Origin of the sequence: Streptomyces sp. NRRL B-24484 (genome assembly GCF_000717715.1) — a bacterium.
Taxonomy (GTDB): domain Bacteria; phylum Actinomycetota; class Actinomycetes; order Streptomycetales; family Streptomycetaceae; genus Kitasatospora.
On sequence record NZ_JOAI01000020.1, the window covers coordinates 115,343 to 173,013 of the forward strand.

Genomic DNA, 57,671 nt, shown 5'->3' on the forward strand with positions numbered 1-57,671 from the left:
CCGCACCGAGGACTCCTCGATGCCGGAGACCGTGCCGCCCGCTGCCGTCCGCAGCCCCACGGCGACCGCAACGGCCTCGTCGTCGTCCAGGAGTAGCGGCGGCATCTCCGCCCCCGCACCGAGCCGGTAGCCGCCCGCGGTGCCCGGCGTCGAGTCGACGGGGTAGCCCAGTCCCCGCAGCTTGTCGACGTCGCGTCGTACCGTTCGCACGTCGACACCGAGCCGGTCGGCCAGGTCCGCCCCCGACCAGTCGCGGCGGACCTGGAGCAGGGACAGCAGACGCAACAGGCGGGCGGAGGTCTCCAGCATGCCGCCATCCTGGCAGCCGATGAGGACAGCTGTGGTCCTCGACGGGACATCCGCCACCGGGAACGGCCCCGGAACACCCCGGAGCCGGCCCCTGAGCTCTCCCTGATCTCTCCGGCGGCCTCGGCCTCCAGGGTCCGGCCTGACCCCTTTGGCGGCTACCGTGGATAGTCCAGGGCGGCCGCGCGGGCCGCGTCCGGCGAGCGGGCTCGGTGGGCACCGCGGAAGGTGGGGTAGGGATGGACGCGATCGGCGTGGTGATCGCCCTGGTGATGCTGTTCCTGGTGACCGCCGGAGTCATGGCGGTCGTCGGCACGGTCAAGGCTGCCAAGGCCGTCGCTGCCAAGGTGGAGAAGCACGAGGCCAACGCCCGGCGTGCGGTGGAGAACGCGGCCCTGAGGGCGAAGACCTTCACCAAGCCCGGCTCCCAGGGGCAACTCGCCGCCGTCCGTCTGTCGCTCCGCACCTCCCTCGACGCGACCCGGCAGGTGCTGGAGTCCGGCCTCACCGAGGACAGCCAGCTCGCCGACTCCCTCCAGCTGCTCAACCGGCTCGAAGCCCACGCTGCTGAGCTCGACCGAGAGATGCGCATTCTCGAGCGCGAGCCCGACAGCGCCCGGCTGGCCGTGAAGCTGCCCGAGCTGCGCGAACGCGCCGGCCGGATCACCCACTCCGCTGAGACCATGCGCTGGGCGGCACAGGACCGGATGCGCCGCTTCGCCGACGACGACCTGGCCCGGCTCGGCCGTGAGTGCGAGAACGAAGCGGGGGCGCTGCGGCACTGGGACCGGGTGGACGGTGCCGGTGGTGCGAGTGGCGGCGACGAGGCCGGCACAGGCGTTCCAGGTACAGGGGGATCGGCCGGTCGTGGCACCGGTACCCAGTCGGACGGTGCGTCCGCAGCGGCCGGCGGGACGGCGGCCGCCCGGTCCGAGGAGACCCAGCGCAAGGGCCTCACCGCCGGGAACCGCCTGCGGGCCGAGGACGTGCTCGGACTGGGCGAGCCCCTCAACCGGCTCGCCGACCGGCTGCGCAAGCCGAACACCGGTGGGGCGTAAGGCTTCTGCCCGTCCGGGCCGGCCCGTCCCGCTCGTCCACGGCCGGCCCGGTCCCACTGCGCGGCAGTGCTGTCGGTGGCTTGCGCTGTCATCTGCGCCGGTCGCGGAGTAACCTCCGGCTCATGCCCGGCCACCTCGCCCTCGTCACCGATTCCACGGCCTACCTGCCTCAGGACGTCGTCGACCGCCATCGGATCGAGGTGGTCCCGCTCTCCGTCGTGGTGGGCGACGAGGTCCTCACCGAAGGTGTTGAGATCTCGCCCAAGGACGTCGCCGAGGCGCTGCGTGCCAAGCGCAGGGTCACCACCTCCCGTCCCAATCCGGAGACCTTCGCCTCCGCGTACCGGGCTGCCGCCGAAGCGGGCGCCACAGGTGTCGTCTCTGTCCACATCTCCTCCGAACTCTCGGGTACGTACGAGGCCGCCAAGCTCGCCGCGGCCGGGGCGGACATCCCGGTCGAGGTGGTCGACAGCCGATTGGTCGGCATGGCCCTGGGGCACTGTGTGCTGACGGCCGCACAGGCCGCCGAAGCGGGTCTCGGGCCGGTGGAGGCCGCCGCCGAAGCCGTCCGGCGGTCCTCATTGACCAGCGGTTTCTTCTACGTCGACACGCTCGAGCACCTGCGTCGCGGCGGCCGTATCGGCGCGGCCCGAGCACTGCTCGGCTCGGCCCTCGCGGTGAAGCCGCTGCTGCACCTCTCCGGCGGCCGGATCGAACCGCTGGAGAAGGTGCGAACGGCATCACGGGCGATCGCCCGGCTGGAGGAGATCGCCGTGGAACGCGCCGGCGACGCCGAGGTCGACATCGCCGTTCACCACCTCGCGGCCGAGGACCGTGCGGAGCCACTCGCGGAGCGGCTCCGGGAACGGGTGCCCGGCCTGCGCGACCTCTACGTGGGTGAGGTCGGCGCCGTCATCGGTGCCCACGTCGGACCAGGCCTGCTGGCCGTTGTGGTGTCGCCCCGCTGACGGCACGGCAGCTGCGACTCGAAGGGGGACGGCCCTCGCTGCCGTTCCCTTTCCCTTGACCCAACTGCCTGTGCCGTCCCCGCTGCCGCCCTGGCCGCGGTGAGGCACTGCTGGTTCGCGGTTCCGCTTCGCAGCGGTTCCGATCCGGCTGACGAACGGGGCAAGCCGGCAGGTTCCCGGCCTCCTCCTTTTCATCCTTGTGAGGGAAGGGAGTTATCCACACCCCCGAGTTGTCCACAGGCCTGCGGCGAGTGTGCACGGGTGAGCCTGCGCGTTCGTACCGTCCTCGCATGAAGCACACCACCCGCGGCGCAGCACGGCGCCGAGAGACGACCGAGACCGTTCGGCGGCGACTGGCCGCACTGTTCTCCGCGGCCCTGCGCACGGGCCCGTCACGTGCACCGGCCGGCACACCCGACGGAGCCCTCAGGGACACCCAAGGATCCCCGGCCGGTGTCGGCGCAGACACCACTTCCTCGGGACGGCCGACCGCGACGGCAACAGCGGCCACTGCGGTGGCACCCGGTGCGGCGAGTGCCGCGAGCGCTGCGAACACCGGGGCGGTGCCCGATGCTGCGGCATCAGGCAGCAGGGACGATCGGCTCCCGAACGGACGCCGGTTCACCGCCGGGAGGTTCCGCTCCGACGCCCCGCCGGGCCCGGGACGCTCACCCCGCCGTCGAGCAGCGCGCGACGGACCGTCCGTCACCGCTCCAAGTGCAGGGCTGCCGCCACCGGAGACCTCCTCGCCCTTCGGTGCTGCGGCCGACTCAGCCTCCGTCCCGCCCGACCTCCCGAAGTCTCCCTCGGCCCGGCGGCTCGCCTTCTCCCTGCCGGCCGGCCTGGTCCTGGACCGACGGGCCGCGTTGGGCCTGGCGGCACTGCTCCTGCTGGCCGTCGGCTACGCCGTCCAGCACTTCTGGCTGAGCCGTCCCGAGCCGGTCGCTGTCCCCACGGTCAGTGGGACGTCTGCAACCGTCACAGGAGGCTCGCCCACCTCCACCGGGACCGGCACGACGGCCCCGCACGGCGCGCCGGCACCCACGGTGGTGGTGGACGTGGCCGGCAAGGTCGAGCACCCGGGCCTGCGCACCCTGCCGACGGGCTCCCGCGTCGCCGACGCCCTGCGGGCCGCCGGGGGAGCTCTCGCCGGCACCGAAACCGACTCCCTCAACCTCGCCCGGGTCCTCAGCGACGGCGAGCAGATCCTGGTCGGCGCACCGGCCGGCCAGGGTGCGCCCGGCGTCACCGCCGGCGGCCTGGTCAGCCTCAACCGGGCGACCGCCGAGCAACTCGACACCCTGCCCGGAGTCGGTCCGACGCTCGCCCAACGGATCCTGCAGTACCGAATGACGCACGGCCCGTTCCGCTCGGTCGACCAGCTCCGCCAAGTGCCCGGCATCGGCCAGCGCAAGTTCGACGACATCAAGGGCCTGCTGACGCTCTGACACCGGCCCCCGCGAAGCGCGGAGGGATCGGAGAACCTCACCGACGCGCCGGCTCGGCCGACCGCACCGCGCCCTCGCGTCGCTCATCCCTCCACCGATCACCGATACGCCCCGCACCGAAAGGAGGAACGACGATCGCCGCCACCCTCGCTCCAGCGGTCGACCCGTCGACCTGGGCGGGCACCAGGTCCGCCGGTACCCGAGACCCGGTCGGGCCGAGCCGACGGCCGACGGACCTACGACTGTTCCTGCCCGCACTCACTGCCTGGGCGGCGACCTCCGCCGTGCTCGCAGTGGCTCCGAGCCACCACCCGGCGCTCGTCGTCGCAGCAGCGTTCGCCGCCGGAGCAGCCCTACTCCTGCTCCGGCGGCGAGCAGCCGGCGGCACCCGTCGGACCGCGCCGATGACCGCCGCCGTCCTGATGTCGGCAGCAGCAGCCACACTGACCACCGTCCTGCACACCGCGGACCTCCACCGCGGCCCGATCCCCGACGTCGTCCGACCGCACCTCACCGCGCAGGCCACCGACCCGCACACGTCGGCGGCCCCACTGCACGACGCAGCCCCGTCGAGCGCCGCGGACCTGTCGAACGGAAAGGCCGCGCTTGGCACGGAAGCCGCACCGACGGCCACCACCGCGTCGGCGGGCCCGGGCCCGCCGAACTCCCCTGCGCCACCGGATCCCAACACCGAAGACCACGACGTCGAGACGACCGCCCCTGTCGAGTTGTCGGTGGACCTCATCGTCGCCGGCGACCCGACGGCACGAACCGGGCGGATCCACGGCACCACGCCGGGGCAGGCCGTGCTGACCTTCGACGCGGTGGTGGAGCGCGTGCGGTTCCCCGCCGAGCCCGACCGCTCCGCCGTCACCGTGCACACGCCGGTCACGGTGCTTGTCCGGGCCAAGGACATCGCCGCCTGGCGCGGACTCGTCCCCTCGACCAAGGTGTCGGCCGACGTCCGGGCGACCGCCCCCGGCGAGCGCGACCACGACTCGGCGGCCCGGCTCGTGGCCCTGGGACCGCCGCAGCTGCTGACCCCGCCCGGCCGCGAGCAGCAGCTCGCGGCGCAGCTGCGGACGGGCCTCCGTGAAGCTTCCGACCACCTGTCACCGGACATCCGGGGCCTTCTGCCGGGCCTGGTGGTGGGGGACACCTCGCGCCTCCCCGACGACCTGCGCGAGGCCTTTCGCGCAACGGACCTCGGACACCTGACCGCCGTCAGCGGAGGAAATCTGGCGATCCTCCTCACCGTCCTGCTCGGCGCACCACGGAAGGAGGACGAAGGCGGCCGCGGCGGCCTGGCCGGCCTGCTCGGCCTGTCCATTCGCACGACTGCCCTCGCCGGCACCGGACTGACCCTCGCCTTTGTGACTGTCTGCCGCCCCGAACCGAGCGTCCTCAGAGCGGCCGCCACCGGTCTCATCGGCCTGCTCGCCCTTGCCACCGGCCGTCCCCGCCAGGGCGTTCCGGCGCTCGCCGGTGCGGTCCTGCTCCTGGTGCTCCTCGACCCCTACCTCGCTCGCTCCTACGGCTTCCTGCTCTCCACCCTCGCCACCGCAGGGCTCCTCACCCTCGGCCCGCGGTGGACGGAGGCACTGTGTCGCAGAGGCTGGCCGACCACCCTCGCCACGGCCACGGGCGCCACCGCGGCAGCCCAGGCCCTCTGCGCCCCGGTCACCATCCTGCTCGCCCCTCGGGTCAGCCTGGTGGCCGTCCCCTGCAATCTGCTCGCCGAGGCCGCCGTCGCCCCCGCCACCCTGCTCGGCTTCGCGGCGCTCGCAGTGGCACCGTTCTCCCCCGGAGCCGCCCGTCTGCTCGTGGACCTTGCAGCCGTTCCCACCGGATGGCTGGCAGAGGTGGCCCGACACGGTGCCGCCGTCCCCGGCGCGCTGTTGGACTGGCCCGACGGTCTGGCTGGTGTACTGCTGCTTGCCGCCACCACGGTGGCCCTGTGCTGGGGCCTGCCCCCGCTGCTGGCAGCGCACCGTGGTGCACCTCGCAGGGTCCGGGCCGCCCTGACCGCCTGCGTCGTTCTGGCCCTCACTGCCGTCCTGCTGCGACCGCCCACCGTCACCCGGATCGCCACCGGCTGGCCGCCTGCCGGATGGCACCTCGTCCTGTGCGACGTCGGCCAGGGCGACATGGCCGTGCTCCCGCTCACCGCCGACACCGCCGTGGTCGTGGACACCGGGCCCGACCCGTCGGCCGCCGACGCCTGTCTGCGCGAACTCGGCATCACTCGGATCCCGTTACTGATCCTCACCCACTTCCACGCCGACCATGTCGAGGGCCTGCCCGGCGTGCTGCGCGGGCGCACGGTCGGGGCGCTCCAAGTCACCCTGCTGGGCACGCCACCCGGCGAACAGGCCCGGGTCCTGCGATGGGCGTCGGCCGCAGCCGTCCCCGTACTGCAGGCGTACCGCGGTGAGCACCGCACCGCAGGCCCGCACCTGGCCTGGGACGTCCTGTGGCCCGACGACACCCTCGGACCGGCCACCCCCGGGGCCAACAACGCCAGCGTCGCACTCCTCGCCACCGTCGGGCAGCCCGGGGACCAACTCCGGCTCGCCCTGCTCGGCGACCTCGAACCACCGGCCCAGGCCGCACTCCTGCAGCGCGGACCGCCCGGCCAGGTCGACGTCCTCAAAGTGGCCCATCACGGCTCGGCCAACCAGGACTGGGACCTCACCGGTGCACTGCACCCGACGCTGGCACTGATCTCATGCGGCCACGACAACCCGTACGGGCACCCGGCACCGCGCACCGTCGACCGGCTGGCCGCACTCGGTGCCACCGTGCTGCGCACCGACCGCGTCGGGGACGTGGCAGTCCTCGGCGGCCACCGGCACCTGCAGGTTGCCACCCACCACCACAGCCAACGGAGTTGAACCACCGTGACCAAGTGCTCCGCAGGCACGGACGCGCTGCGCATGCCGGTGTCGGGCGGCGCCGACGTGCTCAGGCCCCAGCGTTCACCGGACCTCGTCGTGCGCCGCGGCGGACCCGCCGGCACCCGCCTCGAAGCGTTCGGTGCCGACCACGCGGAGCAGCTCCAGGCATCCGGCGGCAGTGGTGCCGGGTGTCGGAGTGAACAGCAACAGTCGCTGGTCCTCGGTCGGGGTCAGCAGCGCCTCGCAGTCCAGGCTGATAGGGCCGATCGTCGGGTGCACCACGCACATCCGACTGGTCCGGCGGACAGCCACCTCGTGCAGCTCCCACAACCGGGCGAACTCGTCACTCGCCCCGGCGATCCGGGCCACCAGAGTCTCGGCGGCCCCGTCCCGGGACCGTCGGGCCACCGCAGCCCGCAGGTCCGCGACATGCACCCGACTCCAGTGGTCGCGCTCCCCCTCCGGGTACGCCTGCCGGACCGTCGGGTCGGTGAACCACCGCCAGACCACATTGCGCTGGTCCTCGCGCAGCGAGCAGACGCTGCCGAAGAGCGCGGTGGCCATGGCGTTCTGGGCGAGCAGATCGCCGAGGTCGCTGACGACCTGAGCCGGCGTCTCCTTCAGCTGGTCCAGCAGGTGGAGCAGGGCCGGACGGACGTGGTCCCCGGCCTGCCGCCCGGCAGGCGGCCGATGTCCTGCCAGCAGGTGCAGATGGTCCCGCTCGTCCTCGGAGAGGCGCAGGGCCCGGGCGAGCGCGGCGAGCATCTGGACGGACGGCTGCGGGCCGCGAGCCTGCTCCAGACGCGTGTAGTAGTCGGCTGACATGCCGGCGAGCTGCACGACCTCCTCGCGGCGAAGACCCGGGGTCCGGCGGCGAGAGCCGGCCGGCAGCCCGACGTCCTGCGGGCTCAGCCGCTCACGGGAACGGCGAAGGAAGTCTGCGAGCTCACGGCGGTCCATCTCCATGATCCCCATGATGCGGTGGCGGGACTGCGGGTAGCCAGGGTCTGCCGATACCACCTTTCCCCGCCACGCGTGAGCACCACGCAGGGAACGCAGTTGACCGTGTCAGGACCCATCCGCTGGACACCGAGGCCGCCACTGGACCTACCCCTCAGCCCGCAGCGTCAGGCCACCCTGTCAGTCCTCCTCGCGCCACCCGTCCTGGGCGTCTGCGACATTGTCGAGTTCGGCGAGCAGTGCAGGGGTCCAACCGTCCTCGGGGGCCTCGAACACCAGCAGCCACTGGGCGTCTTCGGCGTCGTCCTCACCAGCGAGCGCATCCCGGACGAGCTCCGGGTCGTCGAGGTCCGGGCAGCTGGCGACGAGGGCCTCGCGGGCCTCCTCGGCGGCGTCGCGGTCGGGCAGGACGAGCAGTTGGCGGGCATGCTTCTTGATCACCGCACCATTCTGCAATCGGCCGCCGGGCCGTGCGGTGCGGGGGTGTCACCGCACCGTGCGATCCTGGTACGCGATGGCCAGGAAGAGTGCACCCGACGACCTGCTCGCCCCGCTGACCCTCGTGGTCGGCCAGGAGGAGCTGCTGCTCGACCGCGCAGTCGCCGAGGTGGTGGCCGCCGCCAAGGCGGCGGACCCCGACACCGACGTGCGGGACCTGGCGCCCGGTGCCCTGCAGCCGGGGAGTCTCGCGGAGCTGACCACACCGTCGCTCTTCGCCGAGCGGAAGGTGATCGTCGTCCGTGCCGCCCAGGACCTCTCTGCCGATTCGGTGAAGGAGGTAAAGGCGTACATCGACTCGCCGGCCGAGGAGGTGATCATGGTCCTCGTCCACGCCGGCGGTGCCAAGGGCAAGGGCCTGCTGGACGCGGCGAAGAAGGCCGGCGCCCGCGAGGTCCAGTGCGCCAAGCTGACCAAGAGCAGCGACAAACTCGCCTTTGTCCGCAACGAGTTCCGCCGGCTCGGCCGCTCGGCGGGTCCGGAGACCTGCCAGGCACTGCTCGACGCACTCGGCAGCGACCTGCGCGAGCTGGCAGCCGCCTGTAGTCAGCTCACGGCCGACATCGAAGGGACGATCGACGAGGCCGCGGTCGCCCGCTACTACAGCGGCCGGGCCGAGGCCACCGGCTTCGAGGTCGCCGACCTCGCGGTGACAGGCCGCGCGGCGGAGGCACTGGAGCGGCTCCGGTGGGCACTGGCCGTGGGGCAGCCGCCCACCGGCATCACCTACGCGCTGGCCTCCGGCGTCCGCAGCATCGGCCGACTGGCCACCGTCGGCCGGTCGATGCGTCCGGCCGACCTCGCCCGCGAGCTCGGCATGCCGCCGTGGAAGGTCGAGCGCGTCCGCCAGCAGATGCGCGGGTGGACGGGCGACGGCGTGGCCGCCGCCCTGACCGCGGTCGCCGAGGCTGACGCCGCCGTCAAGGGCGGTTCCGACGACCCCGCCTACGCCTTGGAACGTGCCGTGGTCGCCGTTGCCCGCGCGGCGCGTTCCGGCTCCCGCCAGTACTGACACCCGGGCCGTCCCGGGTGGCCAACTGACCCCGGGCAAGCTCCACCCACGAGTCCGACTCGTCGATGCAGGACCCGATCGGACCCGGCCCAGGCCCAGGCCCGGGTCCGGCCGCTGCCGATTCAGCCGCCGAGTGCCCGGAGGATCGCCCGGCTGTCGACGACCAGCGCCTGCCGGATCTGTTCCCGGTCTGGTGCCGTCGTCTTGCCCTCCTGGAACGACCCTGACCAGCTCAGGTAGTACGTCAGGCCGCGGTCCCGCACGTACAGCACATGGGTGATGTAGTGCCAGCTGGAGTCGGAGCCGCTCGGATCGTCGAGGTAGCCGAGGTAGGCCTCCTGACCGAGGTCGGGCACCGAGGTGATCTGGTACTTCCGCTGCTGCAGCCCGGACTTCTGCGCCTCGAACTCTGGCTCGGGGTCGACGGCCTTGTGCAGCTGGGCCTCGACGTAGAGGGAGACGTACTCGGTGTCCGCGCCGGTCTTCTTGAGGTACTGGCTGCAGTACATGTCGTCGAGGGCGGGGTGCCGGGTCGCATAGTGGTACGGCTTCCCGTACTGCGAGGGGTAGAGCTGCTCGAACGAGGTCAGCTTGGCCGTCGTGCAGATGTCGCTGACCAGGTGGTACGAACCCGGGCCCGGCACCTCGCGTCCGGTGGCCACCAGCGAGGGCACGGTGAGTACGGCAGTGGCCCACACGGCGGAGGCCACCAGGACGCCGCCCACCCCCCAGAGCAGCCCTCTTCGCGCGCCGCCCCCTCGGGAACGCCCGCTCGCGGAACCCGCAGCACCGGGAGCGACCCCACCCGGCCCGGCGTTGCCGCCCGGCCCGGGAATACCACCCGGCCCGGCGACGGCCCCCATCCCGGCGGTGCCGACCGCGCTACCGAATCCGCTGTAGGGACCGGTGCCGTACGGGCCGGGTCCGGTCGTACGGGGTGCCCCGGCGTGTGGTGGCGGCGGTGGTGTCGACATCGGAGCCCCCAGTGGCCGTCCGGCGGATGGTAGGACCGAACCATACCGGTCAGCAGGTCATCACAGAGAGTCGCCATCCGGCCGCGGCGCGTACCGAACCCGCGCCGCGTGCAGAACCCGCGCCGCGTGCAGAACCCGCGCCGCGTGCAGAACCCGCGCCGCGCACTCGGACCCGAACCCGCGCACTCGGACCCCCGCCGCGCCACATGTCGAACCCCGTCCCGCGTCCTTCCGGTCGAAGGGCGAAACGCAGATTGCCCGCCCGGTGGGAACCGGACGGGCAATCGGTAAGGTGCCGGCGAGCCGGCTCCTCGGTTGAGCTCTGTGTACCGCACCCGCGTGGCGAACGCAGGCCGCGTGCGGTACGGAGTCGTACGTCTCGGGGCTCCGGATAGAGGGCCGTTGCGCTCCGAGAGGTGGGTGGTCGGCGGGGCGGGTAGAGGGCCGCGGTCGCGCCGACCTCCGGGTCGTGCCCGGGGTGCCGTCACCGCTGCGGGCGGTGCGGCGTCCGCGGAAATCAGGCGGCGTTGACCAGCTTGGTGATCGCCGACTTCTTGTTGGCGGCCTGGTTCTTGTGGATGACGCCCTTGCTGGCGGCCTTGTCGAGGGCCTTGGCGGCCTCGCGGGCCAGCACGGTGGCCTTCTCGTTCTCGCCGGCGGCAGCAGCCTCGCGGGCCTTGCGGATCGCGGTCTTCAGCGAGGACTTGACGGCCTTGTTGCGCAGGCGCGCCTTCTCGTTGGTCTTGTTGCGCTTGATCTGGGACTTGATGTTCGCCACGAATGAGCCTCAGTCTGTGTGAAACGGTCTCGACGGGTTGCACCGGAGCGGCTTCGGACCAGCTGAGAGGGCATGCCGAAGCCAGGTGCAGCGCCCCACGCTACCAGGGGCGGTCGGCCGTCCCCAAACCGGACGCTCCGCCGCGACCGCCGGGTCCTAGCAGTCGGCTCGCCGGGGCCGGGCCACCCCTCCACCATCCCGCCACCGTCCAGCCACCACCCCGGCGGTGCCCTCCTGCGCCTCTCGCCGCCCCGCTGCGCCCCTCACCGCCCTACGGCCGGACCGGCCCCGCCGCGAGCACCGGCTCCCCGTAGTGCTCCACCACCGGGAACGGCTCGTAGAAGTGGTGCAGCAGCTCCCGCCACCGCCCGTACTCGGGGGAGCCGCGGAAGCCCTCGGTGTGGTCGGCCGGCGTCTCCCACTCCACCTGCAGCAGGAAGCGTGAGGTGCTGCCCTCGTCCAGGCAGCGCCGCAGCTCCAGCGAACGGAAACCGCGCTGGACGGCGATCAGCGGCCGGGCCTCGGCGAAGGCCGCGAGGAAGGCCTCCTCCTCGCCGGGGCGGACGTCCAGCAGCGCACTTTCGAGGATCATGGACGGCCATCCTTCCGGATCCGCGCACCCCCGGGAAGGGCCCGCTCAGGCCCCCGGCCGGGGCGGCGGATCCCGCCCGACCCGGCTCGCCGCCACAGTGGCTCGGGCTCGTGGGAGGATGGGGGGAGCCATTATCGATCGGACGAGACCGTCCGGTCCCCGGGAAGCCGGTCAGCGATGACCCGGACACCCCGGCCCCCGGACCACACGGAGAATCGGACCAAGGTGCCCGCGACCCCCAGCAATGTGCCAGAGCCCAGCCGGACCGACCCGGCGGTGATCCGCAACTTCTGCATCATCGCCCACATCGACCACGGCAAGTCGACGCTCGCCGACCGGATGCTGCAGATCACCGGCGTCGTCGACCCGCGGCAGATGCGCGCCCAGTACCTCGACCGCATGGACATCGAGCGTGAGCGCGGCATCACCATCAAGTCGCAGGCCGTCCGCCTCCCGTGGGCGCCCAAGACCGGCGCGAACGCGGGCACCACGCACATCCTCAACATGATCGACACCCCGGGCCACGTGGACTTCACGTACGAGGTGTCCCGCTCCCTGGCGGCCTGCGAGGGCACCATCCTGGTGGTCGACGCGGCCCAGGGCATCGAGGCGCAGACCCTCGCCAACCTCTACCTGGCGCTGGAGAACGACCTCACGATCATCCCGGTCCTCAACAAGATCGACCTGCCGGCCGCCCAGCCCGAGAAGTACGCGGCGGAGATCGCGCACATCATCGGTTGCGACCCGGCGGACGTGCTCAAGGTCAGCGCCAAGACCGGCCTCGGCGTCGAGGACCTGCTCGACCACATCGTCGACAACATCCCGGCCCCGGTCGGCGTCAAGGACGCCCCGGCCCGCGCGATGATCTTCGACTCGGTGTACGACTCCTACCGCGGTGTGGTCACCTACGTCCGAGTGGTCGACGGTCAGCTCACCAAGCGCGAGCGCATCGCGATGATGTCCACCGGCGCCACCCACGAGCTGCTGGAGATCGGCGTCATCTCGCCGGAGCCCAAGGTCGCGGACGGCCTGGGCGTCGGCGAGGTCGGCTACATCATCACCGGTGTGAAGGACGTCCGGCAGTCCAAGGTGGGTGACACGATCACCTCGATGCACAAGGGTGCGACCGTGCCGCTCGGCGGCTACAAGGACCCGCGTCCGATGGTGTTCTCCGGCCTGTACCCGCTGGACGGCTCGGACTACCCGCTGCTGCGCGACGCCCTCGACAAGCTGCGCCTGAACGACGCCGCGCTGGTCTACGAGCCGGAGACCTCGGTCGCGCTCGGCTTCGGCTATCGCTGCGGCTTCCTCGGCCTGCTGCACCTGGAGATCATCCGGGAGCGCCTGGAGCGCGAGTTCAACCTCGACCTGATCTCCACCGCCCCCAACGTGATCTACCGCGTGATCATGGAGGACGGCAGCGAGCACACCGTCACCAACCCGAGCGAGTTCCCCACCGGCAAGATCGCCGAGGTGTTCGAGCCGGTCGTGCGCGGCACCATCCTGGCGCCGAACGAGTTCGTCGGCGCGATCATGGAGCTCTGCCAGTCCCGCCGCGGCAGCCTGCAGGGCATGGACTACCTCTCCGAGGACCGCGTCGAGCTGCGCTACACCCTGCCGCTCGCGGAGATCGTCTTCGACTTCTTCGACCAGCTGAAGTCCAAGACCCGCGGCTACGCCTCGCTCGACTACGAGCCCATCGGCGAGCAGTCGGCCAGCCTGGTGAAGGTCGACATCCTGCTGCACGGCGACGCGGTGGACGCCTTCTCCGCGATCGTGCACAAGGACAAGGCCTACAACTACGGCGTCATGATGGCGGGCAAGCTGCAGAAGCTGATCCCCCGCCAGCAGTTCGAGGTGCCGATCCAGGCCGCCATCGGCTCCCGCGTCATCGCCCGCGAGACCGTCCGCGCGATCCGCAAGGACGTCCTCGCGAAGTGCTACGGCGGTGACATCTCCCGCAAGCGGAAGCTGCTGGAGAAGCAGAAGGAGGGCAAGAAGCGCATGAAGATGGTCGGCCGGGTGGAGGTCCCGCAGGAGGCCTTCATCGCCGCACTGTCCACCGACGCGGAAGCTCCCAAGGAGAAGAAGTAGCGTCCTCGGCACTGCCGACGGCGGAGGCCGCCACCCGGGTCGACCGGGCGGCGGCCTCCGCCGTTTCCGCGAGCCCCTGCCCGGATCCGTCGGCCCCCGCCGGATCGGTGCTTCCGGGCGGGGCACTCACTTCACGTGCGTGAGCTTCTCCGGGTTCACCACCACGTAGGCCTCGGTGATCCGGCCGTCCGCGACGGTGAAGGCGATCACGCCGGCCACCACGCCCGGCGAGGAGTGGATCACCAGGCCGGGCTCACCGTTGACCTGGGCGAAGGCGACGGTGGCCTCGGCGGTGACGAACTTCGCCACCAGGCCGACGACCAGCCGGGAGACCCGGTCCGCGCCGACGATCGGCCGGACGCCCGCGCTGACCACGCCGCCGCCGTCCGAGTGCCACACGACGTCCGGGTCGAGCACCGCCAGCAGGGCCTGGAGGTCGCCGCCGGCCGTCGCCGCCGCGAAGGCGTTCACCGCCTGCCGGTGCTCGACCGGGTCGACGGTGCTCCGCCGGCTGCCCTCCTTCACCCGCCGGCGGGCCCGGGAGGCGAGCTGGCGGGCGGCCTCCGGGCTGCGCTCCAGGGTGGCGGCGATCTCGTCGAAGCCGACCGAGAAGACGTCGTGCAGCACGAAGGCGGCGCGCTCGGCCGGGGTGAGCTGCTCCATCACGGTGAGCACCGCCATCGACACCGACTCGCCGAGTTCCGCGAGGTCGGCGGGGGAGGCCTCGTCGGTGACCAGCGGCTCGGGCAGCCACTCGCCGTAGTACTCCTCGCGGCGCACCCGGGCCGAGCCGAGCTGGTCGTAGCAGAGCCGGGTGACCACGGTGGTGAGGAAGGCGCGGGGCTCGGCCACCGAGGCCCGGTCGGCGGACTGCCAGCGCAGCCACGCCTCCTGCAGCACGTCCTCCGCGTCGGCCACCGAGCCGAGCAGCCGGTAGGCGACGGCCCCCAGGTAGCGCCGGTAGGTCTCGAACGGGTCGGCGAGCGCCGCATCGGTATCGGTCACCCCGCCACGCTAGCGCGATCTTCACCGACCGGGTCGAACGTCCCCCGCACCCGCACCTGCGGCCACGACCTGCCACCCCACCGGGACCCACCCGTACCGGCGCCGATGCCGACTCTGCCGACGCCGACGCCGACCCCCGCCGCCGACGACGCCGACGACCCCGGGACCACCTGCACCCCCCTCGGACGCGCCTCGGGGGAGGCCCGGTGGTCCCGGACCTCCCCCGAGGGGTCGGACGGCCGCTGCGGCGCGCCTCAGTCGACCTCGGCCACCGCCTCGGCGAACTGCGCCTGGTAGAGCCGCGCGTACGCGCCCTCCGCCGCGATCAGTCCGTCGTGCGAGCCCTGCTCGACGATCGAGCCGTTCTCCATCACCAGGATCACGTCGGCGTCCCGGATGGTGGAGAGGCGGTGCGCGATCACGAAGCTGGTGCGGCCGGTGCGCAGCCGCGCCATGGCCTTCTGGATGAGCACCTCGGTGCGGGTGTCGACCGAGCTGGTCGCCTCGTCCAGCACCAGGATGGACGGCTGGGCGAGGAACGCCCGGGCGATGGTGATCAGCTGCTTCTCGCCCGTGCTGACGCCGGTGCCCTCGTCGTCGATCACGGTGTCGTAGCCGTCCGGCAGGGTCCGGACGAAGCGGTCGACGTGGGCGGCCTTCGCGGCCTCCACCACCTGCTCGCGGGTGGCACCGGTGGCGCCGTACGCGATGTTGTCGGCGATGGTGCCGCCGAACAGCCAGGTGTCCTGGAGCACCATGCCGATGCCGGAGCGCAGCTCCTCGCGGGACATCGCGGCGATGTCGATGCCGTCCAGGGTGATCCGGCCCGCGCTGACCTCGTAGAACCGCATCAGCAGGTTGACCAGCGTGGTCTTGCCCGCGCCGGTCGGGCCGACGATGGCGACGGTCTGGCCGGGCTCGACCTTCAGCGACAGGCTCTCGATGAGCGGCTTCTCCGGCTCGTAGCTGAAGGCCACGTCCTCGAAGGCGACCCGCCCGGCCAGCTCGGCGGGGCGCTCCGGCATGGCCGGCTCCGGGGTCTGCTCGGGGGCGTCGAGCAGTTCGAAGACACGCTCCGCGGAGGCCACGCCGGACTGCACCAGGTTCGCCATCGAGGCGACCTGGGTGAGCGGCTGGCTGAACTGCCGGGAGTACTGGATGAAGGCCTGCACGTCGCCGATGGAGAGCGCGCCGCTCGCCACCCGCAGACCGCCGACCACCGCGACCAGCACGTAGTTCAGGTTGCCGATCAGCATCATAGCCGGCTGGATGATGCCGGAGATGAACTGGGCCCGGAAGGCGGAGTCGTACAGCGCCTCGTTCTCGCGGGCGAAGATCGCCGCGGCCTCCTTCTGGCGGCCGAAGGTCTTCACCAGGGTGTGCCCGGTGTACATCTCCTCGATGTGGGCGTTGAGCGCGCCGGTCGTCTTCCACTGGGTGACGAACTGCGGCTGCGCCCGCTTGCCGACCCGGGTGGCGACGACGACGGACAGCGGCACCGAGATCAGGGCGATCACGGCCAGCAGCGGGGAGATCCAGAACATCATCCCCAGCACGCCGACGATGGTGAGCAGGGAGTTCACCACCTGGCCCGTGGTCTGCTGCATCGACTGGCCGATGTTGTCGATGTCGTTGGTGACCCGGCTGAGCACCTCGCCGCGGGGCTGCCGGTCGAAGTAGCTGAGCGGCAGCCGGGCGATCTTCGCCTCGACGTCGGCGCGCAGCCGGAAGACCGTCCGCTGGATGGCGGTGGTGGCGAGCCGGCCCTGGACGATGCCGAAGACGGCGGAGGCCACGTAGATCGCCAGCACCCAGAGCAGCACGGTGCCGATGGCGTTGAAGTCCATGCCCTGGCCGGGCGTGAACGGCACGGTGGAGAGCATGTCGGCGATGCTGCCCTTGCCCTCGGCGGTCAGGCCGTTCAGGACCTGCTGCTTGGTGGCGCCGGCCGGCGACTGGGCGCCGACCACGCCGGCGAAGATCAGGTCGGTGGCCCGGCCGAGGATGTACGGCCCGGCGACGGCGCAGCCGATGCTGACGGCGCCGAGGGCGAGGACGCCGTACAGCAGCGGCCGCTCGGGGCGGAGCAGGCCGAGGACCCTGCGGCCGGAGCCCTTGAAGTCCATGGACTTCTCGGCGCCCTGGCCGCCCATGAAGCGGCCGGGTCCGGCCGGGCCGCGCCGGGCGGCGGCCTCCTGCGAGGCGCTGCGGGGCTTCTGACCGGGGGTGGTCACGCCGCCTCCTGTTCGGTGAGCTGGGAGAGGACGATCTCCCGGTAGGTCGGGTTGTCGGCCATCAGCTCCTGGTGGGTGCCGGTGCCGACCACGGCGCCCTCGTCGAGCACGATGATCCGGTCGGCGTCGCGGATGGTCGAGACCCGCTGGGCGACGATGACGACGGTGGCGTCGGAGGTCTCGGTGGCCAGGGCCCGGCGCAGTCTGGCGTCGGTGGCGTAGTCGAGGGCCGAGAAGGAGTCGTCGAAGAGGTAGATCTCCGGCTTGCGGACGAGTGCCCGGGCGATCGCCAGGCGCTGGCGCTGGCCGCCGGAGACGTTGGCGCCGCCCTGGGAGATCGGGGCCTCCAGGCCCTCGGTGAACCGCTCGACGAACTCCTTGGCCTGGGCGGTGGCCAGGGCCTCCCAGAGTTCCTCGTCGGTGGCCTCGGGCCGGCCGTAGCGGAGGTTGGAGGCGACGGTGCCGGAGAAGAGGTAGGGCTTCTGCGGGACCACGCCGATGACCTCGGACAGCCGGGCCGGGTCGATCTCCCGGACGTCCACGCCGTTGACCAGCACCTGGCCGCCGGTGGCGTCGAAGAGCCGGGGGACGAGGCCGAGCAGGGTAGACTTGCCGGAGCCGGTGGAGCCGATGATCGCGGTGGTCTCGCCGGGGCGGGCCAGGATGTCGATGCCGCGCAGGACTGGGGCCTCGGCGCCGGGGTAGCGGAACTCCACGTCGCGCAGTTCCAGCCGGCCGCGGCCGTCGAGCTCGGTCACCGGGGCGGTGGGGGCCACGACGCTCGACTCGGTGGAGAGGACCTCCTGGATGCGCTCGGCGCAGACCTCGGCGCGCGGCACCATCATGAACATGAAGGTGGCCATCATGACGCTCATGAGGATCTGCATGAGGTAGGAGAGGAAGGCCGTCAGCGCGCCGATCTGCATGCCGCCGCTGTCGATCCGGTGGGCGCCGAACCAGAGCACGGCGACGCTGGAGATGTTCACCACCGACATCACGGCGGGGAACATGAAGGCCATCAGGCGGCCGACGCGGAGCGACACGTCGGCGAGCTCCTGGTTGGCACCGCCGAACCGCTCCTGCTCGTGGCCGTCCTTGACGAACGCCCGGATGACCCGGATGCCGGTGATCTGCTCGCGCAGGATGCGGTTGACGCCGTCGATGCGCTGCTGCATGCCGCGGAACTGCGGGCGCAGCTTGCGGACCAGCAGGACGACGACGATGCCGAGCAGCGGGACGACGGCGAGCAGCAGCGCGGAGAGCGGGACGTCCTGGTTGAGCGCCATGACGATGCCGCCGACGCACATGATCGGCGCGGCCACCATCAGGGTGAACGCCATCAGCACCAGCATCTGGATCTGCTGGACGTCGTTGGTGGTGCGGGTGATCAGCGAGGGGGCGCCGAAGTGGCCGAGCTCGCGGGTGGAGAAGCCCTGGACCCGGTCGAAGACGGTGGCGCGGATGTCCCGACCGATGCCCATCGCCGTCCGGGCGCCGAAGTAGACCGCGCAGATGGAGCAGACGGCCTGGGCGAGCGAGACGGCGATCATCACGCCGCCGATCTGCAGGATGTAGCCCGTGTCGCCCTTGATCACGCCGTTGTCGATGATGTCGGCGTTCAGCGTGGGTAGGTACAGGGCACCGATGGTGGAGACGAGCTGGAGGAGGACCAGCAGCAGGATCGGTTGGCGGTAGGGCCCGAGGTGGGCCCGCAACAGTCTGATCAGCACCGTGACACTCTCGTCCTCGACGCGGATGCGCGCATCCTCATTTAGGTCTACTCGCGACTGGGTATTTCGTGCTAGGACCGCCCCAGTCGCCGGGGTGGTCCCACCCTGCACTGCAGCTCCGACGGTGTGCCAGCTGTCCGGACCCCCTTACGGAACCGCCGATCACGCCCTAGGCTGCTGCCTGGTTCTTGTTACTTGCTGGTTAACAAGGCGAGCCGGGTCCGGCTGCCCCCACGGCCGCCCGTCCCTCACCCTCGGCCACCCGCCCCCCGGAGGTCCTCGTTGAGTTCCGTGCAGTCCATGATCGAGCGGCGTCCGCCCTCCGTGGCCCATCTCTTCCTCAGCAGGGTAAAGGCCACGCCCGACGGTGAGGCCTACCGGTACCCCGTGCCGGTCGACGAGCACGCCGCGGACGGTGCGCCCGGTGCCGAGCAGTGGCGCTCGCTGACCTGGGCACAGACCGCGGAGCGGGTCAGAGCGGTCGCCGCCGGCCTGATGTCGCTCGGTATCGAGGCCGAGGACCGCGTGGCGGTGTCCTCGACCACCCGGGTCGAGTGGATCATCGCGGACCTGGGGAACATGTGCGCCGGTGCTGCCACCACCACCGTGTACCCCAGCACCAATGCGGACGAAACGGCGTTCATCCTCGCCAACTCGGCCAGCCGGGCGATGTTCGCCGAGAACGAGAAGCAGCTGGCCAAGGCGGTCGAGCGGAAGGCCGAGCTGCCGGCCCTCGAAACGGTGATCCTCTTCGACGCCGCCGCCGGTGAGCCGGAGACCGCCGGCCTGACCGTGATCACCCTGGCGGAGCTGGAGGAGCGCGGCGCCGCGTACCTCGTCGACCACCCTGACGCGGTCGACAAGGCCGTCGACGCGCTGGAGCCCGAGCAGCTCGCCACCCTCATCTACACCTCCGGCACCACCGGCCGCCCCAAGGGTGTGCGCCTGGTGCACGACTGCTGGTCCTACGAGGGACTGGCCCAGGAGGAGAGCGGGCTGCTGCGCGCCGACGACGTGCAGTTCATGTGGCTGCCGCTGTCCCACGTCTTCGGCAAGACGCTGATCTCCGGCCAGATCGCCACCGGCCACGTGATGGCCGTGGACGGCCGGGTGGACCGGATCATCCACAACCTGCCGGTGATCCGCCCGACCCTGATGGCCTCCGCCCCGCGCATCTTCGAGAAGGTCTACAACGGCATCGCCGGCAAGGCCCGGGCCGAGGGCGGCGCCAAGTACAAGATCTTCCAGTGGGCCGCCAAGGTCGCCCGCGACCACGCCCGCACCACCCAGGCCAACCAGATCGCCACCGGCCGGGCCACCGCACCGTTCGCGCTGGACCTCCAGCACAAGATCGCCGACAAGCTGGTCTACGCCAAGATCCGCGCCGCGTTCGGCGGCCGGATGCGCGGCTCGGTCTCCGGCAGCGCCGCGCTCGCCCCCGAGATCGGCTTCTTCTTCATGGGCGCCGGCGTGCCGATCCTGGAGGGCTACGGCCTGACGGAGACCTCGGCCGGCTCCACCGTCAACCGCGACGGCGCGACGCGCGTCGGCTCGGTCGGCCTGCCGCTGCCCGGCACCGAGGTCCGGATCGCCGAGGACGGCGAGATCCTGCTCCGCGGCCCCGGCGTCATGCGCGGCTACCACCAGCTGCCCGAGCAGACCGCCGAGGTGCTGGAGCCGGACGGCTGGTTCCACACCGGCGACATCGGCGAGCTCGACAAGGACGGCTACCTGCGGATCACCGACCGCAAGAAGGACATGTTCAAGACCTCCGGCGGCAAGTACGTCGCCCCCAGCGAGGTCGAGGGCAAGTTCAAGGCCATCTGCCCGTTCGTCAGCAACATCCTGGTCATCGGCAACCAGCGGAACTTCTGCACCGCCCTGATCGGCCTGGACGAGACCGTCCTCATGTCGTGGGCCGCCGACCACGGCCTGGCCGGCAAGAGCTACGCCGAGGTGGTCGCCGCACCGGAGACCAACAAGCTCATCGAGGGCTTCGTGACCCGCCTCAACGGCGAGCTGCAGCGCTGGCAGACGATCAAGAAGTTCACCCTGCTGCCGCGCGACCTCGACATCGAGCACGGCGAGCTGACCCCCAGCCTCAAGATCAAGCGGCCGGTGGTCGAGCGCGAGTACGCCGACGCCATCACCGACATGTACGCCGGATCCAACGAGGCCTGACCGGGCCCGCACCAGGTGTGACGTCCGCCGTCCCGTACGGCTCCGGGGCAACCCGAGCCGTACGGGACAATGGGGTCATGCCCTCCGCACTCCCCGACGGCGAACCGGTGCCGTCCGACGGCTCGCTGCCCGCCCACGCCCTCACCGGGCTCGGCACCCGGCCGTTCGGCTTCTACCTGCACGTGCCGTACTGCGCCAGCCGCTGCGGCTACTGCGACTTCAACACCTACACCGCCACCGAGCTGCGCTCCTCCGGCGCGGTCGCCTCGCAGGACACGTACGCCGACAACGTGATCGCCGAGATCCGGCTCGCCCGGAGGCTGCTCGGCGACGCCGAGCTGCCGGTGCGGACGGTCTTCCTCGGCGGCGGCACCCCCACCCTGCTGCCCGCCCGCGACCTGGTGCGGATGCTCGCCGCGCTCCGCGAGGAGTTCGGGCTCGCCCCGGACGCCGAGGTCACCACCGAGGCCAACCCGGAGTCCGTCGGCCCCGCGTACCTGGCCGAGCTCCGCGAGGGCGGCTACAACCGGATCTCCTTCGGCATGCAGAGCGCCCGCAAGCACGTGCTGCAGGTGCTCGACCGCCACCACACCCCGGGCCGCCCCGAGGCCTGCGTCGCCGAGGCCCGCGAGGCCGGCTTCGAGCACGTCAACCTCGACCTCATCTACGGCACCCCCGGCGAGACCGACGACGACTGGCGGGCCTCGCTCGACGCCGCGATCGGCGCCGGCCCCGACCACGTCTCCGCCTACTCCCTCATCGTCGAGGAGGGCACCCGGCTCGCCGCCCGCGTCCGCCGCGGCGAACTCCCGATGATCGACGACGACGTGCACGCCGACCGCTACCTCATCGCCGAGGACGCCCTGAGCCGGGCCGGCTACTCCTGGTACGAGGTCTCCAACTGGGCGACCACCCCCGAGGGCCGCTGCCGGCACAACGAGCTCTACTGGACGGGCGCCGACTGGTGGGGCGCCGGACCGGGCGCGCACAGCCACGTCGGCGGCGTCCGCTGGTGGAACGCCAAGCACCCCGCGGCCTACGCGCAGGCGCTCGCCGAGGGCCGCACCCCCGCCCTCGGCCGGGAGGTGCTCGGCGAGGAGGACCGCCGGGTCGAGCGCATCCTGCTCGAACTGCGACTGGTCGACGGCTGCCCGCTCGACCTGCTCACCGAGGACGGCCGCAAGGCCGCCCTGCGCGCCGTGGAGGAGGGCCTGCTCGACCCCGCCGCCCACACCGACGGCCGGGCCGCCCTCACCCTGCGCGGACGCCTCCTGGCCGACGCCGTCGTCCGCGACCTCGTCGACTAGAAGGGCTGACCACTCAGGGGCGCCCGGGAGGGACGGCCTCAGCCCGTCGCCGTCACGAAGTCGATCAGTTCTTCGACGCGGCCGAGCAGGGCGGGGTCGAGGTCGCGGTAGGAGTCGACCGAGGCGAGGATGCGGCGCCAGGCCGCCGGCGGGTCCACCGGCCAGCCCAGCCGGCGGCAGACGCCCTCCTTCCACACCTCGCCGCGCGGCACCTGCGGCCACGCCTCGATGCCCACCGCGGACGGCTTCACCGCCTGCCAGACGTCGACGTACGGGTGGCCCACCACCAGCACCGAGTCGCCGGAGACCCGTTCGGCGATCCGGTGCTCCTTGGTGCCCGGCAGCAGGTGGTCGACCAGCACGCCGAGCCTTCGCCCCGGGCCCGGGGCGAACTCCGCCGCGATCGCCGGCAGGTCGTCCACGCCCTCCAGGTACTCCACGACGACGCCCTCGATCCGCAGGTCGTCGCCCCAGACCCGCTCGACCAGCTCCGCGTCGTGCCGCCCCTCCACGTAGATCCGCGACTCCCGGGCGACCCGGGCGCGGGCCCCCGGCACGGCGATGGACCCGGAGGCGGTCAGCCGCGGCCCGGCGGCCGCCGTCGGCGAAGCGGGCCGCACCAGGGTCACCGTCCGTCCCTCCAGCAGGAAGCCGCGCGGCACCATCGGGAACACCCGGTGCTTGCCGAACCGGTCCTCCAGGGTGACCGTCAGCCCCTCGGCCGTCTTCTCGCAGCGCACCACCGCCCCGCAGAAGCCGCTCGCCGCCTCCTCCACCACCAGGTCCCGTTCGGCGGGCACCTCCGGGGCAGGCTGCTGCCGCTTCCACGGCGGGGTCAGGTCGGGGCCGTACTGCCTGCTGCGCATGGACGGGAGTCTACGAGCCCTGACACCCGGTCATCCCCCGTCCGGAGTACGGCGCGCCGGGCCCGTCCCCGCGCCTCCGACAGCCCCCGCACGCCCCGCTCGCCCTGCATGCCCCGCTCGCCCTGCTCCACCGCTCGCCCTGCTCCACCGCTCCGTGGGCGCGAATACCGTTCGCCCGCGGCCGGGGCCGCGGGCAGACTGCCCGGCGTGACGGAACGCGACGCGACGACCGACCAGCCGCTCGAATGGTGCGTGGTGGCCAACGTGGCCCGCCTGACCACCCACGGACCAGGCGGCGAGGAGACGCGGTCCGGCCTGCGGCACTTCTCGCCGGGAGCGAAGCTCTGGGTGCTGCCGCCCCGGTACCGGGACGAGGACGACCGTCTCCAGCTGATCGGGATCCACCGTGGGGGCGCAGACGACAGGTGTCCATGGTCCTCTTCCGGCGACACCTGGAGAACTTCCGGGTCAAGGCCGTCCACAGCCCCGCGGTGCAGCGGGCCCGGCAGGAGGGCGAGCTCTGGAACTGGCGCCGGGTGTGGTGCTGCCCGGAGATGGCGCAGCCCTGGGCCGACCGGTGGAACGCCCTGGCCGCCGGCCGACCGGCCGAGGGGGTCCCGCCGTGGCCGGCCCGGTCGACCTTCGCCCCGGACGACGGGCCCTGTCCCCATCAGGGCCAGGTGACCGTCTGAGGCCCTGAAGCCTCAGTCCGCCAGGCCCGGCGCGCCCCAGACCGGGAACCAGCGGGACAGGTCGGACTCCAGCCGCAGGTCGTTCCCGAGCATCGCCTTGACCTGCAGTTCCAGCGGGCTGTTCCGCTTCTCGCCACCGCCCGGCATCGGCGCGAACGGGTAGAACGTGCCCCGCTTGTACAGGTAGACCAGTGCCAGCGAACGGCCCTCCGCATCCCGGAAGCCCACCAGGGAGCAGAGCAGCTGCGGGCCGAAGCCGTGCGCCTCCAGCTCGCTGTTGACCGCGTGCAGGTCGTTCACCAGGTCCGGCAGCTCCTCGGGGGTGTGCCGGGCGAGCAGCCAGGAGTACCCGTAGTCGTCCCGGGACGCCTCCACCGGGACGCCGCCGCGGCCGGTGTCCGCGTCCAGCAGTGCCCGGACCTGCTCCTTCACCTCCTCGAAGGCGCCGCCCTCGACCGCCGCGAAGCAGACCGAGCCCAGCCCGGTCGGCCGGAACCCGGCCGCCGCCTCAAGCGTCAGCGCGGCCGACGGAACACCGAACAGCTGGTCCAGGTCCGGCCTCACCGGCTTGCTCCGGCCCAGCAGCGCGTCCAGGAATCCCATGAGCGGTCCTCTCCGGCCCGTCAGCGGCCGAGCTCGGCGGAGATCCGGGCCAGCTGCTCCAGCCGCTTCTCCAGCGACGGGTGGGTGGAGAAGAGCTGGGTCGCCGCGTCCCGCGCGCTCAGCGCCGGCGCGAAGTAGAAGGCGTTGTACGGCTGCGCCCTGCGCAGGTCCTCGGTCGGGATAGCCGCGATCTGCCCGGTCACCTTCGTCAGCGCCGAGGCCAGCGCGCTCGGCCGGCCGGTCAGCTGGGCCGCCGAGCGGTCCGCCGCCAGCTCCCGGTAGCGCGACAGCATCCGGGTCAGCAGGAAGCTCAGGGCGTACACCACCATGCTCACCAGCGGGACGAGGATCAGTGCGATCGCCGTGTTGGGGTCGTTGCTGTTGCGGTTGTTGCCCAGGAATCCGCCGTACAGGGCCATCCGGGTCATCACGCCGGCCAGCACGCCGAGGAAGCCGGCCACGGTCATCACCGCGACGTCCCGGTGCGCCACGTGCGACAGCTCGTGCGCGAGGACGCCCTCCAGCTCCTCCGGCTCCAGCCGGCGCAGCAGCCCGGTGGTCACGCAGACCACCGCCTTCTCCGGGTTGCGGCCGGTGGCGAAGGCGTTCGGCATGTCGTTGCGGGCGACCGCCACCCGCGGCTTCGGCATGTCGGCCAGCGCGCACAGCCGGTCGATCGTGCCGTGCAGCTGGGGGAACTCCTCGGGGGACGCCTCGTGGGCGCCCATCGCCTTCTCGGTGATCTTGTCGCTGAACCAGAATTGCACGACGAACAGCCCGCCCGACAGCAGCAGGATCAGCGGCCAGGCGCCGCGCAGCAGGACGATCAGCAGCCCGGTGAACCCCACGTAGACCAGGCCGATCAGGAACATCGTCGTGACCATGCGGCGGGTCAGGCCGCGGTCCGGCGCGAAGCGGGAGTGCTGCCGTGTCGACGACATCGCTGCTCCTTCGGTAGCTCGCTGCCTTCGATGCTGCCACTCGCCGGCGCCCCGGGCACTGCCCGCCGCTCCGAGATCGGTCGAGGATCACGCGGGAGGCCCGTTCCTGCCGTCGGGGGTGGGCCTTACACTGGCAGGTACGAATCTGGCACTCTGCCTTCCGGAGTGCCAAGGAACGGATCGGTCACCAGGTCCAACGGGCGAAGACGGAGGTGCGTGCCCCGTGGCCAACGAGCGCAGGGACGAGCGTCTCATCGACACGCGTGCTGGCGTGCGCCCGCTCGACGAGCGCAGGCTCGCCGTGCTCCGGGCGATCGTCCAGGACTACGTGGGCACCGAGGAGCCGGTCGGGTCCAAGGCACTCGTCGAGCGGCACAACCTCGGCGTCTCCCCGGCGACGGTCCGCAACGACATGGCCGCGCTGGAGGAGGACGGCTTCATCCACCAGCCGCACACCAGCGCCGGCCGCATCCCCACCGACAAGGGCTACCGCCTGTTCGTCGACCGGCTGGCCGAGGTGAAGCCGATGACCGCGCCCGAGCGGCGCGCGATCCGGCACTTCCTGGAGGGCGCCGTCGACCTCGACGACGTCGTGGCCCGCACCGTCCGGCTGCTCGCCCAGCTCACCCGGCAGGTCGCCGTGGTGCAGTACCCGTCCCTGACCCGCTCCACCGTGCGACACATCGAACTGGTCGCGCTGGCACCCGCGAAGGTGATGCTCGTCCTGATCACCAACACCGGTCGGGTGGAGCAGCGGATCGTCGACTGCCCCGGCGCGGTCGGCGAGACCGTCCTCGCCGACCTGCGGGCCAAGCTCAACGCCAACGCGTCCGGCCGCCGGCTGCCGGACGTCCCCGCGGCGCTGGAGGACCTGCCGAACGCCTTCGAGCAGGACGACCGGCCCGTCGTCTCCACCGTCCTCGCCACGCTCTTCGAGACCCTCGCCGAGCAGAACGAGGAACGCATCATGCTGGCCGGCACGGCCAACCTGACCCGCTTCGGGCACGACTTCCCGCTGACCATCCAGCCGGTGCTGGAGGCGCTGGAGGAGCAGGTGGTGCTGCTGCGCCTGCTGGGTGAGACCGCGGAGTCCGGGATGACCGTCCGGATCGGCCGCGAGATCGACTACGAGGGGCTCAATTCCACGTCCGTGGTCTCCGTCGGTTACGGTTCGGGCGACCAGAGCGTGGCAAAGCTGGGAGTGATCGGTCCGACCCGGATGGATTACCCGGGCACAATGGGGGCGGTGCGAGCGGTGGCACGGTACGTGGGTCAGATCCTGGCCGAGTCGTAACAGCGTGCTGCGCCGGGTGGCGCAGCCGGTCGGACGCAAGCACTTCCAGAAGCGGAACAAGCGGAGCATTTGGTGGCCACGGACTACTACGCGGTACTCGGCGTCCGACGGGATGCGGGGCAGGACGAGATCAAGAAGGCGTTCCGGCGCCTGGCACGCGAACTGCACCCGGACGTCAACCCGGACCCGAAGACCCAGGAGCGGTTCAAGGAGATCAACGCCGCGTACGAGGTCCTCTCCGACCCCGCGAAGCGGCAGGTCTACGACCTCGGCGGCGACCCGCTGTCGCCCAACGGCGGCGGTGGCGGCGCGGGCGGCTTCGGTGCCGCCGGCTTCGGCTTCTCCGACATCATGGACGCCTTCTTCGGCGCCGCCGGCGGCCAGCGCGGCCCCCGTTCGCGGACCCGCCGCGGCCAGGACGCCATGATCCGCCTGGAGATCACCCTGGAGGAGGCCGCCTTCGGCACCACCAAGGAACTCCAGGTCGACACCGCCGTCACCTGCACCACCTGCTCCGGCGAGGGCGCCGCACCGGGCACCTCCGCGCAGACCTGCGACATGTGCCGCGGCAAGGGCGAGGTCTCCCAGGTCACCCGGTCCTTCCTCGGCCAGGTCATGACCTCCCGCCCCTGCCCGCAGTGCCAGGGCTTCGGCACCGTCGTGCCGACCCCGTGCCCGGAGTGCGCAGGCGACGGCCGCGTCCGCGCCCGCCGCAACCTCACCGTCAAGATCCCCGCCGGTGTCGACAACGGCACCCGGATCCAGCTGGCCGGCGAGGGCGAGGTCGGCCCCGGCGGCGGCCCGGCCGGCGACCTGTACGTCGAGATCGCCGAGACCAGCCACGCGGTGTTCCAGCGCCGCGGCGACGACCTGCACTGCACCGTCACCATCCCGATGACGGCCGCCGCGCTCGGCACCCAGGTGCCGCTGCAGACCCTGGACGGGCTGGAGGAGGTCGACATCCGGCCCGGCACCCAGTCCGGACAGTCGATCCCGCTGCACGGCCGCGGCATCACGCACCTGCGCGGCGGCGGCCGGGGCGACCTGATAGTGCACGTCGAGGTGCAGACGCCGACCAAGCTCGACCCGGAGCAGGAGGAGCTGCTGCGGCGGCTCTCCATGCTGCGCGGCGAGGAGCGCCCGTCCGGCCAGTTCGCACCGGGCCAGCAGGGCCTCTTCTCCCGCCTCAAGGACGCCTTCAACGGCCGCTAGGCCGGCCGCCGGGGGCGACGGACAACCATCGCGGGCGCGGGGAACTGCGCAGTCCGGGGCCGGGTCGCCGAACGATCAGGGCCCACCCCTGGTCCGTACGGTGGCCCGCATCCGAATTGCGCGGTTCTCCCCCGGCCTTCGGCCGGGAGGTTCCCCACACGCCCCTCGGTACTCACTCCCGTAAGGAAGACCCTTCATGACCGCACCGGTGTTCGTCGTCGAGGGTGCGGTGCTGGCCGGGGTGGTGCCGGGTGCGGTGGTGCGGCTGGACGGGCCGGAGGGGCGGCACGCGGCGGCGGTGAAGCGGCTGGAGGCCGGTGAGGCGATCACCCTGGCCGACGGGTGCGGTCTCGGCGTCGACGGCACGGTGACCGCCGTGCACGGCAAGGACGCACTGGACGTCACCGTCGACGCCGTCCGCACGGAGCCCGAGCCCGGCCCGCGGATCGTCGTCGTCCAGGCCCTGCCCAAGGGCGACCGCGGGGAGCTCGCCGTCGAGACGATGACCGAGGTCGGCGTCGACGCGGTGATCCCGTGGGCGGCGTCCCGCTGCATCACGCAGTGGAAGGGCGACCGGGGGGCCAAGGCGCTCGCCAAGTGGCGGGCCACCGCCCGGGAGGCCGGCAAGCAGTCCCGCCGGCTCCGCTTCCCCGAGGTGCGGGACCTCGTGACCACCCGCCAGCTCGCCCCGGTGCTGGCCGCCGCGGCCTTCGCCGCGGTGCTGCACGAGGACGGCGCCGAGCCGCTGGCCGCCGCGGCACTGCCGGCGGCGGGCGACATCGTGCTGGTGGTCGGTCCGGAGGGCGGCGTCTCGCCGGACGAACTCGCGGCCTTCGCCGAGGCCGGCGCCGCGCCGTACCGGCTCGGCCCGTCGGTGCTGCGCACCTCCACGGCCGGGGTCGCGGCCGGCGCCCTGCTGCTCGGCCGCACCGGCCGCTGGTCCTGACGCGCCGGTCCCGGACGCGGACCGGGCCGGTCCGTACGCTCAAGAAGAAACCTCCTGCACCGCGGGCGGGCGGTGCCTAGGGTGCTGGTGTGACCGAACCGCAGAGCACCTCCGAGGGCGCCTACCTGCGCCACCCCCACCTGCACGGCGACCTCGTCGCCTTCGTCGCCGAGGACGACGTCTGGCTCGCCCCGCTGGACGGCGGCCGGGCCTGGCGGCTGACGGCGGACCAGACCCCGGTCAGCCACCCGCGCTTCTCGCCGGACGGCCGGCACGTCGCCTGGACCTCCACCCGGGACGGCGCGCCCGAGGTCCACGTCGCCCCCACCGACGGCGGCCCGTCCCGGCGCCTCACCCACTGGGGCAGCGCCCGCACCGCGCTGCGCGGCTGGACGCCCGACGGCCGGCCGGTCGCCGTGACCACCGCCGGCCAGGCCACCCTGCGCCGCACCTGGGCCTTCGCACTGCCGCTGGAGGGCGGCGAGCCGGCCAGGCTGCCGTACGGGCCGGTCGGCGGGCTCGCGTTCGAGCCGGGCGGTGAGCGCGTCCTGCTGCTGTCGGCGTTCAGCCGGGAGCCCGCGCACTGGAAGCGCTACCGCGGCGGCACCGCGGGCAAGCTGTGGATCGGCGAGCGGGAGTTCGAACGGCTGCACACCGGTCTCGACGGCAACATCGAGTCGCCGCTCTGGGTCGGCGGGCCGCGGGGCTCCAGGATCGCCTTCCTCTCGGACCACGAGGGCACCGGGCAGCTGTACTCCAGCCTCCCCGACGGCTCCGACCTGCGACGGCACACCGACGGCGGGTTCTACGCCCGCAACGCCACCACCGACGGCACCCGGGTGGTCTGGCACAGCGGCGGCGACCTGTGGCTGCTCGACGACCTGGACGGCGCCGGGCCCCGCCGGCTGGACGTCCGTCCGGCCGGCCCGCGCACCCGCCGCCAGCCGCACCCGGTCTCCGCCGCCGGCCGGCTGGAGTCGGTCGCCCCGGACCGCACCGGCCGGGCCGGCGCGGTCGTCGTCCGCGGCACCGTGCACTGGCTGACGCACCGTGAGGGCCCGGCCCGGGTGCTGGACGCCACCCCCGGGGTGCGCGCCCGGCTGGCCCGGGTGGTGCCCGGCGCCGACGGCGGCCAGGGCGTCGTCTGGGTCACCGACGCCGAGGGCGACGACGCGCTCGACTTCGCGCCCGTCGTGCTCGGCGCCGAGCGCCGCCGCCTGGCCGCCGGCCGGCTCGGCCGCGTCCTCGACCTCGCCGTGTCGCCCGACGGCAAGCAGCTCGCGGTCGCCTCGCACGACGGCCGGGTGCTGCTCGTGGCGCTCTCCGACGGCACCGTGCACGAGCTCGCCCGCAGCGAGAACGGCGAGGTCACCGGTCTGGCGTTCAGCCCGGACTCCAGCTGGCTGGCCTGGTCGAGCCCGGCGCTCGGCGCCTGGTCGCTGCGCCAGATCATGCTGGCCGACCTGACCAGCCGCACCGTCAGCGAGGCCACCCCGCAGCGCTTCGTCGACTACGCGCCGGCGTTCACCGCGGACGGCAAGCACCTGGCCTTCCTGTCGGTGCGCAACTTCGACCCGGTGTACGACTCGCACTCCTTCGACCTGTCCTTCCCGACCGGCTGCCGCCCGTACCTGATCACGCTGGCCGCCGACACCCCGTCGCCGTTCGGCCCGCAGCGGGCCGGCCGCCCGGTCGGCGCCGAGGACGACGACAGCGGGGCGGGCAAGGCCGCGAAGGACGCGAAGGACTCCGCCGAGGTCGAGGAGGCGGCCGCGCAGACCCGGGTCGACCTGGAGGGCATCGCCGACCGGATCCTCGCCTTCCCGGTGGAGGGCGGCTCGTTCGGCAGCCTGCGGGCCACCAAGGAGGGCGTGGTCTGGACGCGGACGCCGCTGCTCGGCGAGCTCGGCGACACCGCGGCCTCGCTGGAGGACGACCACCCGCGGCCCGTGCTGGAGCGGTTCGACTTCAAGCGGCGCCGCGCCGAGGAGCTCGTGCACGCCCTGGACGCGTTCGCGGTCAGCGGCGACGGCAGCCGGATCGCCGTGCTCGACGACGCCCGGCTGCGGATCGTCCCCGCCGACCAGAAGGCCGGCGAGGACGACGAGGTGGACGTCGACCTCGCCCGGCTGCGGGTCACCGTCGAACCGGCCGCCGAGTGGCGGCAGATGTTCGACGAGAACGGCCGCATCATGCGCGACAACTTCTGGCGCGCGGACATGAACGGCGTCGACTGGGCGGGCGTCCTCGACCGCTACCGCCCGCTGGTGGACCGTCTCGGCAGCCACGACGACCTGGTCGACCTGCTGTGGGAGACGGTCGGCGAGCTCGGCACCTCGCACGCCTACGTCACCCCGCCCGGCCGGGGTACCGAGGCCGCCCGCCGGCAGGGTCTGCTCGGCGCCGACCTCGTCCGCGACGGCGACGTCTGGCGGGTCGAGCGGATCCTGCCCGGCGAGTCCTCCGACCCGCGGGCCCGTTCGCCGCTCGCCGCCCCCGGTGCCGCCGTGCGGCCCGGAGACGCCGTGCTCGCCGTCGACGGCCGCCCGGTCGACCCGGTCGCCGGACCGTCCCCGCTGCTGGCGGGCACCGCCGGCCAGCCGGTCGAACTGACCGTGGCCGGCAAGGACGGCGTCCCGCGGCACCCGGTGGTCGTGCCGCTCGCCGACGAGGAGGCGCTGCGCTACCACGACTGGGTGGCCGGCCGCCGTGCCGAGGTCCGCGAGCGGTCCGGCGGCCGGCTCGGCTACCTGCACGTGCCCGACATGGTCAGCTCCGGCTGGGCGCAGATCCACCGCGACCTGCGGGTCGAGCTCGCCCGCGAGGGCGTCGTCGTCGACCTGCGGGAGAACCGCGGCGGCCACACCTCCCAGCTGATCGTGGAGAAGCTGAACCGGCGGATCGTCGGCTGGGACCGCGGCCGCGACCTGGCCAACCCGGAGCCGTACCCGGGGGACGCCCCGCGCGGCCCGGTGGTGGCGCTCGCCAACGAGTTCTCCGGCTCCGACGGCGACATCGTCAACGCCGCGATCCAGGCGCTCGGCATCGGCCCGGTGGTCGGCACCCGCACCTGGGGCGGCGTGATCGGCATCGACAGCAAGTACGCCCTGGTCGACGGCACCTCGATCACCCAGCCCAAGTACGCCTTCTGGCTGGAGGGCTACGGCTGGGGCGTGGAGAACCACGGCGTCGACCCGGACGTGGTCGTCGACTGCGCGCCCCAGGACTGGGCGGCCGGCCGCGACCCCCAGCTCGCCGAGGGCGTCCGCCTCGCGCTGGAGGCGCTCGCCGAGCGGCCGGCGAAGACCCCGCCGCCGCTGCCCGAGCTGTAGGCCCGTCCGGGAGCGAACGGACGCGGGGGCGGACGGCACCGCCCGCCCCCGCGTCGGTCCCCCCGCGCCGGTCCCGTGGCCGCCGCGGGGGAGTGCGCAGCTCGGCTAGGCTGCGGACCGTCAGGAACGTGCACCCGCAAGGAGACCGCCATGGCCGGCGAGGCCCAGCCCGACTGCCTGTTCTGCAAGATCGTGGCGGGGGAGATCCCGGCGACCGTCGTCCGGGAGACCGAGCGCACTGTCGCCTTCCGGGACATCAACCCGCAGGCGCCGACGCACGTCCTGGTGATCCCCAAGGTGCACTACCCGAACGCGGCCGCGCTCGCCGCCGCCGAACCGGAGATCACCGCCCAGCTGCTCACCGAGGCGGCCCGGGTCGCCGAGGACGAGGAGATCGACGGCCACGGCTACCGGATGATCTTCAACACCGGCGCCGGCGCCGGCCAGACCGTCTTCCACGCGCACCTCCACGTGCTCGGCGGGGTGCAGCTGCGCGAGGGCCTGGTCTGAGGTGTCCCAGCGCGAACTCGTCGTCCTCGGCACCGCCAGCCAGGTCCCGACCCGGCACCGCAACCACAACGGCTACCTGCTGCGCTGGGACGGCGAGGGCCTGCTCTTCGACCCCGGCGAGGGCACCCAGCGGCAGATGCTGCACGCCGGCGTCTCCGCCACCCAGATCACCCGGATCGCCGTCACGCACTTCCACGGCGACCACTGCCTGGGCCTGGCCGGCGTCGTCCAGCGGATCAACCTGGACCGGGTGCCGCACCCGGTGGACGCCTACTACCCGGCGTCCGGCCAGGTCTTCTTCGACCGGCTGCGCTACGCCTCGGCCTTCCACGAGACCGCCGAGCTGCGGCAGCGGCCGATCCTCGCCCCCGGCCCGCTGGAGGCCCCCGGTGCGCCGTTCCGGCTGACCGCGGCCCGGCTTTCGCACCCGGTGGAGTCCTTCGGCTACCGGCTCACCGAACCGGACAGCCGCCGGATGCTGCCCGAACGGCTCGCCGCCCTCGGCCTGCGCGGGCCCGCGGTCGGCGCCCTCCAGCAGCACGGCCGGGTCGAGCTGGACGGCCGCACCGTCACCCTCGACGAGGTCAGCGAGGTGCGGCCCGGCCAACGCTTCGCCTTCGTGATGGACACCCGGCTGTGCGACGGCGTCGGCGAGCTCGCCGAGGGCGCCGACATGCTGGTCATCGAGGCGACCTTCGTCGACTCCGACGAGCACCTCGCGACCGAGCACGGCCACCTCACCGCGGCGCAGGCCGCCCGGGTCGCGGCCGAGGCCGGCGTCCGCACCCTCGTCCTCACGCACTTCTCGCAGCGCTACCCCGTCCTCGACCAGCACCTCGCCGAGGCCCGCAAGCACTTCGACGGCGAGATCGTGATCGCCGAGGACCTCGCCCGCGTCCCGGTGCCCCGGCGCCGGTCCTAGGACGTGCGCGCACCACAGGGCGTACGGACGTCTCCACGCGCCCCGGGGTGTGCATCCGAGTGCCTCCGGGGCCGGCTGTCGGTGCGGCAGGGGCGGAAAACCACTCGCGCGGTCCGGACGGGTGGCCCACCATCGAATCCGGCCGCCGCGGGCGGTGCCGTGCCGCCCCTGCCCTCCGGGAGAGGGCCCGTGCGGCGTACCCTGGTGACCTCGGACACCCCGAGCTGCACCCCGAGACGACGGATTGGGATGAGGCAGGCCGCAGCGCCGACCCATGAGTGACACACCGCAGACCCGTACCAACGGCCGGCCGCACCGTGAGGCCCCGGCCAGCACCCGGATCGTGATCCCCGAGAAGCACCCGATGGTGACGCTGCTGGGTGCGGCGGACTCGCTCCTGCGAGTGATCGAGCAGGGGTTCCCGCAGACCGACATCCACGTGCGCGGCAACGAGGTGACAGCCACCGGCGACCGCTCCGAGATCAGGTTGGTCGAGCAGCTCTTCAACGAGATGATGCTGGTGCTGCGCACCGGCCAACCCCTGACGGAGGACGCCGTGGAGCGCTCCATCGCCATGCTCAGGAGCGCCGCCGAGGACCCGGACCACCCGGCGCCCTCCGAGGTGTTCACGGCGAACATCCTGTCGAACCGGGGTCGCACGATCCGCCCCAAGACGCTCAACCAGCAGCGCTACGTCGACGCGATCGACAAGCACACGATCGTCTTCGGCCTCGGCCCGGCCGGCACCGGCAAGACCTACCTGGCGATGGCCAAGGCCGTGCAGGCCCTGCAGGCCAAGGAGGTCAACCGGATCATCCTGACCCGGCCCGCCGTCGAGGCGGGGGAGCGGCTGGGCTTCCTGCCCGGCACCCTCTACGAGAAGATCGACCCGTACCTGCGCCCGCTCTACGACGCGCTGCACGACATGATGGACCCGGACTCGATCCCGAGGCTGATGGCCGCGGGCACCATCGAGGTCGCCCCGCTCGCCTACATGCGCGGCCGGACCCTCAACGACGCCTTCATCATCCTCGACGAGGCCCAGAACACCTCGCCCGAGCAGATGAAGATGTTCCTGACCCGGCTCGGCTTCAACTCGCGGGTCGTCGTCACCGGTGACACCAGCCAGATCGACCTGCCGGGCGGCACCCGCAGCGGCCTCAAGGTCGTCCAGGAGATCCTCGCCGACGTGCCGGACATCCACTTCTCGGTGCTGACCAGCACCGACGTCGTCCGGCACAAGCTGGTCGGCCGGATCGTCGACGCCTACGAGCGCTGGGACGCCCAGCAGGAGGCCGACCAGGCCGGCACCGACCGCAAGCCCGTCCAGCGCCGGGGCGCCCGCGCCCCGCGTCAGTCCCAACGCCAGTCCCACCGCACCGAAAGCTGAGTCACAAGCCCTCCATGTCGATCGACATCGCCAACGAGTCCGGGTGGGACGTCGACGAGGAAGCCATCCTCGACGTCGCCCGCTACGCCCTCGACAAGATGCGGATCCACCCGCAGTCCGAGCTGTCCGTGATCCTCGTCGACAGCGACGCGATGGCGGAGCTGCACGTCCAGTGGATGGACCTGCCCGGTCCCACCGACGTGATGTCCTTCCCGATGGACGAGCTGCGTCCCGGCAAGGAGGGCCAGGAGCTGCCGCAGGGCCTGCTCGGCGACATCGTGCTCTGCCCCGAGGTCGCCCAGCAGCAGGGCGAGGCCGCCCCCTCGCAGCACTCGATGGACGAGGAGCTGCAGCTGCTCACCGTCCACGGGGTGCTCCACGTGCTCGGCTACGACCACGAGGAGCCGGACGAGGAGAAGGAGATGTTCGGGCTGCAGAAGCGCATCCTGGACGACTGGCGCTCCGGCCGCGGGCTGTCCGGGATCTCCCCGGCGCCCACCGTCCACTGAGGGCCGGCCGCTTGTGAGTGGTGATAGTACGAGCTTCCTCGTCGGGGCTCTGCTGCTGGTCGTGGTCGGCTGGCTCGCCGCGTGCGCCGAGGCCGGCATCTCCCGGGTCTCCCGGTTCCGTGCCGAGGAGGCCGTCCGGGCCGGCCGCAAGGGCTCGGCCCGGCTGCTGACGGTGGCCACCGACCCGATCCGCTACCTCAACCTGGCCACCCTGATCCGGGTGGCCTGCGAGATGGCGGCGGCCGTCCTGGTCACCGTGGTCTTCGTCCGGAACGTCGACAAGACCTGGCAGGCGGTGCTCTCCGCGATCGGCGTGATGGTGCTGGTCTCGTTCGTCGCGGTGGGCGTCTCGCCGCGCACCATCGGCCGCCAGCACCCGCTGACCACGTCGACCGCCGCCTCCTTCGTGCTGCTGCCGCTGGCCCGGATCCTCGGTCCGATCCCGCGGCTGCTGATCCTGGTCGGCAACGCGCTGACCCCGGGCAAGGGCTACAAGGAGGGTCCGTTCGCCTCCGAGGCCGAACTGCGTGCGCTGGTCGACCTCGCCGAGAAGGACGACCTGATCGAGGACGAGGAGCGCCGCATGGTGCACTCCGTCTTCGAGCTCGGCGACACCATCGTCCGCGAGGTGATGGTGCCGCGCACCGACCTGGTGATGATCGAGCGCCACAAGAGCATCCGGCAGGCGCTCACCCTGGCGCTGCGCTCCGGCTTCTCCCGGATCCCGGTGGTCGGCGACAACGAGGACGACGTGGTCGGCATCGTCTACCTCAAGGACCTGATCCGGCGCACCCACGTCAACCGGGACGCCGAGTCCGAGCAGGTCGGCACGGTCATGCGGCCGGCCGTCTTCGTCCCGGACTCCAAGCCGGCCGCCGACCTGCTGCGCGAGATGCAGCAGATGCGCTCGCACGTGGCGATCGTGATCGACGAGTACGGCGGCACGGCCGGCCTGGTCACCATCGAGGACATCCTGGAGGAGATCGTCGGCGAGATCACCGACGAGTACGACCGGGAGATCGCCCCGGTCGAGGACCTCGGCGACGGCTCGTACCGGATCACCGCCCGGCTGCTGGTGGAGGACCTCGGCGAGCTGTTCGGCCTGGAGCTGGAGGACGAGGACGTCGAGACCGTCGGCGGCCTGCTCGCCAAGCACCTCGGCCGGGTGCCGATCCCCGGCTCCTCCTGCGACATCCCCGTCCCGGACGAGACGGCCACCGACCTGGTGGCGATCCGGCTGAGCGCCGAGAGCTCGGCCGGCCGCCGCAACCGCATCGACACCGTCGTCGCCGCGCCCGTCCGGGCCGTCGAGGACCCGGAGGACGAGCTCGCCGACCAGCAGAGCTGACCCCGCCGACCGCGCAGACGGCCGGGCCCCCGCACCGGGGACCCGGCCGTTCGTGTGACCACGGACCCCGCCGCGTTTGCCGCCAGGGCCCGGGCGTTTGCACCATGGAGGGTATGACGCACCAACTGCGCGCGGAGTACGGCCCGGCGGGCCGGTCCGGCGAGGTGAGCAGGTGGCACATCGTCCGGACCGCCAAGCCCGCCGAGGGCATGTGCGGCGCCACGATCGAACCCGATGCCGAGACCAGGCCGGAGACGGACTGGGGGACGGGGCTGCGGACCTGCCAGCAGTGCGGTTCGCTGTACCTCCACGAGATCCCCTACCACCGCGACTACCACGGCCACGGCTGACGTACGGCGGAGGCAGCGATGAAACTGCAAGACGAACTTCCCGTGGACCACAGGCTCGCCCGGATCTACCGCTGGACGGCGGGCCTGGGCGGAGTGTTCCTCGTGGTCTTCGGCATCCTCGGGCTCGTCGACCAGGTGGGCTTCTTCGACACCGACGGCAAGGAGACCCTCGGCCTGTCCAGCAACGGCGCCCTCAGCGTGCTGTCCATCGTGGTCGGCGCGATCCTCATGATCGGCGCGGTGATCGGCGGGAACTTCGCGTCCACCCTCAACATGGTCGTCGGCGTGCTGTTCATCCTCGCCGGCTTCGTCGGCCTCATGGTGCTCGACAGCAGCGCCAACCGGCTGGCCTTCCAGATCCCCAACGTGGTCTTCAGCTTCGCCTTCGGCTTCGCGGTGGTGACCTTCGGCATGTACGGCAGAGTGAGCAGCCACCTGCCGCATGACAACCCGTACTGGCGCCAGCGCCACAGCGGCCCGGAGACCGTGCCCAACGGCCCGCAGACCCTCGTCAAGGTGCTCAGGCCCGGACCGCCCAACCCGATCGGCCACTGAGCCGCACCCGTCGACCCCGAGCCGCACCCGGAGGCCGGGACGCCCGCCGTCCCGGCCTCCGGTGCGACCGGGCAAAGACTTTGACGGACCGTCGGATTCCGGGGGAGGGTGGGCGCCGACCGCACACCACCACGGAGGGGGACGGATGAGCGAGCGCTCGCTCGGAGGACTCGGCACCGCACCCGTCGGCTTCGGAGCCATGGTGCTCTCGCCCGGCATGTACGGGCGGACCGACGACGACCGGGGCCTGGCCGCCCTGCACGCCGCACTGGACGCCGGCGCCACGATGATCGACACCGCCGACGGCTACGGCGCCGACGGCCACAACGAGGCCCTCGTCGGCCGCGCCGTCGCCGGCCGACGCGACGAGGTCGTCATCGCCACCAAGTTCGGCTTCCGCATCCCGGAGGGCGCCGAACCGCACGCCTTCCCGGTCGGCTACTCCTTCGGCGAACTGGCCGTCAACGCCGATCCCAAGTACGTGCGCGGCTACGCCGAGCAGTCGCTGCGCAACCTCGGCACCCACGTCATCGACCTGTACTACCCGCACTTCCCCGACCCGCAGGTGCCCTTCGAGGACACCGTCGGCGCCGTCGCCGACCTCGTGACCGCCGGACTCGTCCGCCACCTCGGCCTGTCCAACGTGACCGCGGAGCAACTGCGCGCCGCGCACGCCGTCCACCCGGTCGCCGCCGTGCAGACCCAGTGGTCGATGTGGCAGCCGGTCGACCCCGACCTGCTCGCCGCCGCCCGCGAACTCGGCGTCGGCCTGGTCGCCTGGAGCCCGCTCGGCGGCGGCTTCCTCACCGGCACCGTCCAGCAGCTCGGCGAGGACGACTTCCGCCGGCACATCCCCCGCTTCGACGAGGCCAACCTACGGGCCAACAACGACCGCTACGCCCCGCTGCGCGGCATCGCCGCCGACCTCGGCCTGACCCCCGGACAACTGGCGCTCGCCTGGCTGCTGCACCAGGACGACCACGTGGTGCCGATCCCCGGCAGCCGGACCCCCGCCCACATCGCCGAGAACACCGCGGCGGCCGGGGTGACCCTGGACGCCGCCGTGCTGCGCCGCATCGACGAGGCCCTCGCCCTGTTCGCCCCGGCCGGCCGGGGCGCCCTGCTGGGGGCGGCCGACGACTGACCGGACGGGCGGGTGTCCGGACGGGTGTCCGGCCCGCAGTCCGGCGCGGACGGCGCGCCGGCGCCCGCCTATGCTCAGGGCTCATGAGCGAGATCATCGAACTGGACCCCGAGGACAAGAAGATCATCACCCTGGCCCGCTCCGTCCGCGCCCGCAACGGCGTGGCGGAGGGGGCCGCGGTGCGCGACGAGACCGGCCGCACCTACACGGCCGGCAGCGTCGCCCTGGAATCGCTGCGCCTCAGCGCACTGCAGACCGCGGTGGCCATGGCCGTCGCCAGCGGGGCCAAGGGGCTGGAGGCCGCCGCCGTGGTCACCGAGGCCGACACCCCGGCCGAGGCCGACCTCGCCGCCGTGCGCGACCTGGGCGGCGCCGGCACCCCGCTGCTGCTGGCCGGCCCCGACGGCGCACTGCGCGTCCGCGTCGAGGCCCGCTGAGGCACCGGCACGGACCCCGCCGCGACGCACTCCGCCGGGCCGCTCGCGGCCGATAGTCTGATGACCGGCCCGGCGGGGCGCGGGGCCTCGGGGACGGCCCCCCGCAGGGGGCTGGACCGGGGCAGGGGAGGGGACATGGGCGTACTGGCGTTCTTCGCGGGGCTGCTGCTGACCGTCATGGGCTTCGGTCGCTGGCGGGAGACGGGCTCGCCGTACTGGCTGATCGGCTCACTGGTGCTACTGGTCCTCGTCCTGGTCGGCGCCCTGACCGGAGGCAAGAAGACGGGCTGACCGGAGGCAGGAGGACGGGCTGACCGGAGGGCAGAAGACGGGCCGAGGCGACCACCTCGGCACAGCGTCCGTCCGGCCGCCGGTGATCAGGGAGAATGGTGCCCATGAATGCCCCTTCCTCCCCGTACCGCTCCGGGTTCGCGTGCTTCGTCGGCCGTCCCAACGCGGGCAAGTCGACCCTGACCAACGCCCTGGTCGGGACGAAGGTCGCGATCACCTCCGACCGACCGCAGACCACCCGGCACACCGTGCGCGGCATCGTGCACCGCCCGGACGCCCAGCTCGTCCTGGTCGACACCCCGGGCCTGCACAAGCCGCGCACCCTGCTCGGGGAGCGGCTCAACGACCTCGTCCGCTCCACCTGGGCGGAGGTCGACGTCATCGGCTTCTGCCTGCCCGCCGACCAGAAGCTCGGCCCCGGCGACCGGTTCATCGCCAAGGAGCTCGCCGAGGTCCGCAAGACCCCCAAGGTCGCGATCGTCACCAAGACCGACCTGGTCGACTCCAAGCGGCTCGCCGAGCAGCTGATCGCCATCCACCAGCTCGGCGCCGAGCTCGGCATCGAGTGGGCCGAGATCATCCCGGTCTCCGCCGTCGGCGACAAGCAGGTCTCGCTGGTGGGGGACCTGATCACCAAGCTGCTCCCGGAGGGCCAGCCGCTCTACCCGGACGGCGACCTGACCGACGAGCCCGAGCAGATCATGGTCGCCGAGCTGATCCGCGAGGCCGCGCTGGAGGGCGTCCGCGACGAGCTGCCGCACTCGCTCGCCGTGGTCGTCGAGGAGATGCTCCCGCGCGAGGGCCGGCCGGCCGACCGCCCGCTGCTCGACATCCACGCCAACGTGTACATCGAGCGGCAGAGCCAGAAGGCGATCGTCATCGGGGCCAAGGGCTCCCGGCTCAAGCACGTCGGCACCACCGCCCGCAAGCACATCGAGGCGCTGCTCGGCACGCCCGTCTACCTCGACCTGCACGTGAAGGTCGCCAAGGACTGGCAGCGCGACCCGAAGCAGCTGCGCAAGCTGGGCTTCTGAGTCGTCCCCCGCAAGCCCCGTACGGCCCGCCGGCACCCCGCCGGCGGGCCGTCGCCGTTCCGGGCCCTGTTCCGGTGCGGCGCGGTGCCGTCCGGTCCGGTGCGGCGCGGCGCGGTCAGGCACCCTCGCGGAGGACCAGGCCGACCAGTTCGCGCTGGGAGTCGGTGAGCTTGGGGTCCGCGCAGTACACCGTCCGGCCGTCCACCGTGATCTCGTAGTGGAAGCCGTCCGGCACGCCGTAGGACGGCGCGCGCAGCCCGCCGGCCATCGCCTCGCGGGCCAGTGCGTGCACGTGCGGTGCGTCGGGACGCGCGGCGGTGTCCAGCTCGGCGTGCTTGGCGTGGCCGGCGAAGCCGCCGGTCCTGGTGACCTGGATACGCATGGTTGTCAGTGTGCTACGCAGGGATGGGCTTTGCCGAGGTCTTTCACAGAGTCCACCCGTACCTCAGGTTGTGCTGATTCCCACCTGTGACCATGCGTCGGCCACCGCGTCCGCGACACCGCTCACCCGGGGGTGGTGCGAGCTCGCGGTGGCGACGGTGGCCCGGGCGAAGGCGGCGAATCCGGTGGTGGGGGAGAGCCTGCCGCTGGTGAGGGTGTCGTACCAGATCCGCCCGGCGCCCTCCCAGGCGTGGCCGCCGATCGCGACCGCGGCGAGGTGGAAGGCGCGGTTGGGGATGCCGGAGTTGATGTGCACTCCGCCGGAGTCGCGGCGGGTACGGACGTAGCCGTCCATGTGCCCGGGCTGCGGGTCCTTGCCGAGCCGCTCGTCGTCGTAGGCGGTGCCGGGCGCCTTCATCGAGCGCAGGGCGACCCCGCGGACCCCGGGGGCGAGCAGGCCGGCGCCTATCAGCCAGTCCGCCTCCTCGGCCCGCTGGCCGAGCGCGTACTGCTTGACCAGTGACCCGAAGACGTCGGAGAGCGACTCGTTGAGCGCGCCCGACTGGTCCCGGTACTCCAGGTCGGCGGTGAACTGCGTGACGCCGTGGGTGAGTTCGTGACCTATGACGTCCAGGCAGACGGTGAAGTCGACGAAGATCTCGCCGTCCCCGTCGCCGAAGACCATTCGGCTGCCGTTCCAGAACGCGTTGTCGTAGCGGTCGCCGTAGTGGACGGTCGCGTCCAGCGGCAGCCAGGCGTCGTCGATCGAGGCCCGCCCGTACACCTCGCGGTAGAGGGCGAAGGTGGCGCCGAGGCCATCGTAGGCGCGGTTGGCGGAGTCGTCGGCGACCGGCCCGGCGCCCTCGGTGCGGACGGTGGTCCCGGGCAGCGTCTCGGAGTGGGCCGCGTCGGCGACGGTGCGGGTCAGCCGCTCGGGCGCGGCCCCGGGGGTGGGGGCGGCGAGCAGCCGCTGTTCGCGCAGTGCGGTGTTGATGGCCACCGAGCGCCGGGCCGGGGCGTGGCCGAGTGCGGCCAGTCGGTCGAGGACGTGGGGCGGGACGATGGCGCAGCACGGGTACGCGGGGGTCGCAGCCATGTCGCCCAGGGTGACGCATCCATGACGAGTTGTCACGACCCCTGCAGAAAACGAACCGTCTCAGTGGGTGGAATGGTGGTGGGCTTCACTTCGTGTGCCCGGGGAGCTGGGTTACGCTGGTGAGCATCATGCGTTACGGGCTGCTTCTTCTTAGCTGCCGCGGCGAGGGCCTGTAGTCCATCGGAGGCCGGCTCCCTCGCCGCGGGGAGTCGTGTTGCGCCCTTTTCTGGAGCGGCACACCAGTCGGCCGAGTTCGGGTGTCCTAGCCCCGATCAGCCCGCAATCGACATGGAAGCCGAGAGTCACCCCATGACCGAGCAGTCGTCCGTCGCCCGCGCGTTCATCGACCGCCCCACCCCGATCACGGCACACACGGTCCAGCAGAAGCCCTCGGGCATGCCGTTCCACCGCTACGTACCCTTCGGCACCGTCGACCTGCCCGACCGCACCTGGCCGAGCAAGGTGATCACGCAGGCCCCGCGCTGGCTGTCCACCGACCTGCGGGACGGCAACCAGGCCCTGATCGACCCGATGTCCCCGGCCCGCAAGCGCAAGATGTTCGACCTGCTGGTGAGCATGGGCTACAAGGAGATCGAGGTCGGCTTCCCGTCCTCCGGTGCCACCGACTTCGCCTTCGTGCGCTCCCTGATCGAAGAGGACGCGATCCCGGCGGACGTCACCATCTCGGTGCTGACCCAGGCCCGCGAGGACCTGATCGAGCGCACCGTGGAGTCCCTGAAGGGCGCCGCCCGGGCCACCGTCCACCTGTACAACGCCACCTCGCCGCTGTTCCGCCGGGTGGTCTTCAAGGGCAGCAGGGACGACATCAAGGCGATCGCCGTCGACGGCACCCGCCTGGTGATGGAGTACGCCGAGAAGATCCTGGGCGACGAGACCGTCCTGGGCTACGAGTACTCGCCGGAGATCTTCATCGACACCGAGCTGGACTTCGCGCTGGAGGTCTGCGAGGCGGTCATGGACGTCTGGCAGCCGGGCGAGGGCCGCGAGATCATCCTGAACCTGCCGACCACCGTCGAGCGGTCCACCCCGAACGTCTACGCTGACAAGATCGAGTGGATGTCGCGGAACCTGTCCCGCCGCGAGTTCGTCTGCCTGTCCACCCACCCGCACAACGACCGCGGCACCGGCGTCGCCTCCGCGGAGCTGGCCGTGATGGCCGGCGCCGACCGCGTCGAGGGCTGCCTGTTCGGCCAGGGCGAGCGCACCGGCAACCTGGACCTGGTCAACGTCGGCATGAACCTGTTCTCGCAGGGCGTCGACCCGATGATCGACTTCTCGGACATCGACGAGATCCGTCGCACCGCCGAGTACTGCAACCAGATGGGCGTCGCCGAGCGCCACCCCTACGCCGGCGACCTGGTCTACACCTCCTTCTCCGGCTCCCACCAGGACGCCATCAAGAAGGGCTTCGACGCCCTGGAGGCCGACGCGGCCGCCGCCGGCGTCCCGGTCTCCGACTTCACCTGGGGCGTCCCGTACCTGCCGATCGACCCGAAGGACGTCGGCCGTTCGTACGAGGCTGTGATTCGGGTCAACAGCCAGTCCGGCAAGGGCGGCATCGCGTACGTCCTGAAGAACGACCACAAGCTGGACCTGCCGCGCCGGATGCAGATCGAGTTCTCGAAGAACATCCAGTCGAAGACCGACGCCGAGGGCGGCGAGGTCACCCCGGCCGAGATCTGGGCCGTCTTCCAGGACGAGTACCTGCCCACCCCGGGCAACCCGTGGGGCCGCATCTCGCTGGACGGCCCGCGCAGCCTGACCACCGAGGACGGCCGCGACGTGCTGCACGCCGAGGCCGTGGTGGACGGCGAGCGGACGGCGCTGACCGGCTCCGGCAACGGCCCGGTCTCCGCCTTCGTCGACGCCCTGGCCGGCATCGGCCTGGACGTCCGCGTCCTGGACTACGCCGAGCACGCGCTGAGCGAGGGCGGCGACGCCCAGGCCGCCGCGTACGTCGAGTGCGCCGTCGACGGCAAGGTGCTGTGGGGCGTCGGCATCGACGGCAACACCGTGCTGGCCTCGCTGAAGGCCCTGGTGAGCGCCGTCAACCGCGCGCAGCGCAGCTGACACGCCGGAACGACGTGTACGAGGGGCCGCCCGCGGGGGCGGCCCCTCGCCGCGTTTCCGGGCCGTCCGGCCCCTCCCGTCACCCCGTGTGTCCTGCGCCACATTTTTTCGCCCCGGCACCCGTTCGGGGTGCTGACACGTGCCCGTAACCGTGGCAACATCGACGCACCGGAACCGGGGTCGGTGGGACGGCCAGCGGAGTCCGGTCGCGTGACCTGCCCGCAGACGTGCAGGCCGCCTGCCATGTCTGGGGAGTGGCGCCGTGACAGGGTTGTGGGGTGTCCGTCCTCGCTGGCGGACTGACGTCCTCGGTGACTTCTTCTGCCCGGGCTGCGGCGGCGACCGCAACTACCGCCGACAGCACGGCCGGCGGTGGCTGCGGTTGGTCGGCACCCCGGTCCTGCCGCTCGGCCCGGTCATCGGCAGCGTGCAGTGCACCAGCTGCCACGGGCGCTACGGCGTCGAGGCGCTGGAGCAGCTCACGTCCGTCCGGCTCGCCGCGATGCTCCGCGACGCCCAGTACACCGTCGCCCTCGCCGTGCTCGCCGCCGGCGGCTCCGGCAGCCGGGCAGGCCGCGACGCCGCCTGCGCCCTCATCCGCGAGGCCGGCTTCGACGACTGCGGCGAGGCCCAGGTGCTGGCCTCCCTCGCCGCCCTCACCGGCCGCAGCGGCGGCGAACCGCAGGACGTCGACGACACCGCCGCGAGCGGCGCCGGCGGCCTCGCCATCGAACTCCACGCCGCCCTCGAACCGCTCGCCCCGCACCTCGCGCCGGCCGGCTGCGAACGCCTCGTCCTGCAGGGCGCCTGGATCGCCCTCGCGGACGGCGGCTACCTGCCGCAGGAGCGGGCCGCCCTCGCCGCCGTCGGGCGCTGCCTGCGGATCGGACCCCCGCGGGTCGAGGACCTGCTGGAGGCCGCGACCCGCGCCCCGCGCTGACGCCGCACCGTCCCCGTCCACCCCGTTCCCCGCCGTCCTTCCCCGCCCTCCCCGCGCGTCCCGTTCCTCCGCGCCACCGCCCCCCTGCCGACTTCTGCTCCGCCGTCTCCCGCTCGGCCGTCTCCCGCTCGGCCGTCTCCCGCTCGGCCGTCTCCCGCTCGGCCGTCTCCCGCTCGGCCGTCTCCCGCTCCGTCGCCTTGTGCTCCGCCGTCCGTCGTGCGCCGGTCTCCCCGCCGCGCGCCCTTTGACCGGGCCCGACTCCCCCCTCCCGGGCCCGCCGTGTCCCGCACCGAACAGGGCGATCCCCCCGGCCCCGGTGCGGGCTCACGGCTGCCCCCGTCCGGTCGTGGGTCCGGTCGTGGGTCCGGTGGTGGGGGCGGATCGGCCGGGTCGGACAGGTGCACCGAAGGGCCGGGCCGGCGTGCGCGAGAATGGGGGGATGCCCATACTGTCCGCCCGGAGTGTCGCCGCATGAGCCTGTTCCGCGACGACGGCGTGGTCCTGCGCACCCAGAAGCTCGGTGAGGCCGACCGGATCATCACCCTGCTCACCCGCCAGCACGGCCGGGTCCGCGCGGTCGCCCGCGGCGTGCGCCGCACCAAGTCGAAGTTCGGCGCCCGGCTGGAGCCGTTCTCCCACGTCGACGTGCAGTTCTTCAGCCGGGGCAGCGACCTGGTCGGCCGTACCCTGCCGCTGTGCACCCAGGTCGAGACCATCGCCCCGTACGGCGGCCGGATCGTCGGCGACTACGCCCGCTACACCGCCGGCACCGCCATGCTGGAGACCGCCGAGCGCTTCGCCGAGAACGAGGGCGAGCCCGCCGTCCAGCAGTACCTGCTCCTGGTCGGCGGCCTGCGCACGCTCGCCGCCGGGGAGCACGAGTCGCACCTGGTCCTCGACGCCTTCCTGCTGCGCTCCCTCGCGGTCAACGGCTACGGCGCGAGTTTCGGCGCGTGCGCCAAGTGCGGCCTGCCCGGCCCCAACCGGTTCTTCTCGCTCCAGGCCGGCGGCGTGCTCTGCGCCGACTGTCGGGTCCCTGGAAGTGCCGTACCCTCCCCTGAGACACTGGTCCTGCTCGGCGCACTGCTGTCGGGGGACTGGCAGACGGCGGACTCCTGCGAGCCCCGGTACTGGCGCGAGGGCAGCGGGCTGGTGGCCGCCTATCTGCAGTGGCACCTGGAGCGGGGTATCCGCTCGATGAGATACGTGGAGAAGTGAGCATGGCAGCACGACGGCTCTTCGGCAGCAAGCAGCGGGTGTACGAGACCCCCGCGCCGCACCCGAGCGGCGCCCGCCCGCCGAAGATCCCCGGCGAGCTGGTGCCGAACCACGTGGCGTGCGTGATGGACGGCAACGGCCGCTGGGCCAAGGAGCGCGGCCTGCCCCGCACCGAGGGGCACAAGATCGGCGAGGCCGTCGTCCTCGACGTGCTCCGCGGCTGCCTGGAGATCGGCGTCAAGAACCTCTCGCTCTACGCCTTCTCCACCGAGAACTGGAAGCGGTCCCCGGAAGAGGTGAAGTTCCTGATGAACTTCAACCGGGACGTCATCCGCCGCCGCCGCGACGAGATGGACGCCCTGGGCATCCGTATCCGCTGGGCCGGCCGCATGCCGAAGATGTGGAAGAGCGTCGTCCAGGAGCTCCAGGTCGCCCAGGAGCAGACCAAGGACAACACCGCCATGACGCTGTACTTCTGCGTCAACTACGGCGGCCGGGCCGAGATCGCCGACGCCGCCCAGGCCATCGCCCGCGACGTCGCCGCCGGCCGGCTCGACCCGAAGAAGGTCAACGAGAAGACCTTCGCCAAGTACCTGTACTACCCCGACATGCCGGACGTCGACCTGTTCCTGCGTCCCAGCGGCGAGCAGCGCACCTCCAACTTCCTCGCCTGGCAGTCCGCCTACGCCGAGTTCGTCTTCCAGGACGTGCTCTGGCCGGACTTCGACCGCCGTGACCTGTGGCGCGCCTGCGAGCAGTACGCGCGGCGCGACCGCCGCTTCGGCGGGGCGATCCCCAACGAGGTGGAGGCCGCCGAGGCCGCCGCCGCGGAGGTCCCGGCACAGCGCTGACGGGCGCACCTGCCTGCTGCGTGCACGCGAGAGGCCCGGGCCGACCGGCCCGGGCCTCTCGCGTGTTCGGTTGCCGTGCTGTTCAGCTGCCGTGCCGTTCACGTGCCGGCGCTGTTCGGGCGCCGCGCGGTCAGGGCTTCTGCGCGCAGTTCCCGCAGGTGCCGAAGATCTCCAGGGTGTGCGCGATGTCGCTGAAGCCGTGCTCGGCGGCGACCGCGTTCGCCCAGTGCTCCACCGCCGGACCCTCCACCTCGACCGTCGCACCACAGCTGCGGCACACCAGGTGGTGGTGGTGCCCGCTGCTGCACCGCCGGTAGACCGCCTCGCCCTCGGCCGTCCGCAGCACGTCCACCTCACCGGCCTCGGCGAGGGACTGCAGCGTGCGGTAGACCGTGGTCAGACCCACCGAGTCGCCCCGGTGCTTGAGCATGTCGTGCAGTTCCTGCGCGCTGCGGAAGTCCTCGATCTCGTCCAGCGCCGCCGAGACGGCGGCTCGCTGCCGAGTGGATCGGGCTCGCGGCGTCGGGCCTGCGGTGGTCACCGTGGGTCCTCCTGGGGGTGGGATGCTGTCGCACCTCATTGTGCCAGCCCCCGGCCCGCGGACGGCTCGCTCTCGCGCCGTCCGTCCCGGCCCTCGGACGCCCCCTCCCGGCCCGCCGCCCCCTCCCGGCCCGCTGCCGCGGCCCGGCCCGCCGACTGGGCGGGCAGTACCACGTCGCAGACCTCGGGACCGGAGTCCGGCGCTGCCCGGTGGCGCCGCCGGGCCAGCGGCCCCGCCACCGCACCCAGCAGGGCGAAGGCGGCGATCGCCAGCAGCACGATGGCCGGACCGGACGGCACGTCCGCCTGGTACGAGCCGGCCACGCCGAACACCGCCACGGTGATCCCCAGGCCGACCGCCGCCGCCTGGGTCGCCCGGAAGGAACGCGTCACCTGCTGCGCCGCCGCTACCGGGACGACCATCAGCGCACTGACGAGCAGCAGGCCGACCACCCGCATCGCCACCGTGACGGTGACCGCGGCCATCACGGCCAGCAGCAGGTTGAGCAGCCGGACGGGGATGCCGGTCACCCGGGCGAACTCCTCGTCCTGGCAGATCGCGAACAGCTGGCGGCGCAGCCCGAAGGTGACGGCCACGACCACCGCGGCGAGCACCGCGATGGTGGTGAGGTCGCCGGGGCCGACCGTGAGGATCGATCCCCACAGGTAGCTCTCCAGGTTGCCGCTGCCGGCCTGGGCGCTCACGCTGACCAGCAGCTTCCCGCAGGCCATGCCGCCGTAGAAGAGCATCGCGAGGGCGATGTCGCCGCGCTGGTTGCCGCGCGAGCGGACGAGTTCCATCACGACCGCGCCCAGGACGCAGACCACGACGGCCATCCAGACCGGGCTGGTCTGGAACAGGAAGCCGAGGCCGACGCCGGTGAGGGCGACGTGCCCGATGCCGTCGCCCATCAGCGCCTGACGCCGCTGCACCAGGTAGACGCCGACGGCCGGCGCGGTGATCCCGACCAGCACGGCGGCGACGAGCGCCCGCTGCATGAAGTCGAACTGGAGCATCTCGATCATGCGAGCAGTCCTCGGGGGTGGGTGTGGTCGTCGGCGTGCGGGTGGACGTGGTCGTGGCCGGGCAGCGCGTGCTGCCCGACGCCCTGGGGCGGCGGGCCGTCGTGCGCCACGCAGCCGTCGCGCAGCACCACGGCGCGGTCGATGAGCGGCTCCAGCGGGCCGAGTTCGTGCAGGACGAGCAGGACGGCGCAGCCGCGCTCGGCCTCCCGGCGGAGGATCTCGGCGAGCACCTGCTGGCTCGCGACGTCGACGCCGGCCATCGGCTCGTCCATGATCAACAGGTCCGGTTCGCCGACCAGCGCGCGGGCGATCAGCACCCGCTGGTGCTGGCCGCCGGAGAGCCCGGCCACGCCGTCCTCGGCGCGGTCCAGCATGCCGACCGCGGTCAGCGCCCGGTCGACCGCGAGGCGGTCGCGCCGGCGGAAGGGCAGCAGCCGGTGCTGCGGCAGCCGCCCGGTGGAGACCACCTCGCGGACGGTCGCCGGAACGCCGCCGGCGGCGGTGGTGCGCTGCGGCACGTAGCCGATCCGGCGCCAGTCGCGGAACGAGCGGTACGGGGTGCCGAACAGCTCCAGGCGTCCGTGGTCCAGCGGGACGCCGCCGATCACCGCCTTCACGGTGGTCGACTTGCCCGAGCCGTTGGCGCCGAGCAGGGCCACCACCTCGCCGGGGCGGACGGTGAGGTCGACGCCGCGCAGCACCGGGCGGCCGCCGACCGAGGCGGCGGCCTCGCGGAGGTGGACGGCGGGCGGCCCGCCGTCGGCGGCGGCGTCGGCCGTAGCGGTCGTTTCGGCGGCGGCGTCGGCCGTGGTGGTCGTTTCGGCGGCGGCGTCGGCCGTGGTGGTCGTGGCGGTCGTCCCTGTGGCGGCGTCGGCCGTGGTGGTCGTCCTGGTGGCGGTGGTCGCTTCGTGGGCGGTGGGGGCTTCGGGCGCGGTGGCGCGCTCGGGGAGGACTGGGCTCATGGCGTGGTGTCCCGTCAGCTGGTGGCGCCGAGCGCCGCCCGGAGGTTGGTCAGGTTCTGCCGCATCACGGAGAAGTAGTCGCCCTTGCCGCCCTTGATGCCCTCGATGGGGTCGAGCACGGCGGTCTGCAGCTTCAGGTCCTTGGCGACGCTGGTGGCGAGCGCGGGGCTCACCAGGCTCTCGAAGAAGATGGTGGTGACGCCGTGCTCGCGGGCCGCCTGCTGGATCGCGGCGAGCCGGGCCGGGCTGGGCTCGGCCTCCGGGTCGACCCCGTTGATCGCTATCTGCTCCAGGCCGTAGTGGTCGGCGAGGTAGCCGAAGGCGGCGTGGCTGGTGACGAAGGCCTTCCCCTTCGAGCCCTTCAGACCGTCCTGGAAGTCCTTGTCCAGCGCGGCGAGGCGAGTGACCAGGTCGGCGGTGTTCTTCCGGTAGTCGGCCGCGTGCGCCGGGTCGGCCTTCGCGAACTCCGCACCGACCGCCTCGGCGACCGCCGCGTACCGCGTCGGGTCGAGCCAGATGTGCGGGTCACCGGCCGGGCCGCCGTGCTCGTGACCGTGGCCGTCGGCCTCCTCGCCGCCCTCGTCGAGGTGGTGGTCGACCAGGGGGGAGGAGGCGGTGGCGTCGACGATGTGCCGGGAGTGGGACTGCTCGACCGCCTTGTCGACCGTCGGCTGCAGCCCCTTCAGGTACAGCACGGCGCCGGCCTTCTGGACGGCGCCGACCTGCTTGGCGGTGAGTTCGAGGTCGTGCGGCTCCACGCCGGCGGCCGTCAGATCCGTCACCTTCACGTGCTCGCCGCCGATCTGCGCGGCGAGGAACTCCATCGGATAGAAGGACGCGACCACCGACATTCTGCCGCCGGCGTCCTGCGCACTGCTGGTGCCGCCGCAGGCCGTCAGCCCGAGGGCGGCGGCGAGGGCGGTGGCAGTGAGGGCGACGGCCTTGGCGGGGCGGCTGGTGCCGCCGGAGGGTCGAGGGAGCGTCATGACAACCATTCTCATCTTATGTGGAAATGATTGTCAACTCACCCGATCGGGTGAGCGGTGTCCGCTGCGCGGGTGGACCGCCGTGGGCCGGGGGAGTGGCCGCCCGGTCCGGCGGGTGTGCGGAGCGGCGACGGGCGGTGGGACGACCCGCACGGCTGAACCGGACCGCTGAGCCGGACCGCCGGACCGGACCGCTGAGCCGGACCGCCGGCCCAGACCGCTGAGCCGGACCGCTGAGCCGGATCGCTTAACCGGACCGCTTAACCGGAGCGTCCGACCGCGCGGTGTCCGGCGGACGTGCGCGGCGGCTCTGCGGGGCCTCGGGGACTCCGCCGGAACATGCGGTGCGGCCGATACTGATGTGACTGCACCACCCCCGATCCCGGTAACCTGAGGTATTCGGGTGCGCGCAACCAGCCGCGCCCAGACCGTGCCGTCGTACTGAAGAGAGCACTGTGGCCGCCGACAAGATCGACACGATCGTCAGCCTGAGCAAGCGCCGTGGCTTCGTCTACCCCTGCAGCGAGATCTACGGCGGAACCCGCGCCGCCTGGGACTACGGTCCGCTGGGTGTCGAGCTCAAGGAGAACATCAAGCGCCTGTGGTGGCGGGCGATGGTCACCGCTCGTGAGGACGTCGTCGGCATCGACTCCTCGGTGATCCTCGCCAAGGAGGTCTGGGAGGCCTCCGGCCACGTCGCCACCTTCAACGACCCGCTCACCGAGTGCCTCTCCTGTCACAAGCGCTTCCGCGCCGACCACCTGGAAGAGGCGTACGAGGCGAAGCACGGCAAGCTGCCGGCCAACGGCCTCGCCGACATCAACTGCCCGAACTGCGGGAACAAGGGCTCCTTCACGGAGCCCAAGGAGTTCTCGGGCATGCTGAAGACGCACCTCGGCCCGGTCGAGGACGGCTCCGGCCTCGCGTACCTCCGCCCGGAGACCGCGCAGGGCATCTTCACCAACTTCAGTGCCGTCCAGACCACCTCGCGCAAGAAGCCGCCGTTCGGCATCGCCCAGGTCGGCAAGAGCTTCCGCAACGAGATCACGCCCGGCAACTTCATCTTCCGCACCCGCGAGTTCGAGCAGATGGAGATGGAGTTCTTCGTCAAGCCGGGCGATGACGAGAAGTGGCACGAGTACTGGCTCGAGCAGCGCTGGAACTGGTACCGCGACCTCGGCCTGCGCGAGGAGAACATGCGCTTCTTCGATCACCCGAAGGAGAAGCTCTCCCACTACGCCAAGCGCACCGTGGACATCGAGTACCGCTTCAACTTCGGCGGCACCGAGTTCTCCGAGCTCGAGGGCATCGCCAACCGTACGGACTACGACCTCTCCGTGCACAGCGAGCACTCCGGCAAGGACCTGCGCTACTTCGACCAGGAGTCCGGCGAGCGCTACTTCCCGTACGTCATCGAGCCGGCAGCCGGTCTCAACCGCGCCATGCTCGCCTTCCTCATCGACGCGTACTTCGAGGACGAGGCGCCCAACGCCAAGGGCCAGATGGAGAAGCGCGTCGGCATGCGGCTCGACCCGCGCCTCGCCCCCGTCAAGGTCGCGGTGCTCCCGCTCTCCCGCAACGCCGACCTCTCGCCGAAGGCCCGCGGCCTCGCCGCCGACCTGCGCACCGCGTGGAACGTCGACTTCGACGACGCCGGCGCCATCGGCAAGCGCTACCGCCGCCAGGACGAGATCGGCACGCCGTTCTGCGTCACCGTCGACTTCGACACCCTTGAGGACAACGCGGTGACCGTCCGCGAGCGCGACACCATGGCCCAGGAGCGCGTCTCCCTCGACCAGGTGAAGTCCTACCTGGCCGCCCGCCTGATCGGCTGCTGACCCCGGTACGACCGATCGGGTCCGATCGACCCGAGCCGACCTTCCCGGTCTGCTGACTCGGCCCCCTCACTGCAGTTCTCTGCGATGAGGGGGCCGAGTCGTTCGCCGCCGGGGCGGGCCCGCGCTGCCGGGACTGGCCTACGCCGTGGTGGGTGGGCCTGCGCCGCGGGGGTGAGTGGACGGGGTCAGTAGTGATCGCGGTCGTGGTGCTGGGCGCGGTCGCGGGAGGGGGTACGGGCGCTGCGGGAGCGGGGCGCGGGTGGTGCGGTCGGTAGCCCTGCCGAGCGGAGGGCGGCCAGTACGGCTCGCGCACGGCTCTCCTCCAACACGGCGGCCGCGTCGAGCAGCACCCGGTACAGCTCGCGGTGCGGCGTCAGCACGCGTCCCAGTTCGGCGAGGTCGGCGGGTGAGCGCAGCCCTGCCGTCTCCCGCACCAGCAGGGCGGCCAACTGCGGAGCGGTCGGATCGGGCCGCCCGTCCTGCGCCGCCGTCCTGTCCCTGCCGTCGAGGAGGACCAACTCCTCGACGGTCGCCGCCAGATCGGCGATCAGGCGGCCGGCAACCTGCCGCAACAGGTGTCGGACATCTGCGGTGCGCCCGGCCGAGGCCAAGGCGCCGGCCAGGGAGGCCAGTTCGGCTGGCGGGGCCGAGGCCCACTCCCAGAGGAGGGTCTGTCCGTCGGCAGCCTGGCCGGCCCGCTCCAGCGCGGCGAGCAGTGCCGGCAGGGCCGGGCCCGGTACGGCCCACAGGGCGTGGAACAGTTCGTTCGCCTCGTCCGCCAGGCCCGCCCGGCGGAGCTCCGCGAGGGTGCCCGCCGCCTGGTCCGGCGAACCGTGCACGGTCGCGCGGACGAGATAACCCGCCGCACCGTACGGCCCCCGGGACCGCAGCAGATCCGCGAGGCGGGCCACGTCCGGTGGCGCGAGCGTCACCGCGGCCTGTGCCGCGACGGCCGCCGATTCGTGTGCCGAACCGCGTCCGTGCAGCTCGCCGATGCGGGCCGCTAGCGAAGCCAACTCCTGTGCGCTGCGCAGTGGTGGGGGTGGGGCCGAGGTGGCGGGTTCGGCGGGGGTTGCGGCCTGTGCGGTCTGACCGGCCTGTCCGGCGTGTGCCGCCCGTCCGCCGGTGGCTGGTGCGGGGTGGTGTCCGGTCGCTTCGGCGACGGCACCTCGGCCACCCCCGAAGCGGGCTCCACGGACCGGCGTCGCCACTGGTGCCGACGGCGGAGCCATACCTTCGGCCTCGACCACGGCGTATTCCGGTGCGTCTGCCTGGACAGGCTCCGACTCGTCCAGGAACGCACCGCCGAAGCGGGCTCCAGTGGGCCGCTTGCGCTTCGGGGGCTTCCGCGTGGGCACCGGCCGGACGGGCGCATCGGCCGTCGGTGGGTCTGTGTGGGGCGGTGCAGTCGTCAGCGGCGTTGATGTCGGCCTTGGCGTTGGCGTCGGTGGAGTGGGCGGCGCCGGGGGTCGGGGCGGGGCTGTTGGGGTCGGTACGGCAGCGGTGTGGGCGGCTGATGTCGGCGGGGACATAGCGGACCCGGGCGCAGCGGAACCGGGGACGGGGGGCCCAGAGACGGGAGGCCCGGGCGGTCGTGACCTGTTCTGAGGAGGACGGGTGTTGTAGGAGGTGCCGGTGTTGTGGGAAGCGCTGCTGTCGGTCGACCAGGGACGGGTGGCGGCGGTCTGCTGGTGCGGAATCGCGTCCTGCTGCCCGCTGACGCCCTGGCCGTACGGCTCACGGTAACTGTGTTGGGGGACACCGCCGTTCTGTCGGAACAGGTCCTCCAATGCCAGGAGTCGCTCGCTCAGATCGAGGCAGCGGGTGCCCAGTCCTTCCCGGAGGGCCTTGGCCTGTGCCAGGCGCCGTAGCAGTTCCGGGTCGGGTTGTTGCTCCGGTTGGGCATAGCCGTGTGCCCGGTCGAGTTGGCTCGCCGCCTGCACCGCCTCGGCGAGCCGTCGCTCCCGCTGCGCTGCGTACTGCCGCGCTCGGAGCAGTTCGTCCAACTCCGTCCGCAGCCTGTGGATGTCCGTTGCCGTGGGCCCCAGCTCCTGCACTGTCATCCCTCTGTCCGACCAGCCTCTCCGCCTCGGGGCCGCCCAGCCGGCCCCCTGGCCCTGCCTCGGGCCATCCTCACCAAGCCATACGGCGTCGGTGTTACAGACGTGAGTCCACCGATTTTCGGCGAATGACGTTGCAGGTGGCGGGGGTTGAAGTCGTCGGAAGAAGTGGGCGCGGCGCGCGGGTGGTTGCCCGAGCCCGGTGCGGGGCGGTGCGGGAGGCCCGCCCGGCCCCGTCTCGGTGCGCCGGGCGGCTCAGGCGATGAGCCGGGCCCGGGCCTCCATCAGTGCGAAACCGAGCAGGTTCAGGCCGCGCCACTCGTGCGGTCGGGTGGCGCGCTCGTTGTCGGCCGCCAGGCCGATACCCCAGAGTCGGTCCAGCGGACTGGCCTCCACCAGGACGCGCTGCGACGTACCCAGCAGGTAGTTCCGCAGCGCCTCGTCCTGCCCGAACTTGGCCACGTTGCCGGCGACGACGAGTTCGAACCGCTCGGCGACCCACCGCTCGTCGTCGAAGCCCCGGACCATGCGGCCCAGCTTCTTGGCCTCGCCCGGGGTGGGCGCCGTCAGAATGCGGGCGAGCGTCTCCTCGTCCTGGAACAGGCGGGCCTTGCCGGCCATCATCCAGTGTTCCGCGGTGCGGTAGGTGACCCCATCGACGGTGAACGCTCCGGGCCACCACTGGCTGAGCGACCCGGCACCGATCCGGCCGTCGGACTCCGGCCGGTGGCCCCAGAAGAGCAGGTACTTGGGCCGGGCGCCCGCCTCGACCAGGGAGACCAGCTGCTCACGGGTGCGGGTGTCGGCCGGTGCGGTGGGTTCCTCGGTCGTCATGGCGTCATGCTCCCATTCATCGCCGACACTCTGCTTCCGGTTTTTTCCGCCCACCTGGGAACACCCCTCTCTCCACTCCCGCAGGTCAGGCGACCGAGCGCGGGAGTCGCATGCTGAGCGCGGCGATGATCGCCGAGCCGCCGAGCTGGATGGCGAGCACCAGCGCCAGCGCATGCGCGAAGCCCATGGTGGGGGACACCGCGAGGAAGAGCGTGCCGAGCGTAGCGACGCCCAGCGCGAGGCTCGACTGCTGTGCGGTCGCCAGAACGCCGCTGCCGACACCCGCCCGCTCGGCAGGCACCTTGGACAGCACGACCCTGAACAGCGGAGTGCCGACCAGGCCCTGCCCGATCCCCGCCAGAGCGACCCCGGGCAGCATCCGCAGCGGTGAGAAGTGCGTCCAGTCCGCCAGCACGGTGGCCAGCAGCGTGGCCAGTCCGATGCCCTGGATCACGGCACCGGCCGTGATGACCCGGCTGCCGAACCGGCTCACGAGACGCGGGCCGGAGAGCGACGCCGTGAAGTACCCCGCGGCCATCGGAACCAGCGCCCAGCCGGCGGCGACCGGTCCGAGCCGGAGCCCGTGCTGGAGCAGGATCGCCACCACGAACATGAAGCCGCCGAAACCGGTGAAGTACGGCAGAGCGATGCCGAGCCCACGCCGCATCTCGGGTATCCGCAGCAGCGACAGCGGCACCAGCGGCGTCCCGCCCATCCGCTCGGTCCTGCGCTCCACGATCAGGAAGGCGGAGGCGAGCACGGGGAAGAGGCCGAGCAGTACCCACGTCCACAGCGGCCAGCCCACGGCCCGACCCTCCATCAGAGGGACGAAGAGGGAGAGCAGCGCTCCGGTCAGCAGCACCGTGCCGGGCACGTCCACGCCGGCGGCCCGGCTCGCCCGTGTCTCCGGGACGTACGCGACGGCCAGGACGACCGTCAGCAGGGCGAACGGCACGTTGAGCAGGAACACGGCGCGCCAGCCACTCCCGAACAGGTCCGCCGCGACCATCATGCCGCCGAGGACCTGGCCGATCACGACGGAGATGCCACCGACCGCGCCGTAGATGCCGAGGGCCCGGGCGCGCTGGGCTCCACTGCTGGCGGCCGTGATGGTCGCCAGGACCTGGGGGAGCAGCAGTGCTGCCGACGCCCCCTGTGCCACGCGTGCCGCCACCAGGGTCCAGGCTGTCGGGGCGAGGCCGCAGGCCAGGGACGTCACGGCGAACAGTGCTGCGCCGGCGACGAACAGTCGGCGCCGACCGAGCGCGTCGCCGAGACGGCCGCCCAGGACCAGCAGGACGGCGAAGGCGATGCCGTAGCCGGCGGCGACGAGCTCCAGAACCGCAGGGCCCGCCGCGAGGTCGTGGTCGATGGTGGGCAGGGCGACGTTGACGATGAAGAAGTCGAGCATCGGCAGGAAGGCGCCGAGCAGGACGGTGACGAGGCCGGCGACACCCAGGGTGGGGGCGTCGGCGGCACGACCGGCGAGTGAGGTGGTCCGTGGAAGCGTCAGTTGCTGAGTCACGGCGTCTACGATCCGCCGTACCGCACCCTGGTACCAGACACGGCTTATCCAGGTATAACAAATACCTGGCAACAGGATGTGCAGAGGAGCATCCTGGTAGTCATGGCTACAAGCATCGCCTCCACAGGCCGCTCGACGGCACCCGCCCGTGAGCCCGGTACCACTCCTGCTGCCGTTGCCCGGGCGGGCAGGGGTACGGGCAGCAGGGTCCCGCTGGGCGAGGCCGGGGCCGCCGGCCCCACGGCCGGGGCGGACGCAGGATCGCGCGGCACCGCCCCCGGGGCGTCCGACCGGACGGCCCGGGGAGAGCAGCGGACCGTCTCGACGAAGGCCGCCCCTGCAGCGACGACCGCCGGTAGGGCCGATGGTGAACTCGCCCCCGCCGCTGCCCGGCGGCAGGAGCTGGCGGCCTTCCTCCGCAGCCGCCGTGAGCGCATCTCCCCCGAACAGGTGGGTCTGCCGGAGACCGGCCGCCGCCGCACACCCGGCCTCCGCCGCGAGGAGGTTGCACACCTCGCCACCGTGGGAGTCACCTGGTACACCTGGCTGGAGCAGGGGCGGGACATCCAGGTCTCCGCCCAGGTGCTGCAGTCGGTGGCCCGGGCGTTGTTGCTCGACCCCACGGAGCGCGCCCACCTCTTCGTGCTGGCCGGCGCCGAGGACCCCGCGCCGATCGTCGAATGCGCCACCGTCACGCCGGCCGCTCGGATGCTCCTCGCCCAACTGGAGCCGATGCCGGCCGCCGTGCTGAACAGCCGCTACGACGTGCTCGCCTACAACCGCGCCTACACCTGGATCGCGGGTGACCTCGACGCCCTTCCGTTCGAGGACCGCAATCTGATGTGGCTGGCCTTCACCGGATCCGAGTTCCAGCGAAGCCTCGTCGACATCGAGGAGGCACGCCC

Annotated in this window: 51 protein-coding genes (2 of these 51 running past the window's edge); 30 read left to right on the plus strand and 21 right to left on the minus strand. The window is 72.4% G+C overall.

Translation table 11 applies throughout. The features are described 5' to 3' along the window. Positions 1–309, minus strand: the 5' end (the start) of a protein-coding gene (locus IE98_RS0119480; protein ID WP_030270568.1) for a helix-turn-helix transcriptional regulator. The gene continues 660 nt to the left of window position 1, outside the view; the window shows 309 of its 969 coding nt (coding positions 1–309); its start codon is at positions 307–309; its stop codon lies beyond the left edge, outside the window. Between the two features lie 236 nt (positions 310–545). On the opposite strand from IE98_RS0119480, the gene IE98_RS0119485 reads away from it, so the two are divergent. The 4 genes from IE98_RS0119485 to IE98_RS0119500 all read left to right on the plus strand — a co-directional run bounded on the left by IE98_RS0119485 (position 546) and on the right by IE98_RS0119500 (position 6,674). Continuing rightward, entirely contained in the window at positions 546–1,364 is an 819-nt protein-coding gene (locus IE98_RS0119485; RefSeq protein WP_030270570.1) for a hypothetical protein, read from the plus strand. Positions 1,365–1,486: 122 nt separating this feature from the next. Next, positions 1,487–2,332, plus strand: a complete 846-nt coding sequence (locus IE98_RS0119490; protein WP_030270571.1) for a DegV family protein — start codon at positions 1,487–1,489, stop codon at positions 2,330–2,332. Positions 2,333–3,198: 866 nt separating this feature from the next. After that, a complete protein-coding gene (locus IE98_RS50935) occupies positions 3,199–3,780 on the plus strand; it encodes a ComEA family DNA-binding protein (RefSeq protein ID WP_234443597.1) in 582 nt (193 codons plus the stop codon). Positions 3,781–4,184: 404 nt separating this feature from the next. Continuing rightward, a complete protein-coding gene (locus IE98_RS0119500; protein ID WP_052390701.1) occupies positions 4,185–6,674 on the plus strand; it encodes a ComEC/Rec2 family competence protein in 2,490 nt (829 codons plus the stop codon). Positions 6,675–6,758: 84 nt separating this feature from the next. Here IE98_RS0119500 and IE98_RS0119505 read toward each other — a convergent pair whose 3' ends face one another. Beyond that, complete coding sequence (locus tag IE98_RS0119505; protein ID WP_030270574.1) at positions 6,759–7,643, minus strand: helix-turn-helix transcriptional regulator; 885 nt, start codon at positions 7,641–7,643, stop codon at positions 6,759–6,761. Between the two features lie 174 nt (positions 7,644–7,817). After that, on the minus strand, positions 7,818–8,078 hold the full coding sequence (locus IE98_RS0119510; RefSeq protein ID WP_030270576.1) for a hypothetical protein: 261 nt from the start codon (positions 8,076–8,078) through the stop codon (positions 7,818–7,820). Positions 8,079–8,151: 73 nt separating this feature from the next. Here IE98_RS0119510 and holA point away from each other — a divergent pair, with 73 nt between their 5' ends. Beyond that, positions 8,152–9,147 (plus strand): DNA polymerase III subunit delta, encoded by a 996-nt coding sequence (holA, locus tag IE98_RS0119515; RefSeq protein ID WP_030270578.1) that lies wholly within the window; start codon positions 8,152–8,154, stop codon positions 9,145–9,147. A 122-nt stretch (positions 9,148–9,269) separates the two neighbouring features. Here the strand turns inward: holA and IE98_RS0119520 are convergent, their stop codons facing one another. From IE98_RS0119520 to IE98_RS0119530, 3 genes are all read right to left on the minus strand, one after another. Then, on the minus strand, positions 9,270–9,872 hold the full coding sequence (locus IE98_RS0119520; RefSeq protein WP_030270580.1) for a hypothetical protein: 603 nt from the start codon (positions 9,870–9,872) through the stop codon (positions 9,270–9,272). A 766-nt stretch (positions 9,873–10,638) separates the two neighbouring features. After that, positions 10,639–10,899, minus strand: coding sequence for a 30S ribosomal protein S20 (gene rpsT / locus IE98_RS0119525; RefSeq protein WP_030270581.1), 261 nt, complete (start codon positions 10,897–10,899; stop codon positions 10,639–10,641). Between the two features lie 271 nt (positions 10,900–11,170). Further along, positions 11,171–11,491, minus strand: a complete 321-nt coding sequence (locus tag IE98_RS0119530; protein WP_030270582.1) for an antibiotic biosynthesis monooxygenase family protein — start codon at positions 11,489–11,491, stop codon at positions 11,171–11,173. 225 nt (positions 11,492–11,716) lie between these two features. On the opposite strand from IE98_RS0119530, the gene lepA reads away from it, so the two are divergent. Continuing rightward, positions 11,717–13,585, plus strand: coding sequence for a translation elongation factor 4 (gene lepA, locus IE98_RS0119535; protein ID WP_030270583.1), 1,869 nt, complete (start codon positions 11,717–11,719; stop codon positions 13,583–13,585). Between the two features lie 126 nt (positions 13,586–13,711). Here lepA and IE98_RS0119540 read toward each other — a convergent pair whose 3' ends face one another. The 3 genes from IE98_RS0119540 to IE98_RS0119550 form a co-directional block, all read right to left on the minus strand. Then, positions 13,712–14,590 (minus strand): sigma-70 family RNA polymerase sigma factor, encoded by an 879-nt coding sequence (locus IE98_RS0119540; protein WP_030270584.1) that lies wholly within the window; start codon positions 14,588–14,590, stop codon positions 13,712–13,714. 254 nt (positions 14,591–14,844) lie between these two features. After that, on the minus strand, positions 14,845–16,743 hold the full coding sequence (locus IE98_RS0119545; RefSeq protein WP_199922937.1) for an ABC transporter ATP-binding protein: 1,899 nt from the start codon (positions 16,741–16,743) through the stop codon (positions 14,845–14,847). Positions 16,744–16,820: 77 nt separating this feature from the next. Then, positions 16,821–18,554 carry an ABC transporter ATP-binding protein gene (locus IE98_RS0119550; protein WP_030270587.1) on the minus strand — a complete coding sequence of 578 codons (1,734 nt, stop codon included), beginning with the start codon at positions 18,552–18,554 and terminating at the stop codon, positions 16,821–16,823. A 282-nt stretch (positions 18,555–18,836) separates the two neighbouring features. On the opposite strand from IE98_RS0119550, the gene IE98_RS0119555 reads away from it, so the two are divergent. Both IE98_RS0119555 and hemW read left to right on the plus strand, forming a co-directional pair. Then, positions 18,837–20,735, plus strand: coding sequence for an AMP-dependent synthetase/ligase (locus IE98_RS0119555; RefSeq protein WP_030270589.1), 1,899 nt, complete (start codon positions 18,837–18,839; stop codon positions 20,733–20,735). A gap of 77 nt (positions 20,736–20,812) precedes the next feature. Beyond that, the gene (hemW, locus tag IE98_RS0119560) at positions 20,813–22,042 is read left to right on the plus strand and encodes a radical SAM family heme chaperone HemW (protein WP_030270591.1); all 1,230 of its coding nucleotides are present in this window, start codon (positions 20,813–20,815) and stop codon (positions 22,040–22,042) included. Positions 22,043–22,080: 38 nt separating this feature from the next. Here the strand turns inward: hemW and IE98_RS0119565 are convergent, their stop codons facing one another. Continuing rightward, positions 22,081–22,908, minus strand: a complete 828-nt coding sequence (locus IE98_RS0119565) for a DUF3097 domain-containing protein (protein ID WP_030270593.1) — start codon at positions 22,906–22,908, stop codon at positions 22,081–22,083. A gap of 431 nt (positions 22,909–23,339) precedes the next feature. On the opposite strand from IE98_RS0119565, the gene IE98_RS0119570 reads away from it, so the two are divergent. Beyond that, positions 23,340–23,600 (plus strand): hypothetical protein, encoded by a 261-nt coding sequence (locus IE98_RS0119570; protein ID WP_030270595.1) that lies wholly within the window; start codon positions 23,340–23,342, stop codon positions 23,598–23,600. A 12-nt stretch (positions 23,601–23,612) separates the two neighbouring features. On the opposite strand, the gene pspAB is transcribed toward IE98_RS0119570, so the two are convergent. Together pspAB and htpX are read right to left on the minus strand one after the other, a co-directional pair. After that, on the minus strand, positions 23,613–24,203 hold the full coding sequence (gene pspAB, locus IE98_RS0119575; protein WP_030270598.1) for a PspA-associated protein PspAB: 591 nt from the start codon (positions 24,201–24,203) through the stop codon (positions 23,613–23,615). 20 nt (positions 24,204–24,223) lie between these two features. Further along, on the minus strand, positions 24,224–25,144 hold the full coding sequence (gene htpX / locus IE98_RS0119580; protein WP_030270600.1) for a zinc metalloprotease HtpX: 921 nt from the start codon (positions 25,142–25,144) through the stop codon (positions 24,224–24,226). Between the two features lie 271 nt (positions 25,145–25,415). On the opposite strand from htpX, the gene hrcA reads away from it, so the two are divergent. The 15 genes from hrcA to era all read left to right on the plus strand — a co-directional run bounded on the left by hrcA (position 25,416) and on the right by era (position 40,418). Next, positions 25,416–26,438: a heat-inducible transcriptional repressor HrcA gene (gene hrcA / locus IE98_RS0119585; RefSeq protein ID WP_030270602.1), complete on the plus strand. Its 1,023-nt coding sequence runs from the start codon at positions 25,416–25,418 to the stop codon at positions 26,436–26,438. Positions 26,439–26,510: 72 nt separating this feature from the next. Continuing rightward, positions 26,511–27,650: a molecular chaperone DnaJ gene (gene dnaJ, locus IE98_RS0119590; RefSeq protein WP_030270604.1), complete on the plus strand. Its 1,140-nt coding sequence runs from the start codon at positions 26,511–26,513 to the stop codon at positions 27,648–27,650. 196 nt (positions 27,651–27,846) lie between these two features. After that, on the plus strand, positions 27,847–28,596 hold the full coding sequence (locus tag IE98_RS0119595; protein ID WP_030270606.1) for a 16S rRNA (uracil(1498)-N(3))-methyltransferase: 750 nt from the start codon (positions 27,847–27,849) through the stop codon (positions 28,594–28,596). A gap of 89 nt (positions 28,597–28,685) precedes the next feature. Then, positions 28,686–31,928 carry a S41 family peptidase gene (locus IE98_RS0119600; RefSeq protein WP_030270607.1) on the plus strand — a complete coding sequence of 1,081 codons (3,243 nt, stop codon included), beginning with the start codon at positions 28,686–28,688 and terminating at the stop codon, positions 31,926–31,928. A 150-nt stretch (positions 31,929–32,078) separates the two neighbouring features. After that, positions 32,079–32,438, plus strand: a complete 360-nt coding sequence (locus IE98_RS0119605; protein WP_030270608.1) for a histidine triad nucleotide-binding protein — start codon at positions 32,079–32,081, stop codon at positions 32,436–32,438. 1 nt (position 32,439) lies between these two features. Continuing rightward, positions 32,440–33,360: a ribonuclease Z gene (locus IE98_RS0119610; RefSeq protein WP_030270609.1), complete on the plus strand. Its 921-nt coding sequence runs from the start codon at positions 32,440–32,442 to the stop codon at positions 33,358–33,360. 274 nt (positions 33,361–33,634) lie between these two features. Beyond that, positions 33,635–34,750, plus strand: coding sequence for a PhoH family protein (locus IE98_RS0119615; RefSeq protein WP_043174586.1), 1,116 nt, complete (start codon positions 33,635–33,637; stop codon positions 34,748–34,750). A 14-nt stretch (positions 34,751–34,764) separates the two neighbouring features. After that, on the plus strand, positions 34,765–35,259 hold the full coding sequence (gene ybeY, locus IE98_RS0119620) for an rRNA maturation RNase YbeY (RefSeq protein ID WP_030270612.1): 495 nt from the start codon (positions 34,765–34,767) through the stop codon (positions 35,257–35,259). A gap of 13 nt (positions 35,260–35,272) precedes the next feature. After that, a complete protein-coding gene (locus IE98_RS0119625; protein WP_030270613.1) occupies positions 35,273–36,607 on the plus strand; it encodes a hemolysin family protein in 1,335 nt (444 codons plus the stop codon). Between the two features lie 113 nt (positions 36,608–36,720). Beyond that, positions 36,721–36,957, plus strand: coding sequence for a hypothetical protein (locus IE98_RS0119630; RefSeq protein ID WP_030270615.1), 237 nt, complete (start codon positions 36,721–36,723; stop codon positions 36,955–36,957). 42 nt (positions 36,958–36,999) lie between these two features. After that, positions 37,000–37,512 carry a DUF4383 domain-containing protein gene (locus tag IE98_RS0119635; protein ID WP_420706204.1) on the plus strand — a complete coding sequence of 171 codons (513 nt, stop codon included), beginning with the start codon at positions 37,000–37,002 and terminating at the stop codon, positions 37,510–37,512. Between the two features lie 145 nt (positions 37,513–37,657). Beyond that, entirely contained in the window at positions 37,658–38,656 is a 999-nt protein-coding gene (locus IE98_RS0119640; protein WP_030270620.1) for an aldo/keto reductase, read from the plus strand. Between the two features lie 83 nt (positions 38,657–38,739). Further along, on the plus strand, positions 38,740–39,093 hold the full coding sequence (locus tag IE98_RS0119645; RefSeq protein ID WP_030270621.1) for a hypothetical protein: 354 nt from the start codon (positions 38,740–38,742) through the stop codon (positions 39,091–39,093). A gap of 135 nt (positions 39,094–39,228) precedes the next feature. After that, positions 39,229–39,384, plus strand: coding sequence for a hypothetical protein (locus IE98_RS49245; RefSeq protein ID WP_159400980.1), 156 nt, complete (start codon positions 39,229–39,231; stop codon positions 39,382–39,384). A gap of 104 nt (positions 39,385–39,488) precedes the next feature. After that, a complete protein-coding gene (gene era, locus IE98_RS0119655) occupies positions 39,489–40,418 on the plus strand; it encodes a GTPase Era (protein ID WP_030270623.1) in 930 nt (309 codons plus the stop codon). Between the two features lie 115 nt (positions 40,419–40,533). Here the strand turns inward: era and IE98_RS0119660 are convergent, their stop codons facing one another. Further along, positions 40,534–40,800 carry a protealysin inhibitor emfourin gene (locus IE98_RS0119660; RefSeq protein WP_030270625.1) on the minus strand — a complete coding sequence of 89 codons (267 nt, stop codon included), beginning with the start codon at positions 40,798–40,800 and terminating at the stop codon, positions 40,534–40,536. A 63-nt stretch (positions 40,801–40,863) separates the two neighbouring features. Further along, positions 40,864–41,895 carry a M4 family metallopeptidase gene (locus IE98_RS0119665; protein ID WP_030270627.1) on the minus strand — a complete coding sequence of 344 codons (1,032 nt, stop codon included), beginning with the start codon at positions 41,893–41,895 and terminating at the stop codon, positions 40,864–40,866. A gap of 309 nt (positions 41,896–42,204) precedes the next feature. On the opposite strand from IE98_RS0119665, the gene leuA reads away from it, so the two are divergent. The 4 genes from leuA to IE98_RS0119685 all read left to right on the plus strand — a co-directional run bounded on the left by leuA (position 42,205) and on the right by IE98_RS0119685 (position 46,995). Next, positions 42,205–43,986, plus strand: a complete 1,782-nt coding sequence (leuA, locus tag IE98_RS0119670; RefSeq protein WP_030270629.1) for a 2-isopropylmalate synthase — start codon at positions 42,205–42,207, stop codon at positions 43,984–43,986. A gap of 262 nt (positions 43,987–44,248) precedes the next feature. Continuing rightward, positions 44,249–44,926, plus strand: coding sequence for a hypothetical protein (locus IE98_RS0119675; protein WP_030270631.1), 678 nt, complete (start codon positions 44,249–44,251; stop codon positions 44,924–44,926). Positions 44,927–45,397: 471 nt separating this feature from the next. Continuing rightward, positions 45,398–46,144, plus strand: coding sequence for a DNA repair protein RecO (gene recO / locus IE98_RS0119680; protein WP_030270633.1), 747 nt, complete (start codon positions 45,398–45,400; stop codon positions 46,142–46,144). Positions 46,145–46,146: 2 nt separating this feature from the next. Then, positions 46,147–46,995 (plus strand): isoprenyl transferase, encoded by an 849-nt coding sequence (locus tag IE98_RS0119685; protein ID WP_030270635.1) that lies wholly within the window; start codon positions 46,147–46,149, stop codon positions 46,993–46,995. A 130-nt stretch (positions 46,996–47,125) separates the two neighbouring features. Here IE98_RS0119685 and IE98_RS0119690 read toward each other — a convergent pair whose 3' ends face one another. From IE98_RS0119690 to IE98_RS0119705, 4 genes are read right to left on the minus strand one after another with little or no spacing between them, the layout of a single operon-like run. Further along, positions 47,126–47,536 (minus strand): Fur family transcriptional regulator, encoded by a 411-nt coding sequence (locus IE98_RS0119690; RefSeq protein ID WP_030270637.1) that lies wholly within the window; start codon positions 47,534–47,536, stop codon positions 47,126–47,128. Positions 47,537–47,571: 35 nt separating this feature from the next. Continuing rightward, positions 47,572–48,558: a metal ABC transporter permease gene (locus IE98_RS0119695; RefSeq protein ID WP_052390710.1), complete on the minus strand. Its 987-nt coding sequence runs from the start codon at positions 48,556–48,558 to the stop codon at positions 47,572–47,574. Next, on the minus strand, positions 48,558–49,523 hold the full coding sequence (locus IE98_RS0119700; RefSeq protein WP_234443598.1) for a metal ABC transporter ATP-binding protein: 966 nt from the start codon (positions 49,521–49,523) through the stop codon (positions 48,558–48,560). The genes IE98_RS0119695 and IE98_RS0119700 overlap by 1 nt, the downstream gene beginning before the upstream one ends. A 14-nt stretch (positions 49,524–49,537) precedes the next feature. Then, a complete protein-coding gene (locus IE98_RS0119705) occupies positions 49,538–50,509 on the minus strand; it encodes a metal ABC transporter substrate-binding protein (RefSeq protein WP_043174591.1) in 972 nt (323 codons plus the stop codon). 455 nt (positions 50,510–50,964) lie between these two features. Here IE98_RS0119705 and IE98_RS0119710 point away from each other — a divergent pair, with 455 nt between their 5' ends. Continuing rightward, positions 50,965–52,347 carry a glycine--tRNA ligase gene (locus IE98_RS0119710; RefSeq protein WP_030270643.1) on the plus strand — a complete coding sequence of 461 codons (1,383 nt, stop codon included), beginning with the start codon at positions 50,965–50,967 and terminating at the stop codon, positions 52,345–52,347. 185 nt (positions 52,348–52,532) lie between these two features. Here IE98_RS0119710 and IE98_RS0119715 read toward each other — a convergent pair whose 3' ends face one another. The 3 genes from IE98_RS0119715 to IE98_RS0119730 form a co-directional block, all read right to left on the minus strand. Next, positions 52,533–53,363, minus strand: coding sequence for a hypothetical protein (locus IE98_RS0119715; RefSeq protein ID WP_078661136.1), 831 nt, complete (start codon positions 53,361–53,363; stop codon positions 52,533–52,535). 1,299 nt (positions 53,364–54,662) lie between these two features. Then, positions 54,663–55,241, minus strand: a complete 579-nt coding sequence (locus tag IE98_RS0119725) for an NADAR family protein (protein ID WP_052390704.1) — start codon at positions 55,239–55,241, stop codon at positions 54,663–54,665. 85 nt (positions 55,242–55,326) lie between these two features. Continuing rightward, positions 55,327–56,766, minus strand: a complete 1,440-nt coding sequence (locus IE98_RS0119730; protein ID WP_267882351.1) for an MFS transporter — start codon at positions 56,764–56,766, stop codon at positions 55,327–55,329. A gap of 402 nt (positions 56,767–57,168) precedes the next feature. Between IE98_RS0119730 and IE98_RS0119735 the strand changes: the two genes are divergently transcribed. Then, positions 57,169–57,671 carry the 5' portion of a helix-turn-helix transcriptional regulator gene (locus IE98_RS0119735; protein WP_043174624.1) on the plus strand. It continues 298 nt past the right edge of the window, so 503 of the gene's 801 nt are visible here — the first part of the coding sequence; it begins with the start codon at positions 57,169–57,171; its stop codon lies beyond the right edge, outside the window.

Excerpts from the sequence above, each read along its gene's own strand:
- IE98_RS0119615 (WP_043174586.1), top strand. The coding sequence starts at position 33,635 with ATGAGTGACACACCGCAGACCCGTACCAACGGCCGGCCGCACCGTGAG.
- ybeY (WP_030270612.1), top strand. The coding sequence starts at position 34,765 with ATGTCGATCGACATCGCCAACGAGTCCGGGTGGGACGTCGACGAGGAA.
- IE98_RS0119565 (WP_030270593.1), bottom strand. The coding sequence starts at position 22,908 with ATGCGCAGCAGGCAGTACGGCCCCGACCTGACCCCGCCGTGGAAGCGG.
- IE98_RS0119595 (WP_030270606.1), top strand. The coding sequence starts at position 27,847 with ATGACCGCACCGGTGTTCGTCGTCGAGGGTGCGGTGCTGGCCGGGGTG.
- recO (WP_030270633.1), top strand. The coding sequence starts at position 45,398 with ATGAGCCTGTTCCGCGACGACGGCGTGGTCCTGCGCACCCAGAAGCTC.
- IE98_RS0119705 (WP_043174591.1), bottom strand. The coding sequence starts at position 50,509 with ATGACGCTCCCTCGACCCTCCGGCGGCACCAGCCGCCCCGCCAAGGCC.
- IE98_RS0119545 (WP_199922937.1), bottom strand. The coding sequence starts at position 16,743 with ATGGGCGGCCAGGGCGCCGAGAAGTCCATGGACTTCAAGGGCTCCGGC.
- IE98_RS0119640 (WP_030270620.1), top strand. The coding sequence starts at position 37,658 with ATGAGCGAGCGCTCGCTCGGAGGACTCGGCACCGCACCCGTCGGCTTC.
- IE98_RS0119630 (WP_030270615.1), top strand. The coding sequence starts at position 36,721 with ATGACGCACCAACTGCGCGCGGAGTACGGCCCGGCGGGCCGGTCCGGC.
- era (WP_030270623.1), top strand. The coding sequence starts at position 39,489 with ATGAATGCCCCTTCCTCCCCGTACCGCTCCGGGTTCGCGTGCTTCGTC.
- IE98_RS0119570 (WP_030270595.1), top strand. The coding sequence starts at position 23,340 with ATGGTCCTCTTCCGGCGACACCTGGAGAACTTCCGGGTCAAGGCCGTC.
- pspAB (WP_030270598.1), bottom strand. The coding sequence starts at position 24,203 with ATGGGATTCCTGGACGCGCTGCTGGGCCGGAGCAAGCCGGTGAGGCCG.
- IE98_RS0119725 (WP_052390704.1), bottom strand. The coding sequence starts at position 55,241 with ATGACGACCGAGGAACCCACCGCACCGGCCGACACCCGCACCCGTGAG.
- IE98_RS0119665 (WP_030270627.1), bottom strand. The coding sequence starts at position 41,895 with ATGGCTGCGACCCCCGCGTACCCGTGCTGCGCCATCGTCCCGCCCCAC.
- IE98_RS49245 (WP_159400980.1), top strand. The coding sequence starts at position 39,229 with ATGGGCGTACTGGCGTTCTTCGCGGGGCTGCTGCTGACCGTCATGGGC.
- IE98_RS0119530 (WP_030270582.1), bottom strand. The coding sequence starts at position 11,491 with ATGATCCTCGAAAGTGCGCTGCTGGACGTCCGCCCCGGCGAGGAGGAG.
- IE98_RS0119485 (WP_030270570.1), top strand. The coding sequence starts at position 546 with ATGGACGCGATCGGCGTGGTGATCGCCCTGGTGATGCTGTTCCTGGTG.
- IE98_RS0119700 (WP_234443598.1), bottom strand. The coding sequence starts at position 49,523 with ATGAGCCCAGTCCTCCCCGAGCGCGCCACCGCGCCCGAAGCCCCCACC.
- IE98_RS0119490 (WP_030270571.1), top strand. The coding sequence starts at position 1,487 with ATGCCCGGCCACCTCGCCCTCGTCACCGATTCCACGGCCTACCTGCCT.
- IE98_RS0119605 (WP_030270608.1), top strand. The coding sequence starts at position 32,079 with ATGGCCGGCGAGGCCCAGCCCGACTGCCTGTTCTGCAAGATCGTGGCG.
- IE98_RS0119505 (WP_030270574.1), bottom strand. The coding sequence starts at position 7,643 with ATGGAGATGGACCGCCGTGAGCTCGCAGACTTCCTTCGCCGTTCCCGT.
- IE98_RS0119500 (WP_052390701.1), top strand. The coding sequence starts at position 4,185 with ATGACCGCCGCCGTCCTGATGTCGGCAGCAGCAGCCACACTGACCACC.
- IE98_RS0119645 (WP_030270621.1), top strand. The coding sequence starts at position 38,740 with ATGAGCGAGATCATCGAACTGGACCCCGAGGACAAGAAGATCATCACC.
- htpX (WP_030270600.1), bottom strand. The coding sequence starts at position 25,144 with ATGTCGTCGACACGGCAGCACTCCCGCTTCGCGCCGGACCGCGGCCTG.
- IE98_RS0119685 (WP_030270635.1), top strand. The coding sequence starts at position 46,147 with ATGGCAGCACGACGGCTCTTCGGCAGCAAGCAGCGGGTGTACGAGACC.
- holA (WP_030270578.1), top strand. The coding sequence starts at position 8,152 with ATGGCCAGGAAGAGTGCACCCGACGACCTGCTCGCCCCGCTGACCCTC.
- IE98_RS0119660 (WP_030270625.1), bottom strand. The coding sequence starts at position 40,800 with ATGCGTATCCAGGTCACCAGGACCGGCGGCTTCGCCGGCCACGCCAAG.
- leuA (WP_030270629.1), top strand. The coding sequence starts at position 42,205 with ATGACCGAGCAGTCGTCCGTCGCCCGCGCGTTCATCGACCGCCCCACC.
- hemW (WP_030270591.1), top strand. The coding sequence starts at position 20,813 with ATGCCCTCCGCACTCCCCGACGGCGAACCGGTGCCGTCCGACGGCTCG.